43 protein-coding genes, 1 pseudogene and 1 riboswitch are annotated in these 52,180 nt (G+C 63.5%); of the genes and pseudogenes, 20 read left to right on the top strand and 24 right to left on the bottom strand.

Annotated features, from left to right (window positions below; translation table 11 throughout):
* From PJL15_RS19385 to PJL15_RS19375, 3 genes and pseudogenes are all read right to left on the bottom strand, one after another.
* Positions 1-551: pseudogene (locus tag PJL15_RS19385) on the bottom strand (HNH endonuclease signature motif containing protein); the annotation flags it as partial.
* Positions 552-673: 122 nt separating this feature from the next.
* Positions 674-3,589, bottom strand: a complete 2,916-nt coding sequence (locus PJL15_RS19380) for a chitobiase/beta-hexosaminidase C-terminal domain-containing protein (protein ID WP_281452765.1) — start codon at positions 3,587-3,589, stop codon at positions 674-676.
* A 120-nt stretch (positions 3,590-3,709) separates the two neighbouring features.
* A complete protein-coding gene (locus PJL15_RS19375; RefSeq protein WP_281452764.1) occupies positions 3,710-4,510 on the bottom strand; it encodes a gamma-glutamyl-gamma-aminobutyrate hydrolase family protein in 801 nt (266 codons plus the stop codon).
* 72 nt (positions 4,511-4,582) lie between these two features.
* Here PJL15_RS19375 and PJL15_RS19370 point away from each other — a divergent pair, with 72 nt between their 5' ends.
* On the top strand, positions 4,583-5,716 hold the full coding sequence (locus PJL15_RS19370; protein ID WP_281452763.1) for an LOG family protein: 1,134 nt from the start codon (positions 4,583-4,585) through the stop codon (positions 5,714-5,716).
* A 17-nt stretch (positions 5,717-5,733) separates the two neighbouring features.
* Here PJL15_RS19370 and PJL15_RS19365 read toward each other — a convergent pair whose 3' ends face one another.
* The 3 genes from PJL15_RS19365 to PJL15_RS19355 all read right to left on the bottom strand — a co-directional run bounded on the left by PJL15_RS19365 (position 5,734) and on the right by PJL15_RS19355 (position 8,924).
* Positions 5,734-6,669 (bottom strand): matrixin family metalloprotease, encoded by a 936-nt coding sequence (locus PJL15_RS19365; RefSeq protein ID WP_281452762.1) that lies wholly within the window; start codon positions 6,667-6,669, stop codon positions 5,734-5,736.
* Positions 6,670-6,789: 120 nt separating this feature from the next.
* Complete coding sequence (locus tag PJL15_RS19360) at positions 6,790-7,683, bottom strand: matrixin family metalloprotease (RefSeq protein WP_281452761.1); 894 nt, start codon at positions 7,681-7,683, stop codon at positions 6,790-6,792.
* A gap of 86 nt (positions 7,684-7,769) precedes the next feature.
* Positions 7,770-8,924, bottom strand: coding sequence for a VIT1/CCC1 transporter family protein (locus PJL15_RS19355; protein WP_281452767.1), 1,155 nt, complete (start codon positions 8,922-8,924; stop codon positions 7,770-7,772).
* A gap of 236 nt (positions 8,925-9,160) precedes the next feature.
* Between PJL15_RS19355 and PJL15_RS19350 the strand changes: the two genes are divergently transcribed.
* Positions 9,161-9,352: a hypothetical protein gene (locus PJL15_RS19350; RefSeq protein WP_281452760.1), complete on the top strand. Its 192-nt coding sequence runs from the start codon at positions 9,161-9,163 to the stop codon at positions 9,350-9,352.
* Here PJL15_RS19350 and PJL15_RS19345 read toward each other — a convergent pair.
* Both PJL15_RS19345 and PJL15_RS19340 read right to left on the bottom strand, forming a co-directional pair.
* Positions 9,349-9,699 (bottom strand): hypothetical protein, encoded by a 351-nt coding sequence (locus tag PJL15_RS19345; protein WP_281452759.1) that lies wholly within the window; start codon positions 9,697-9,699, stop codon positions 9,349-9,351. The two genes, PJL15_RS19350 and PJL15_RS19345, sit on opposite strands and share 4 nt — an antisense overlap.
* 16 nt (positions 9,700-9,715) lie before the next feature.
* A riboswitch (SAM riboswitch) is annotated at positions 9,716-9,835 on the bottom strand.
* Positions 9,836-10,046: 211 nt separating this feature from the next.
* Positions 10,047-11,582: a sodium:solute symporter gene (locus PJL15_RS19340; protein ID WP_281452758.1), complete on the bottom strand. Its 1,536-nt coding sequence runs from the start codon at positions 11,580-11,582 to the stop codon at positions 10,047-10,049.
* Positions 11,583-11,860: 278 nt separating this feature from the next.
* Between PJL15_RS19340 and PJL15_RS19335 the strand changes: the two genes are divergently transcribed.
* Positions 11,861-12,436 carry a helix-turn-helix domain-containing protein gene (locus tag PJL15_RS19335; RefSeq protein WP_018777077.1) on the top strand — a complete coding sequence of 192 codons (576 nt, stop codon included), beginning with the start codon at positions 11,861-11,863 and terminating at the stop codon, positions 12,434-12,436.
* A 70-nt stretch (positions 12,437-12,506) separates the two neighbouring features.
* On the opposite strand, the gene PJL15_RS19330 is transcribed toward PJL15_RS19335, so the two are convergent.
* Positions 12,507-14,480, bottom strand: coding sequence for an amino acid transporter (locus PJL15_RS19330; protein WP_281452757.1), 1,974 nt, complete (start codon positions 14,478-14,480; stop codon positions 12,507-12,509).
* 221 nt (positions 14,481-14,701) lie between these two features.
* On the opposite strand from PJL15_RS19330, the gene speB reads away from it, so the two are divergent.
* Together speB and PJL15_RS19320 are read left to right on the top strand one after the other, a co-directional pair.
* A complete protein-coding gene (gene speB, locus PJL15_RS19325; RefSeq protein ID WP_281452756.1) occupies positions 14,702-15,757 on the top strand; it encodes an agmatinase in 1,056 nt (351 codons plus the stop codon).
* Positions 15,754-17,454, top strand: coding sequence for a thiamine pyrophosphate-binding protein (locus PJL15_RS19320; RefSeq protein WP_281452755.1), 1,701 nt, complete (start codon positions 15,754-15,756; stop codon positions 17,452-17,454). The genes speB and PJL15_RS19320 overlap by 4 nt, the downstream gene beginning before the upstream one ends.
* A gap of 56 nt (positions 17,455-17,510) precedes the next feature.
* Here the strand turns inward: PJL15_RS19320 and PJL15_RS19315 are convergent, their stop codons facing one another.
* Positions 17,511-18,839, bottom strand: a complete 1,329-nt coding sequence (locus PJL15_RS19315; protein WP_281452754.1) for an MFS transporter — start codon at positions 18,837-18,839, stop codon at positions 17,511-17,513.
* A gap of 29 nt (positions 18,840-18,868) precedes the next feature.
* Entirely contained in the window at positions 18,869-19,897 is a 1,029-nt protein-coding gene (locus tag PJL15_RS19310; RefSeq protein ID WP_281452753.1) for an MBL fold metallo-hydrolase, read from the bottom strand.
* Between the two features lie 96 nt (positions 19,898-19,993).
* Between PJL15_RS19310 and PJL15_RS19305 the strand changes: the two genes are divergently transcribed.
* The 12 genes from PJL15_RS19305 to PJL15_RS19250 all read left to right on the top strand — a co-directional run bounded on the left by PJL15_RS19305 (position 19,994) and on the right by PJL15_RS19250 (position 35,844).
* Entirely contained in the window at positions 19,994-20,899 is a 906-nt protein-coding gene (locus PJL15_RS19305; protein WP_281452752.1) for a LysR family transcriptional regulator, read from the top strand.
* 477 nt (positions 20,900-21,376) lie between these two features.
* Positions 21,377-21,859: a MarR family winged helix-turn-helix transcriptional regulator gene (locus PJL15_RS19300; protein ID WP_281452751.1), complete on the top strand. Its 483-nt coding sequence runs from the start codon at positions 21,377-21,379 to the stop codon at positions 21,857-21,859.
* A gap of 10 nt (positions 21,860-21,869) precedes the next feature.
* Complete coding sequence (locus PJL15_RS19295; RefSeq protein WP_281452750.1) at positions 21,870-23,930, top strand: MDR family MFS transporter; 2,061 nt, start codon at positions 21,870-21,872, stop codon at positions 23,928-23,930.
* A gap of 257 nt (positions 23,931-24,187) precedes the next feature.
* The gene (locus PJL15_RS19290; RefSeq protein WP_281452749.1) at positions 24,188-25,921 is read left to right on the top strand and encodes an ABC transporter ATP-binding protein; all 1,734 of its coding nucleotides are present in this window, start codon (positions 24,188-24,190) and stop codon (positions 25,919-25,921) included.
* The gene (locus PJL15_RS19285; protein ID WP_281452748.1) at positions 25,918-27,996 is read left to right on the top strand and encodes an ABC transporter ATP-binding protein; all 2,079 of its coding nucleotides are present in this window, start codon (positions 25,918-25,920) and stop codon (positions 27,994-27,996) included. The genes PJL15_RS19290 and PJL15_RS19285 overlap by 4 nt, the downstream gene beginning before the upstream one ends.
* Before the next feature lie 56 nt (positions 27,997-28,052).
* Positions 28,053-28,469 (top strand): acyl-CoA thioesterase, encoded by a 417-nt coding sequence (locus PJL15_RS19280; RefSeq protein WP_281452766.1) that lies wholly within the window; start codon positions 28,053-28,055, stop codon positions 28,467-28,469.
* 25 nt (positions 28,470-28,494) lie between these two features.
* The gene (locus tag PJL15_RS19275; protein ID WP_281452747.1) at positions 28,495-29,262 is read left to right on the top strand and encodes a copper homeostasis protein CutC; all 768 of its coding nucleotides are present in this window, start codon (positions 28,495-28,497) and stop codon (positions 29,260-29,262) included.
* A gap of 65 nt (positions 29,263-29,327) precedes the next feature.
* The gene (locus tag PJL15_RS19270) at positions 29,328-31,265 is read left to right on the top strand and encodes a DUF5107 domain-containing protein (protein ID WP_281452746.1); all 1,938 of its coding nucleotides are present in this window, start codon (positions 29,328-29,330) and stop codon (positions 31,263-31,265) included.
* Positions 31,266-31,359: 94 nt separating this feature from the next.
* Positions 31,360-31,962, top strand: a complete 603-nt coding sequence (locus PJL15_RS19265; protein WP_281452745.1) for a DUF1349 domain-containing protein — start codon at positions 31,360-31,362, stop codon at positions 31,960-31,962.
* Positions 31,963-32,037: 75 nt separating this feature from the next.
* Complete coding sequence (locus PJL15_RS19260; protein ID WP_281452744.1) at positions 32,038-34,272, top strand: McrB family protein; 2,235 nt, start codon at positions 32,038-32,040, stop codon at positions 34,270-34,272.
* A gap of 73 nt (positions 34,273-34,345) precedes the next feature.
* Positions 34,346-35,554 carry a 5-methylcytosine restriction system specificity protein McrC gene (locus PJL15_RS19255; protein ID WP_281452743.1) on the top strand — a complete coding sequence of 403 codons (1,209 nt, stop codon included), beginning with the start codon at positions 34,346-34,348 and terminating at the stop codon, positions 35,552-35,554.
* A gap of 35 nt (positions 35,555-35,589) precedes the next feature.
* A complete protein-coding gene (locus PJL15_RS19250; protein WP_281452742.1) occupies positions 35,590-35,844 on the top strand; it encodes a PLDc N-terminal domain-containing protein in 255 nt (84 codons plus the stop codon).
* A 3-nt stretch (positions 35,845-35,847) separates the two neighbouring features.
* Here the strand turns inward: PJL15_RS19250 and PJL15_RS19245 are convergent, their stop codons facing one another.
* On the bottom strand, positions 35,848-37,518 hold the full coding sequence (locus tag PJL15_RS19245) for an ATP-binding protein (protein WP_281452741.1): 1,671 nt from the start codon (positions 37,516-37,518) through the stop codon (positions 35,848-35,850).
* Positions 37,519-37,617: 99 nt separating this feature from the next.
* Here PJL15_RS19245 and PJL15_RS19240 point away from each other — a divergent pair, with 99 nt between their 5' ends.
* Positions 37,618-38,361, top strand: a complete 744-nt coding sequence (locus PJL15_RS19240) for a response regulator transcription factor (protein ID WP_281452740.1) — start codon at positions 37,618-37,620, stop codon at positions 38,359-38,361.
* A gap of 62 nt (positions 38,362-38,423) precedes the next feature.
* On the opposite strand, the gene fdxA is transcribed toward PJL15_RS19240, so the two are convergent.
* From fdxA to PJL15_RS19190, 10 genes are all read right to left on the bottom strand, one after another.
* Positions 38,424-38,735: a ferredoxin gene (gene fdxA / locus PJL15_RS19235; RefSeq protein WP_281452739.1), complete on the bottom strand. Its 312-nt coding sequence runs from the start codon at positions 38,733-38,735 to the stop codon at positions 38,424-38,426.
* 6 nt (positions 38,736-38,741) lie between these two features.
* The gene (locus PJL15_RS19230) at positions 38,742-40,217 is read right to left on the bottom strand and encodes an aldehyde dehydrogenase family protein (RefSeq protein ID WP_281452738.1); all 1,476 of its coding nucleotides are present in this window, start codon (positions 40,215-40,217) and stop codon (positions 38,742-38,744) included.
* Positions 40,218-40,240: 23 nt separating this feature from the next.
* Positions 40,241-41,068 (bottom strand): SDR family oxidoreductase, encoded by an 828-nt coding sequence (locus tag PJL15_RS19225; protein ID WP_281452737.1) that lies wholly within the window; start codon positions 41,066-41,068, stop codon positions 40,241-40,243.
* Positions 41,068-42,015 carry a dihydrodipicolinate synthase family protein gene (locus tag PJL15_RS19220; RefSeq protein WP_281452736.1) on the bottom strand — a complete coding sequence of 316 codons (948 nt, stop codon included), beginning with the start codon at positions 42,013-42,015 and terminating at the stop codon, positions 41,068-41,070. Before PJL15_RS19220 ends, PJL15_RS19225 begins: the two co-directional genes overlap by 1 nt.
* A 35-nt stretch (positions 42,016-42,050) precedes the next feature.
* Positions 42,051-42,857: an enoyl-CoA hydratase-related protein gene (locus tag PJL15_RS19215; protein ID WP_281452735.1), complete on the bottom strand. Its 807-nt coding sequence runs from the start codon at positions 42,855-42,857 to the stop codon at positions 42,051-42,053.
* Positions 42,854-44,095 (bottom strand): CaiB/BaiF CoA transferase family protein, encoded by a 1,242-nt coding sequence (locus tag PJL15_RS19210; protein WP_281452734.1) that lies wholly within the window; start codon positions 44,093-44,095, stop codon positions 42,854-42,856. Before PJL15_RS19210 ends, PJL15_RS19215 begins: the two co-directional genes overlap by 4 nt.
* Positions 44,092-45,456: an FAD-dependent oxidoreductase gene (locus PJL15_RS19205; RefSeq protein WP_281452733.1), complete on the bottom strand. Its 1,365-nt coding sequence runs from the start codon at positions 45,454-45,456 to the stop codon at positions 44,092-44,094. The genes PJL15_RS19210 and PJL15_RS19205 overlap by 4 nt, the downstream gene beginning before the upstream one ends.
* A gap of 9 nt (positions 45,457-45,465) precedes the next feature.
* Positions 45,466-46,788 (bottom strand): MFS transporter, encoded by a 1,323-nt coding sequence (locus PJL15_RS19200; protein WP_281452732.1) that lies wholly within the window; start codon positions 46,786-46,788, stop codon positions 45,466-45,468.
* A 161-nt stretch (positions 46,789-46,949) separates the two neighbouring features.
* Complete coding sequence (locus PJL15_RS19195) at positions 46,950-47,549, bottom strand: helix-turn-helix domain-containing protein (RefSeq protein WP_281452731.1); 600 nt, start codon at positions 47,547-47,549, stop codon at positions 46,950-46,952.
* 89 nt (positions 47,550-47,638) lie between these two features.
* Positions 47,639-48,019 (bottom strand): Hpt domain-containing protein, encoded by a 381-nt coding sequence (locus PJL15_RS19190; RefSeq protein WP_281452730.1) that lies wholly within the window; start codon positions 48,017-48,019, stop codon positions 47,639-47,641.
* Positions 48,020-48,223: 204 nt separating this feature from the next.
* Here PJL15_RS19190 and PJL15_RS19185 point away from each other — a divergent pair, with 204 nt between their 5' ends.
* Positions 48,224-48,397 (top strand): hypothetical protein, encoded by a 174-nt coding sequence (locus tag PJL15_RS19185; protein WP_281452729.1) that lies wholly within the window; start codon positions 48,224-48,226, stop codon positions 48,395-48,397.
* Here PJL15_RS19185 and PJL15_RS19180 read toward each other — a convergent pair.
* Positions 48,394-48,834: a very short patch repair endonuclease gene (locus PJL15_RS19180; RefSeq protein WP_281452728.1), complete on the bottom strand. Its 441-nt coding sequence runs from the start codon at positions 48,832-48,834 to the stop codon at positions 48,394-48,396. The two genes, PJL15_RS19185 and PJL15_RS19180, sit on opposite strands and share 4 nt — an antisense overlap.
* A gap of 269 nt (positions 48,835-49,103) precedes the next feature.
* On the bottom strand, positions 49,104-50,126 hold the full coding sequence (gene bioB, locus PJL15_RS19175; protein WP_281452727.1) for a biotin synthase BioB: 1,023 nt from the start codon (positions 50,124-50,126) through the stop codon (positions 49,104-49,106).
* 193 nt (positions 50,127-50,319) lie between these two features.
* Between bioB and PJL15_RS19170 the strand changes: the two genes are divergently transcribed.
* Positions 50,320-52,047 carry a purine-cytosine permease family protein gene (locus PJL15_RS19170; protein ID WP_281452726.1) on the top strand — a complete coding sequence of 576 codons (1,728 nt, stop codon included), beginning with the start codon at positions 50,320-50,322 and terminating at the stop codon, positions 52,045-52,047.
* Positions 52,048-52,180: the final 133 nt, after the last annotated feature.

Here is a 52,180-nt window from a genome sequence, read left to right as displayed (position 1 = left end):
GAACCGGCCCGCCGCGCAGACCCGCCCGCCCGAGCTTCGGCCTGAACCGCCTCGCGCCGGGTCCGCTCCACTGCCTGCGCCGCGACCACCTGCACATACTCCAACTGCCGCGACAGATCCTCGACCCTGCCCGCGAAATCCGCAGCCTCCCCGAACCCAAACAACCGGGCATCAGCGGCGGCGAATGAGCGCAGGAACGCAACGGCCTCAGCACCGTCAGCAAGAGCCTCCGCCAAACCCGCGGCTGCCTCGCCGCTGGCGTCGGGAAGCCCTGCCACGCCTCCGGCGTCGGGAAGCCCCTTCTGGTCGGGTGGAGTATCTGAGGACGGGGCTGCGGTGGTCCTCGAAGTCCGGGTGGACGTGCCCGGTCCGTTCAGCAGCCCGACGCTATGGAAGCGGTCGAAGGTGGTGACGAACGCCGTCGTCCCTTTGTTCGCCGCAGCGACGAAGTGCGGCGAGCTCGGGCACCGGCGGGAACGGACTGCAGCGAGGGCAGCGACAGCAGGGGACGTTTCCGCCCATAGTGCCCTCGACCGCACCATCTCTTCCATGAATAAAGCATTTCACCCGGGTCTGACATTATTAGCAGCAACGGTGAAAAGCCTGGACATGGCTGACGCGAGCCGAAGAGTCTGGGGGAAAACTCCGACCCGCGCCAGGTCCAAGGGGCTGGCTAGCCAATCAATTTCATGGCCTGCCAACCGGTACCGAGGCTGGTGGGTGGGACGTTACTCAAGGTCCCGCTGCCGCTGCCTGGGTAGAGCCAAAGGGTATCTCCGATCCGGCCGATGACATCGTTCTTGCCATCGCCGTCGAGGTCCCGGGGCCCTGCGATCGATGTTCGGTTGTCCCAACCCGCGGAGATTTGCTTCCACTGAAGCCATCCGCGGCTTCCGTCGCCGGGGTAGAGCCAGAGGGCGCCTGTATCCGCGCGCCTAGCCAGCACATCCGTCGTACCATCTCCATTAAAGTCCCCCGTGCTGAGAATTGCATTCATAACATTCCAGCCCGTTCCAATGGTGGTGGGTGTCCGGAGCCCGCCGCTGCCGGTGCCTTCATACAGCCGCAGATCGCCGCCGCTGCGCCTGGCGATGACGTCAGGGATACCATCGCCGCTGAAGTCGCCCGGGGAGAACAATTGGCTCAAGGTGCTCCAGCCGGTACTCACCTGGACCCGGGGGCTGAAACTACCGGCTCCGTCACCCGGGTAGAACCACAGGACGTCTCCAGCCCGAGCCAGCAGGTCCGGTTTGCCGTCCCGGTTGAAGTCGCCGGGGGTGATCATGTCGGTGACCGTGGACCATGCCGGTGCCGCGAGGGCTGTCTGCCGCGGTCCGAGTCCGCCTGCGCCATCACCAGGGTAGAGGTACAGGTTGCCCGCGGTATCGGAGGACAAGACGTCCGCTTTTCCGTCACCGTTGAAATCGTGCGACGACGGCGGCCCGGCTGCGGGAACGGTGTACGTCTGGGTTCCAACGGGCGAGGTGTTCCCCGCAGCGTCCACACCGATGTATTTCAGATTCAGCTGCGATGTCCCCATGACAATCGGTGTCGAATATTTGATGTTGGTGGCAGACACGGTAGCCGTTGGGGTGCTGCCGTCAGTGGTGTAGTAGATGCTTGCGCCTGGTTCATCGGCGGACAGCGTGATGGTTGCCCCGCTGGCCAATGCGCGGCTGCTTGGATTCGCTGTGACCACAGGTGCCCGCGTATCAGGCGGGACGTTATAGCTCTGGGTGACGACGTCGGAGACGTTTCCGGCAGCGTCCGTCGCGAAGAACTTGAGGGTCATCGGATCAGGACCCGTGAACACAATCGGCGTGGAGTACACCAAGCCTGCTGACAACGGGTCGGTGCCGTCGTTGGTGTACTTGATCACGGACCCCGGCTCGTTGGACGTGAGGGTGATGCTGGTCCCCGGAGCCAACGCGCCGCTGGGCGGATCGGCCGTCACAATGGGTTTGGTGACGTCCGGACCGGTGGAGTAGGTCTGGGTTACCACTGCCGACGCGTTGTTTGCGGTGTCCACGGCGAAGTACTTCAACGTGAGTGGACCACCCAGGGTGAATGGCGTGGCGTACTTGCTGCTCGCTGTGGTGGGCGTAGTTCCGTCCAGCGTGTAGTAGATGGTCGCAGGCTCGTTGCTGGCCAGCGTGACCTTCTGGCCGTTGTCATACGTACCGCCCGGTGGTGTTGCCGTGACTACGGGAGCCACGGTGTCCGCTGTGATGCTGACCTCGAATTCGGCCAGTCCCACGTTGGTGGTGGTGCCGCTCACCGAGGTGATGTTGAAACGAACCGAACTCGCGGTCCTGGCGGGGAAATTCACGGTCAGCCCGGATCCGTTGTTGGGAAGTGCCGGCACGGGGAACGTGCTTCCATCGGAGAACTGCAGGTTGCCGCCGGTGACCTGTTCGGAGGTCACCGGACGGTCGAAGAGCGTCACTGCATTGATGGTGTTCGCGGCGGAGAAGTTGTACTGGATCCAGCTTCCTGCCTTGCCCCCATTGGTAACCCACTCACGCGTTGCGTCCATGGGAGAGCCCCATGCGTAGCCGTCCCGTGCTTTCTCCGGGCTCTGGGCAGCGGCCTTCTGGGACGAAGCAGTGACAGTGGTACCGGCTGATTTCGCGGCGTTTCCCGTCCACTCGATGGCGGTGATGTACTGCCGTTTAAGCCATTCGTCGTAGGGGGAGTCCGGGCAGCCCTCACCGGGGCTGCTGCAGATGTACTTGTCGAAGTCGGAGAACCGTACAAACGTATCCACTTTGGCTGTTAGTTCAGCGCCGGTCACGTTCTGCGGATATTCATCGATGACGTAGGCGTCATAGGCCGAGGATGTATGCGGCGCGGTGTAGCTTCGGGTGGCAAGCTGGGCGAACTTTGCGGTCGCCCAGTGATCGCTGTGGTCGTAGGGATCGTTGAAATTTCCGGTCCAGTCCTGGGTGCGGAACGTGGTGGGCTGGAAATCGGCGACCAGGCGGTTCAAGGCAGTTTGAAACTGTGGCTTGGTGAACGTGGCCGCATTGTCCACGGGGCGGATCGAAGAAAGCCGTCCGTCCCAAAGTTTGAGGATGCTTTGGTTGTTGTACGCGGCGCTGCCTTTGCCGTTGGGAAAACCGTCCGGCAGACGCATGAACACCACGGAGACATTCGGGGCACCATTAAGCGTGCGCATGGTCAACGGGCGGCCCGGTACACCGGCATCGGACGTCGTCCAGCTATTGGCCACACCGGCCATTTTTGCGTAGCTCGCTTGGATTCCCGATTCCAGGCTCTTCCAATACGTGGCGCCTTCGCCTGCCTCGCCGGCGGTTGTAAAGACGGTTTGCACGCATCGACCGGCCTGTATGTCCCGCATGAAATCCGGGCTCAGGAAGATCAAGTCATCGTCGGTGTGTGCCACGATTTGCATGGCGCCGCCGGTCCCGGGGCAGGGCGGAACAACTGCCGAGGCGGGTGAGAGGGGGCCGAGGGCCAACGAGGTGAGGGCCAGGGAAAAGCCCAAAAGAATTCCAAGCAGTCGCTTGAAGGGGGTACGGGGGGATTGATGGTGACGACGAACGTATTTCGGACGGTCCACAACCATGCTCCTTTTGAGCAGATGTTGGGCCCCCCAGCCGGCAAACTTACGACGTCCCAGGACGTCATGACAATTAAGTTATGCGGTTCCACCGCCCCACTCCGACTGCCAGTGACGCGGTGAGCGTTACGATACTCCTCGGGAACCGCCGTGGGTAGGGGGTCGACAGATTTCCACGAACGCCTTGAATGGAGCCAGCCGTTCGGCCTCGGGCACCTGCGCCGCTTCAGGGTGCCACTGGACAGAGACCACCCAGCGGGATGGATCTTCCAAGGCCTCCACTGTGCCGTCCTCTGCCACGGCCGTCACCACCAGCCCTTCGCCCACCCTCGCCACGGCTTGGTGGTGTCCGGACGCGATCTTCACGGTTGCGCTCACTGCTGGTTCCAAACCGCCATACAGAGCCGCCGCCTTGGAGCCAGCAGTGAGCACCACGTCATGCCACGCCCACTCACTGGCCGCGGGATCGTGCGGGTCCAGGCCGTTGTGGTTCACCGCAGACGGTGCCATGTCCTGGACCAGGGTGCCGCCGTACAGCACATTCAGCAACTGGTGGCCGCGGCAAATGCCCAGCAGCGGCAGCCCGGCATCGATCGCGGCACGGGCCACGTCCACGTCCAGATGGTCCTGCTCGGGGTTGACGTCGTACAGTGCGTCCCCGGGATCTTGTCCGTAGAATCTCGGATCGATGTCCCCGCCACCTGGCAGCAGCACGCCGTCGAGCCTTCGCATTTCCGTGGCCAGCCGCCCGGCGCTGTCCGCCGAAGCAGGAGTCAGCAGCACTGTCTCCGCACCGGCGTCGCGCAGCAACTGGACAATGAAGGTAAAGAGCTCATTGGCCTCGCCCACCCGGGCATCCGGATTGTCCGAACTGCTCAGACGGATGGGAACGCCGATACGTGGACGGGCAACTTCTGCACTGTGCATGCTTCATGATGCACTGTGGTGGGGGCCCGTGCCCAACCGCTTAGCCCGCCCCTGCGCCAGTAACCTGAAACAATGAACCGCTCCGCAGCGCTGAACCCGAGTCCGCGAACACTCGACGTCGAAAGCGTAGTTCACTTCGACCGGCTGGTCAGTGCCGGGGCCGCGTCAATGCACGGCTGGCACGCCCAGTCCCTGGACCTTCGCGGCTACTCGCGCCAGCTCAAGGCCATGGACCCCCAGGGCGCGATCTTCCTGGGCTGCACCTTCGACGACGGCGTGGAGGAGAGCTTGCGAAGCCGCGGCGCGCTGATCTTCCCCAAGCTGCTGGGCGTTCCCTTTGACCCGTACCGCGGCAGTCTTTATACGCCCGGGGAGCTCTACCCGGACATCGCCTCCACAGAGTACGAGTCCACCGTTGACGCGCAGGTCTACCAGTGGAGCATCCTGCCCGGCCAACGACAAAGCCTCGACGCCACGCTCGCCGCCGCCCTGCACGATCACGCCATAGGCGACGCCCTGGACGAGGCAGTGGACCAAGGCGCATTCGCCGGGAGCCGGATCGTAGGTGTCATGGGCGGTCACGCCGCCCAACGGGGATCCAGGGAATTCGCCGACGCCGCCCATCTGGGCAGCTTGCTCGCCCGGGCCGGCTTCGCCGTCGCCACCGGAGGGGGCCCCGGCGCCATGGAAGCGGCCAACATGGGCGCCTATTTCAGCGGAAAGCCCGAGGTCGACCTGAAGGCGGCCCTGGCGATGCTCGCCGCAGTCCCGGGGTTCAGGCCCTCGGTGACGGCTTGGGCGCGTCAGGCGGCGGCCGTCGTCGAACGTTATCCGGACGGCACCCCGACGCTCGGCATTCCCACATGGTTCTATGGGCATGAACCGCCAAACCTGTTCGCCACCCACATTGCCAAGTACTTCGCCAACGCCATCCGGGAAGCCATCCTCCTGGAGCTATGCAACGGTGGAATCGTGTTCCTGCCAGGTGCTGCCGGAACGGTGCAGGAAGTTTTCCAGGACGCCTGCGAGAACTACTACGGCGCACCCGAAACCATCACCCCCATGGTGCTCGTGGGTCGGGAGCACTGGGAACGGACCTTCCCTGCCTGGCCCATGCTGCAAAGCCTCGCTGCGGGAAAGCCCATGGCGGACCGGATCTTCCTGGTGGACAGCGTGGAGGACGCGCTCGCGGTCCTGGCTGGCTGACAAAGAAGCAAAGGAAGTCAGAAGTCCTTGCTGCACGGACCCGCGCCGAGCTTTGCCAGGCCCGTGAGGTCGCCCGCAGCGTACTGCCGGACCCAGGACGCCTGGCCGAACATGAGCTGCCGGGGATCGTCCACGTGGTCCAGGCCTACCAGGTGGCCCAATTCGTGCATGATGACTGCCACCCCGATTTCGTCCCCGTTCGGCGTGTCCACGATGTCCGCGAACTGTGGCGCATCCAAGGATACGGTTCCGGTGACGTAGGCCTTGTAGCCGTTGCTCAGGCCAATGGAGGAACTTCCGCCCAGGCCCACTGTCTGCCCCGTCAGGCGCGGTACCTGCTCCGGTGTGCTCCAGGAGATCAGCACGGGCGCCCAGCGATCGCCATACCTTTCCGGTTGGTAGCCGGATCGGTTGGGGGAGGGAATCTCGGAACTGGGCCCGTCGTAAATGAACTTCAAACCGGTGGCCCAGCTGGCTTGCTGGACGGCCCTCTCCACCAAGGCCTGCCAGGAAGCCGGCGCGATGTCCGAGTTCACTACGTAATGGATGGGCCTGCAGGGTGAATACGCCAACGGTGTTCCGTCTTCCTTGACGGCCAGGAACTTATACGAGCTGCTGGGATGGACCACAGGCGGTGGCGCTCCCAGGGGCGCATCGGCCTCTTCCTGGCCGGGCAGGGGATCGTCCCGTTGGCCGAACGGAGCCAGCCCGGGCCGGACCGGCTGGCTTTGGGTTTCCGATGATCCGTAAAGGAATTGCTGCAGTTCTCCGCCGAAAAAAGCGCCGGCGCAGACAAGGCCCAGGATGCCCAAAAAGAACAATATGGCGGCGATGCTGCTGTGCTTGATGGGCGGCCGCGGAGCAGGTGGTTCCGGCGGATCAGCGGCGGGCGGAAGGAAATGGGGCCGGGGAGGATCCGGGTCCGGCCACTTGGACGACCCATAAGGTTCCATGGAACCCCCTGACGTGGAGGCCGCGGACGGGCGGTGGGGCGCCGCCGTCGGCCGTATCCGACAGCATAAGTCCAGCGTCGTCCGGAGTCCATGGCAGCATCATCAGCTGCCGGAAACCTGCTAGATGTCCTTGCGGCAGGGGGCCGATGCCAGGAGATGGAGGCCGTTCAGGTCACCGGCTGCAAGACCGTCCGGCGCGCCGATTTCCGGGTACATGAGCTGGATCGGATCGTCCACGTGGTCCAGCCCCATCACATGGCCCAGTTCATGCTGCATGACGGCAAGGACATAGTCTGCCCCGCCCGGGTCGGAGAGGAGTTCTGCCACTTGGGGTGTGTCGAGTTCAAGGCTCCCGGTGACGTAGCTCATGGGTCTTTTGTCCAGGGAATACGTGGTGCTGCCGCCGGTGCCGATGACCGTCCCTTGAAGGGCCGGAGCTACTTCGGGGGTGGTCCATGAGATGAGCAGCGGAGCCCACCGGTCGCCGTAGCGGCTCGGTTGATAGGGCTCACGACGGTCTGCGGGCTGTTCGTCGCTTGTTCCGTCGTTGACGAACTGGATGCCCGAGGCCGCCGAGATGTTGGCGATGGCCTTCGCAAGGAGGGCATCGGTACCTTCGGGCGCGCTGGCGTTGTTCACTACGTAGTGCAGCGGGCGGCATGGGGAGTAGCCCACGGGAGTGCCGTCGTCGTTGGTCGCCAGGAACTTGTACGAATCGCTGGTGGTGCCTGGCACTGCGGCCGAGACCAGCGGAGCGTCTGCCTCCTCGAGTCCGGGAGGTGGCGCGTCGGGAACTCGCGCCGCAGTGGGTTGGATCTTCCCGAGTTGGGGGCCGCCAGGGACGCTTACGCCTGGGAACAATGCCGTGATGCGGGGATCGCCGTTCAGGAATCCGCCCACGAGGATGGCCACCACTACGGCGACCGTCGCCATGATCAGTCCACCGAAAACGCGCCGGCCGGTGCCCGTGCTGCGGTGCTTTGGCCTATGCGTTGCTTCCCGCTGCGAGTCCACGGTTCTCCATTCCTATTGCCCTTGGTCACGCAGGGCAGCGCGGAGGACGAACCAACATTACGGTCTCGCGGCGGAGCCTTCCAAACTCAGACGATCGCTGCGCCGAACAGCAATCCAAGCCCGTAGGTGGCAGCCGCTGCGCCCAGCCCGATCGCCAGCTGCCGAAGGCCGCGGCTGAGCGGTGAAGTCCCGGACAACAAGCCCACGACGGCGCCGGTCGCCAGAAGTGCGATACCCACCAGCACACCGGCCACCAGGAGGGCCGCCACACCCGTCATTCCGAAGATAAAGGGGAGGATTGGCACGATGGCCCCGGATGCGAAGAAGCAGAAGCTCGACATCGCAGCACCCCACGCCGAACCTACCGATTCATGCTCATCCGTGGCCGGTTTTTCGGGCTGCAAGGAAAGGCTGGGATCGCAGTCGCAGCTGAACAAGCCCATGCGTTCGGCGGCGCGGTGTTCGGCGGCTTCCCGGGTCATGCCGCGTGCCAGGTAGACCAGGACCAGTTCGTTGTGGTCGATGTCCAGCGATGGGGCTGCCATAAGGGTGGCCTGGGTGGGGAGCGTGGCGTTGAGCAGCTCCCGTTGCGAGCGGACGGACACGTATTCTCCGGCGCCCATGGAGAGTGCGCCCGCCAGCAATCCGGCCACGCCACTCATCAGCACAACGGAGCTGGACACGCCGGTGGCGGCCATGCCCATCACGAGCGAAAGGTTGCTGACCAAGCCGTCGTTGGCGCCAAAGACGGCCGCACGGAAGGTGCCTGAGAGCCTGTTGCGTCCCCGGGTTGCCAGGCCCCGGACGACCTCCTCATGGATCTGTTCATCGGCCACCATCGCCGGGGTTGCCGCGGGCTCGGTGCCGTAAGGGGAGCGGCCCTCTGCACGCTGGGCCAGGGCAAGGACAAAGACGGACCCGAAGTTGCGGGCCAGGAATCCGAGGAACTGGCTGCGCGCCGAGGCCGCCTTCGGCATGCCGGCGTGCTCTCCGAGGAGTTTGAGCCAATGTGCCTCGTGCCGGCCCTCTGCTTCTGCCAGGGCCAGCAGGATCTGGCGTTCCTCCCCGTCGCGGCGCTGGGCCAGTTCGCGGTAGACAGCGGCTTCGGCCCGTTCGTCGGCCAGGTATTGCCGCCAGCGCCGGATGTCCGAGGCCGACGGTGTGCCAGCCTCAGGGAGTGCTGCGGATTCGGGGGTGGGGTCCGGAGCGGGGCTCGACGAACTGTGGGATTCCTGGTGCATCTGCACTTTATCTCCTGTGCTTGTTGGGGTAGTTGCGGCCCCATTGCACTGCCCACACTACCGCTTATTCACGGGGATTTTTGGCCGGTATTCCTTAGTCGGAATGTTCGGTGCACCTTAATTCCGGGGCCTCCTTGACCCTCGCCGGGGCCGGTGCTCAGATGGAAGAACAGGCGCGGGGTCTCCCCGTATTTGGTCACAGGGCTCCAGCGGGCCCACGAGACGGAGGTAGCAACATGGACACCACCGAATCACACCCCAACCATCCCGAACGGACAACCATCGAGTCGGACCCGGCCTTCGACTACGCCGAGGACCAGGAAGTAGACGAACCCTGGGTGGAGGAAGTGGATGCCCCCGAGGACGACGAACGGGTGGTGCCGATCGACGAAACCGAGGAGTTCCGGGGCGAGGACGAAGAACTCTAGTCTGAGCCGAACGTGCCTGAGCCGAACGTGAAGGGCTGCGGCCGGCCATGCCGCTTGCCCACCGCGGCAACGGTGACAGTCAGGGTCCTCGACGCCTCGCACCACGTTGAGGGGCGTACGGCCTGTGCCAGCGCACGGGCGATCAGTTGCGCTTCGGGATGCCTCAGACGAAAGGTCTTGTTCCGGGCCGCTATGGTCACCGTGCCCAGGTAAAGGTCGACGGCGGGGATCACCGTGACGGTCCCGGCGCCGGCTTCGGCCGGGGTGCTGTGGGCCTGGGTGCTGTGGTTTTGGTTGCTGCGGGCCTGGCTGGCATCGCTGTGGATCGACTCGCTCTGATACGGCAAGGGGCTGCTCCTGTGGAGAGTGCTCTTGCCCGCTCGGTTGTCTCAGGTCCGGGACGGGCCGCTTCCTCATCCGAACCACCCGTGAACATGGGGTTGGTGCATGGCCAGTCGGAGCTTGGCGCCACATCTCTTGAAGCTGGGACCACCTTACCCCAGGATCCCCTCGCGATGTGGGGCCTGGTATGCGTTGGTTGGAGTGGTTTTGGGGCGCAGAGTGGGCCTGGCATTGCGCGTGCCGGGATAGCGCAACGGCGGCGCTGCCCCGCTAAGGGGCGGCACCGCCGTCGAATATTGCTCTGTTTGTTCGGTACTGCTCGGTTGGTAGGTGTTGCTCGGGTACTGCTCAGTTACTTGTTGCTGGCAACCGGGTGGACTTCCGGCGGCAGTTCCTCCGAAATTGCGCCGGCGACGCGCTTGTCCCAGGCTTCGCGGACTGCTGCGTCCGTGGGCGGGGTCAGCAGGGACACTACAATGTAGACCACCAAGGAGGCGCCGAGGCCCCAGTAGATGGGCTCATTGGCGTAAACGCCGTCTTCGCTCGGGATGACGCCAACCGCGTACATGATGAGCAAGGCGAGCGTCAGCACGGAGCCAACTGCCATGGACCACGCGGCGGCGATGCCTGTGCCGCGCTTCCAGACCAAGCCGCCGAGGATGGCCACCAGGAGGCCGCCCACCAGGATGTCGTAAGCGATGGTCAGGGCCACAACCACGTCCTGTGCAGCCATCGAAATCAGCACGGCAACGATGCCCAGGCCCAGAACCCAGTAGCGGTTTGCCTTGACGTCGTGCTCAGGGTTTTCCGTGTCATCGGTGTTGATGGTCTTGCCGAACCAGCTGGCCACGAACGGGACGACGTCGGCGCGTGCCACCGTAGCGGCGGCGATCAGGGCGCCCGAAGCGGTGGACATCATTGCTGCCACAGCAGCGGCCATGACCAGGCCGCCGATGCCGACAGGGAGGATGTGGGTTGCAACTTCTGCGTACACAACATCCTTGCCGAGGTTGGCGACGTCGATGTCCGGGAGGGCGACGCGGGCAGCAAGGCCGATCAGCGCGCCGGCGATGCCGTAGAGGATGCAGTAGACGCCGGCGGTGGCGCCTCCCCAACGGGCAACGGTGGGGGTCTTGGCGGTGAAGACGCGCTGCCAGATGTCCTGACCGATCAGCAGGCCAAGGGTGTAGACCACGAAGTACGTGATGATGGTCTGCGTGCCGATGCCATCGATCTGGAAGAAGCTGTCCTCAAGCCGCGAACGGATGCCGTCCATGCCGCCGGCTGCGTTCAGCGCAAACGGGAGCATGAGGAAGAAGATGCCCACGGTCTTGATGATGAACTGCACCTGATCAGCCAGGGTGATGGACCACATGCCGCCGATGGTGGAGTAGACAAGCACGATGGCACCGCCGACGGCGATGGCCATCCAGCGCTCCCAATCGAAGAGCACCACGAAGATGGTGGCGTAGGCGCCGGTGGACGTCGCACACAGCATCAGGGTGTAGGCGAGCATGACGATGCCGGAGGTCTGCGTGGCCTTGCTGCCGTAGCGAAGGCTCAGCATTTGGGAGACCGTGTAGATCTTCAGGCGCTGGATGGTGCCGGCGAACAGGAGGCTGAGCAGCAGCACGCCTGAGCCGATCGCGACCACAAGCCACATGCCCGAGATGCCGAACTTGTAGCCAAGGCCCACGCCGCCCACGGTGGACGCGCCACCGAGGACAACCGCGGCCATGGTGCCGGTGTAAAGGAAGGGTCCCAGGCGGCGGCCGGCCACCAGGAAGTCGCTGTTGTTCTTGGTGCGGGACTTGCCCCACCAGCCGAATGCCAGCATGGCGAGCAGGTACACCACCACGATTGCGATATTAATAGCCGAAGATTCCATGAACGGTCCTTGGAGCTGATGCACGGAGGTTGGGGTTTTCGACGATACTCCTGCGATGCGTCGAAGTCTCTGTGCGGATGATTGGAGATTGGATTGGAGATTGGGGATGTGTTGTGTGCCTCACAGACAACACTTGTTGCCTATGAGGATATGTTGTGATCGGAGTAACAGTCAAGATCCTTTTGACTTGGTTACGTCGACAGTGGCCCTGTTGGCGTGGCTCCCGGCTACTATTGCTCCAATGACAGGGCCACATGACAGGCCTGAAAGGTTCGTGAATGAAGGCTCTACCCGTTGAACCGAGCAATGTTCCCGTTGCAATCGGTTCCAGAATCCGCGCAGCCCGGCAGGCGCAGCGCCTCACCATCGAGCAAGTGGCTGACGCGACCGGTTTGACAAAAGGCTTCCTGAGCCGCGTGGAGCGCGACCTGACATCGCCGTCGGTGGCTTCCCTGGTGACGTTGTGCCAGGTACTTTCCGTCTCCGTGGGTGATTTGTTCGCGGCTCCGGAAACCCATCTGACAAGGCGCGACGACGGGCCCCGGATTTCCCTGGGTGGCCAGGGCATTGTGGAGCGCTTGCTTACTGCCCGTTCGGAGCGGCGCCTTCAGATACTCCAGGCAACCATCGAGCCCCGCGGGCGCGGCGAAAACGAGCTTTACGCGGTGGACTGCGACGTCGATGTGCTGCACGTGGTCAAAGGGCGGATCAAGCTCATCCTGACCAATGAGGAGTACGACCTCGAAGAGGGGGACACTCTCTCTTTCCCCGGCCGTGAACCCCACACCTGGATCAACCCGACGGACGAGACCGTTGAAGTGCTCTGGGTGCTGGTACCCGCGGCGAGCCGGTAGCCCGCCGCGACTTGGCAGTTAATGCCAATGCGCGGAACATTGGCATTAACTGCCATCTCGGTGGGGGTGGCTAACCCACGTGCACCCATGGCCGGCGGGTGATGTCCGGCTCGGCTTCCCGGAGAACCTCGCGGGTCACTGGCGCGATCTCCCCTTCACCAAAGAACAGGAACCTGCTCAGGTTGGAAATCGGGTTTCCCTCGGTCCATCGGAAGTAGATGTGCGGCATGAAGCCGGTGACATCGCGGATATGGAGGAGTACCGCGGCCAAGGTGTTAGGCACATTGTTGCTGTGGACTTCCAGGATTTTGAACCCATGCCGTTCCTTGCCCACCACTTGGAGTTCCTGCTCGAAGTCGGAGCTGTCATCGACGATGATCTCGATGAACACAGCGTCGCAGTCCAGGGGGAGGTGGTTGGCCTGCTGGGCATGCTCCAGCTTTTCCTTGTACCTGTCGGCGCTGAACCGTTTCGGTTCGTGGGCGATGATCCGGACAGGTCCCTCCGCAGCGTTGGCTGTGAACTCCAGTGCTTTCCGGTCCATTTTGATGTGCGTTGCCCTGAGCTCGAAGGCACGCCGCATGCGGGAGGCGAAACTGACCACCAAAATGCCCAGGATGAACAATGCTGCAATCTTCAGGCCGTCCGGGCGCTCGATGGAGTTGACCACGGTGGTGTAGACGAACACCAGTGAGATGATCCCGAAGCCGATGACTTGTCCGCGTTGCTTCTTCCGGCGCGCGGAAAGCGTGACGGCGATGGATGCCGAGGTGATCAGGACCAGTACGCCGGTGGCATAGGCGCCGCCCTGGGCGTTGACGTCGGCCTGGAAGATGACGGTGACGATGAAGGCGATGACCGTGAAAACGAGGACCAGCGGACGGAGCGCCAGCGCCCAGGCCGGTGCCATCCCGTAGCGCGGCAGGTATCTCGGAACCAGGTTCAACAGGCCGGCCATGGCGGAGGCGCCGGCGAACCAGAGGATGGCGATGGTGCTGATGTCATAGACGGTTCCGAAGCCATCGCCCATGAACTTGTGGGCAAGGTAGGCCAGTGCGCGGCCGTCTGCCTTCCCGCCAGGCTGGAATTCAGCGGCCGGGATCAGCATGACCGTGGTGAAGCTGGAAGTAATGAGGAATGAGCTCATGATGATGGCGGCGGTTGTCAGGAGCTTGTGCGCACCTTTGATGCGGCCTGCGGGGTTCGCCTCGGTGTCGGCGGGGTGGCCCTTGATTTGCGGCATCACAGCGACGCCGGTTTCGAAACCGGAGAGGCCGAGCGCCAATCGGGGGAACACCAGCAGCGCCAGGGCGATCATCATGATCGGGTCGCCGTGGGAAGTGGTCAGTGCGGTCCACCAGTCTGTAATGACGCGCGTCTCGGTAAACACGTGTCCGATCGATACGGCGATGACCACGAGGTTGAGCAGGAGGAAGGCGCCTACCAGGACCACTGCGACGTTGATCGCTTCCTTGAACCCGCGCAAGAAGACGATGCCGAGGCCCGCGATCAAAGCGAGCGTGATAACCACCTGCTGGCCTTCAAGGAACTCCGGCGCGAACGGGTTCTCGATGAGGTGGGCGGTAGCGTCGGCCGCGGACAATGTAATGGTGATCATGAAGTCTGTGGCGGCGAAGCCAAGCAACGCCAGGACGAACAGTTTCCCGCCCCAGCGGGGCAGGAGGCGCTCCAGCATGGAGATGGAGCCCTCGCCACGCGGGCTTTCCCTTGCCACCCGGCGGTATACCGGGAGTGCCCCGGCCAAGGTTGCCGTGACAAGAAGCAAGGTGGCCAGGGGAGACAGCAAGCCTGCCGCCAGTGCGGCGATGGCTGGTTGGTAGCCGAGGGTGGAGAAGTAGTCCAGGCCCGTGAGGCACATGACCTTCCACCAGGCCTGCGGCTTGTGGGAATCCGAGGGACGGCCGTGTGGGCCTTGCCGCTTGCCTGAGGTGTCCGGCATTCCTTCCAGCAGCCAGGGTTTGAGCTTGAAGGAATTCTTTGGCCGGTTGGCCGGATCGGCCGGAGGCCTCGACAGGGTGGTCACGGTGTCCTTTCGCGCAGCACGGTACTGCTTCCGCAAAGGAGCGTATGGCGGGGTTCGACGCCGGTACCCCGGTTTTTATGGAATCTTTACGCCCGCTGTGATCGGCGTCTCACCCTGTCGAGAAGTTGTAAACAGGTGATGCATATTAGACAACTTTGAGTGTATGATGGGTGTCACAGTCCCCGGATTCAATCCCCTATTCACTCAAGGAGTGGCGTACTTTGGAAGAGCTCCGTATCGAGGCCAACGGCAACCTGGGCCCCATCGATTCATCCCGTATCCCGCGCTACGCCGGTGCCGCCACCTACGCCCGCCTGCCCCGGCTGGACCAGGTCTCCAAGGCAGACGTCACAGTTGTCGGCGTCCCCTTCGATTCCGGTGTTTCCTACCGTCCCGGCGCCCGCTTCGGTGCCAACCATGTGCGCGAGGCCAGCCGTCTGCTGCGCCCGTACAACCCGGCATGGGATGTCAGCCCGTTCGAGAACATCCAGGTTGCCGACGCCGGCGACATGGCAGTGAACCCGTTCAACATCAATGAGGCCATCGAGACCATCCAGCAGAACGCGCTGGACCTGACGGCAAACGGCAGCAAGCTCGTCACCCTTGGCGGCGACCACACCATCGCCCTCCCGCTCCTGCGCGCAGCGGCCGAGCGCGCCGGCGAACCCGTAGCCATGCTGCACTTCGATGCCCACCTGGACACCTGGGACACCTACTTCGGCGCGGAGTACACGCACGGTACGCCGTTCCGCAGGGCAGTCGAAGAAGGCATCCTGGACACCGAGGCCATCAGCCACGTGGGTACCCGTGGTCCGCTGTACGGCAAGAAAGACCTCGACGACGACCACCGCTTCGGCTTCGGAATCGTCACCTCCGCAGACGTCTACTACCAGGGCGTCCTGGAGACCGTGGCCAAGATCCGCGACCGCATCGGCAACCGTCCGCTGTACATCTCCGTGGACATCGATGTCCTGGATCCGGCCCACGCTCCCGGTACCGGCACTCCGGAAGCCGGCGGCATCTCCAGCCGCGAGCTCCTGGAGATCATCCGCGGTTTCCGTGGCATGAACCTCGTAGGCGCGGACATCGTGGAGGTCGCTCCGGCTTATGACCACGCCGAAATCACCGGTGTGGCAGGCAGCCACGTTGCCTATGAACTCGTGACCCTCATGGCGGATAACGCCGTGGAAGGTGACCGCCACGGCGCCCCTAACGGTTACGCCCAGCAGGCCCTCGGCGCCCGCCTTGAAGAGCTCGCGAAGGCAGACCGGCCATGATCGATTTCGACCCGGGCACAGCAGCCCCCACGAAGGGGACCAACCAGCGCAATGGTGGGGACCTCGTCGTCGAGACCCTTGAAGCGCTTGGCGCGAAGACCGTTTTCGGTATCCCTGGCCAGCACGCGCTTGGCCTGTTCGATGCCATGGGCCGCGGCAACCTCCACTTCGTGTCCTCGCGCGTGGAGAACAACTCGGCCTTCGCCGCTGACGGCTACTCCCGTGCCACGGGTGAGGTGGGCGTCCTGTTCCTGTCCACCGGCCCCGGCGCGCTGACGTCCCTTGCCGGGCTGCAGGAGGCGTACGCCACGGGTGTTCCCATGGTGGTTGTGGCCAGCCAGATCCCGCTCGATGGCCTGGGCGCCCGCCGCAAGGGCATGCTGCACCAGCTCGATGACCAGAAGGCATCGGCCGCGAACGTCACCAAGAGCCAGCGGCTGATCCAGCACGCGTCAGGCATCCCTTCAGCCATCCAGGACGCTTGGACGGAGGCGATTTCCTCCCCGCAGGGTCCTGTCTGGATCGAAATTCCGCAGAACGTCCTGCTGGATCCCATCATGGTTCCCCCGGTGGAGGACGCCCTCGCCGAGGCTTTCGACAACCCGCCGCGCGTCGAGTTGATCCGCGAGGCCGTGAAGTGGCTTTCGACGGCGGAACGCCCGGCGATCATCGCAGGCGGCGGTACGCGCCGTGGCCGGGCCGAGAAGTCGCTGCTTTCGATCGCGGAGCAGCTGCGCGCCCCGGTCATCTGCACGCCCGGGGGTAACGGTGCGTTTCCCTGGACCCATGAGCTGTCACTGCAGTCGTGGATCGAGGACCGGTACATGACCGATGTCCTGGAGGATGCGGATGTCCTGATCGTCATTGGCTCGTCCCTGGGCGAAGTGACCTCGAACTACTTCACGTTCGAACCCCGCGGCCGGATCATCCAGATCGACGCCGAACCGCGGGTTCTTGAGTCCAACAGGCCAGGACTTGGCATCCGTGCCGACGCCGGCCAGGCCCTCGCCGCACTGGACGAGGCCCTCGCAGCTGCTGGGGCCGCGGACGCTGCGAAGCGGGATTGGCACGGCACCACGCCGGAGGAACTGGTCAAGGAATCCCTGGCCAAGGTCAAGGCCCGCCTGGAGTCACAGGACCTGGCCAAGGAACTGAAGTTCATGTCGGACATCCGTGAGGCCGTCCCGGCCGACATGCAGACGTTCTGGGACATGACCATCTCCGCATACTGGGGCTGGAGCTGCTGGGACGCCCGCGAGGGCCAGTTCCACTCCGCCCAGGGTGCGGGTGGCCTGGGTTATGGCTTCCCGGCCGCGATCGGTGGGGCCGTGGGCCTGGAAACCACGGGCAAACCCAGTCGGGTGTTGGCAGTGTCCGGTGACGGCTCGTCGATGTACTCCATCTCGGAGCTGGCCACCGCCAAGCAGCACAACGTCCCGGTCACCTGGCTGATCGTGGACGACGGAGGTTACGGCATCCTGCGCGAATACATGGTGGGTGCTTTCGGCCAGGCCACGGCCACCGAGCTCGCCCGGCCGGACTTCGTCAAGCTGGCCGAGTCCTTCGGCGTCCCGGCCCGCCGGGTTGCCCCGGAGGAAGTGGGGGACGCCCTCAAGGCGTCCTTCGAAGCGGACGGACCCAACGTCGTCGTGGTTGAAACCCTGCTGAAGATGTTCGGCCCGACACACCTGGACTAAGACACAAGGAAACCCCCGCACAGCCATCTGTGCGGGGGTTTCCTGCGTTAAGGGGATCAGTCGAGTTCGCGCTGGGTGCCTTCGGGCGTGGCCTTCACGGCAATGGCCGAGGCCAGCATGGCGGCAATCCAGAAGACCGCTATCAGCCAGATTCCGCCACCGGCAGCCAGGCTCAGCCCCGCCACGATCATGGGCGTGAAACCGGCCCCGATCATCGATGCACCTTGATACGCCAGCGATGCTCCCGTGTAGCGGTTCCGGGTGGGGAACTGCTCCGCAACATAGGCGGCGATTGGGCCGTAGAGGAAGCCCTGGACCACTCCGTTGCCCAGGATGATCGCGGCCGCGAAGCCCCACAATTCACCGTTGCTCATCAGCAGCAGGATCGGGTAGACCAACACGGCGCCCAGGAGGGAGGCCCCAATGAGGACCCGACGGCGGCCGATCCTGTCGCTGAGGCGGGCGGAGTAGAAGCAGATCACCAAAGTCAACAGCGCGGCAACCGCCTTGATGTTAAGGACGCCGTTCTTGTCTGCACCGCTCTCGACGGCCACCGATACGCCCCACACGGTAGTCATGGACTGGCAAACGTAGAACGAGGTGGTGGCCAACAGGCCCAGGACCACGGCGCGTGGGTTGTTCTTCAGGACATCGAGCAATGGCACACGGCGCTTTTCACCGGCGGCTTCAAGGCGCTGGAAGGCTGGTGTTTCGGCGACCTTCAGTCGAATCACCATGCCGACCACGATGAGCAACGCACTGAGCAGGAAGGGCACACGCCAACCCCACACCAGGAAGTCCTTGCCGGAAACGGCTGCGAACAAGGACAAGGCCAGCGTGCCGAGGATGGCGCCGGCCGGACCGCCGGCATTGGCGAAGGCGGCCGCGAAACCGCGGTGTTTCTTGGGGGCGTGCTCGATGGCCATGAGCGCGGCACCACCCCACTCGCCACCGACCGCAACGCCTTGGACCAGCCGGAGAACCACCAGTGCCAACGGCGCTGCCATGCCAATCTGGGCAGTGGTGGGCAGCAAGCCGATCGCCGTGGTGCCAAGTCCCATGATGAGCATGGACAGGACCAGCATTTTCTTGCGGCCCAAGCGGTCGCCGAAGTGCCCGAAGATCAGTCCGCCAACGGGCCGGGCGATGTACCCGACGGCCAGCGTGACAAAGGACGCGAACAGATCGAAGCCAGGGCCGAGGTTGGCGAAGAAGACCTTGTTGAAGACCAGGCTTGCCGCCGTGGCGTAGAGGACAAAGTCGTAGTACTCAATGGCGCTGCCAATGAAGCTGGAGGCGAGGATGCGGCGCATGTCCTTGGAGTTCATGGACGTTTCCGCGGTGGTGGCAGCGCCTGTGTCCGGGGCTGTTGGTGCTGAGCTCATGTGCTTCCTCAGGTTGGGGTTCTGGCTCGTCAGCGCTGACGGGCGAACGGGATGGTGTCGAGATCGTTGGGGACCGTGAACGTCCCGGAGAAGTGCTCGCCGGCTTCCTGCCACACGGATTCGGAAGCGGAGCCGGGTACCAGGTGGTGCAGGGCCAAGTGGCCGGCGCCGGCGGTTTCGGCGAGCTTCGCGGCCTCGCGGACGCTGGTGTGGGACTTGTAGTGGTGGTCGCGGGAAGCCCTGCTGGACTCGTCCGTTTTGTCCGCATACAGCGACTCGACCCAGGCGAAGTCGATGGCCTCGTGCAGCAGGAGGTCCGTGTCCTGGGCGAGGGTGATCATGTTCTGTGTGTAGGCGGTATCTCCGGAGATCGTCACGGAGCCTTCGGCGGTGTCGAACCGGAAAGCAAACGCGGGAGCCACGGGTGGGTGCTCCACCAGGATGGCAGTGACGGTGACCAGTTCGTCCCGGTAAACCTCGAACGGTTCCATGTCCGGCGTCGGGTTGTTGTTGGGGTGGTAGCCGCTATCGGCAGGGATTCGGATGTCTTCGGCGTGGAAGATATCCAGCGGGCTGGGACGGAGGCTGTCCAGGATGCGGTCGTTGAGGTCCGTGGCGTGGGCCTTCATGAGCTGTTCGAACATCTGGCGCGTGCCCGGCGTCGGATTTTCCGGCGCCAACGGCTGGGGTTCGACGACGGCGCGGGGCGAGACCGCAGGCAGCTCGCCACGGTTGCCCGGTCCAATGATTTTTACCGGTGAGTCGGTCCGGTCCGTCAGTGCGTAGAGTCCGAAGATGCCCAGTCCGGCGAGGTCGTAGACGTGGTCGGAGTGCAGGTGGGTGATGAAGAGGGCCCTTAGGTCCTTGAGTTCCAAACCCGACTGGCTGAGCCTGCGCCCGGCTCCCTGGCCGAAATCAACCAGGTAGAAAGCATCCCCCACTACCACTGCGGTGGCGATGCCGGTGCGCTCGCCGGAATCGGCTGCGGCCCACCATCGTGGCCCACCGGCCGTTCCGAGCGTAACGATATGCGGCTTCAGGGATGACGTCGGCGTCATGGATGCTCCTTTGACTGAATGGGCTTTCCTCCAGTGTGGTGCGCGCCACGTCACTTGTATAATCAATCAATTCTAAGAAGTTCATAAGGAGAACTGATGGGTGAGTTTACGCTTCGGCAGTTGGAGTATTTCGTGGCCGTACTGGACCACGGCTCGCTCACCAAAGCGGCCAGCGAGAGCAATATTTCCCAGGCTGCCGCGTCCATGGCCATCGCCCAACTGGAAAAGAACCTGGGCCTGGATCTGTTGATCCGGACACGTGCCAAGCGCGTGGAACCAACGCCGGCCGGGGTGGAACTAGGCGTGAGGGCGCGGAGGATTCTTCGCGAGGCCGCGGACTTGCAGGGTGCGCTTCGCGGCTCGCACCAGGACATGAGGGGCCGCGTGGTCATCGGCTGCATGATCGCGATCTCGCCCCGGCTGATCCCCGAATTGATCCGGCTCTTCGCTGCCCGGTGGCCGGAGGTGGAGCTTGATTTCGTGGAAGGAAATGCGGAGGAGTTGCAACGTGCCGTGGGGGAGGGGGAGTTGGATGTTGCGTTCATCTATTCACTTCAGGCGGTGCCCGGCGTCGAAATCCTGACGGTGGCCGCATCGCGGCCGCAGTTCATGCTGGCCGCGGACCATCCGCTGGCCCACCGCGCTTCCCTGCGGTTCGCCGATCTCGCTCATGAAGAGGTGGTCCTGTTCGACGTACCGCCCAGCGCGGAGCGTGTCATCGCGATGTTCCATTCGGCGGGCATCGAACGAAAGGTGCGCTGGCGGAGCGTTGTGGCGCAGACCATCCGCGGCATCGTGGCGAGCGGCCGGGCGTATTCGGTGACGAACGTATGGCCGGGAATCGAGTCCCTGTACACGGGAGCGCGCGTTGCCCTGGTGCCGATCGAGGACAAGTTGCCGTTGAACGAACTCGTCGCCGTTGTTGCGCCCGGCGTTAGCCGCCCGCGCCGGGTGGAAGAAGTCATCTCGGCGGCCCGTGAGCTGACCCGCCAGGAGGCTTGAGACTTTGCCCCAAAGGGTGAGCTTCCGGCACTTAGGTGACTTGCGTCGAGGGGTGAGCTTACGGCACTTAGGTGTGCCCCCAAAGGGGTGAGATCCAACCCCTCGGCGAAACCACACGAAGGGCCTTGCGTCGAGGGGTGAGCTTCCGGCACTTAGGTGTGCCCCCAAAGGGGTGAGACCTAACCCCTCGGCGAAACCCACACGAAGGGCCTTGCGTCGAGGGGTGAGCTTTCGGCACTTAGGTGTGCCCCCAAAGGGGTGAGATCCAACCCCTCGGCGAAACCCACACGAAGGGCCTTGCGTCGAGGGGTGAGCTTTCGGCACTTAGGTGTGCCCCCAAAGGGGTGAGACCTAACCCCTCGGCGAAAAGTAGGGGAGGCACGGGAGCTTCCCAGAACCCGGGCAACCATCTTTAGTTTCCCAAAGCAATCAATCTAGGTTATAGTTGCTTTAGGCAAACAAAAAGGGGTGTTTTACATGTCTGTCGGTTCTGCCACAGCAACCGATCTTGTGCATCAGATCTTTGACCTCCAGCGGACTCTGCGCTGCGTGGTCACTGCCCACATGGCCCGCGTTCCCGACGTCGGAATGGCGGTCCAGGGCGTCATGCGGTTCATCGGCGAGGGGGAGACGCGTGCCACGCACCTGGCTGCGCGCCTGGGCGTGAGCGCTCCGGTACTAAGCCGCCACATCGCGGAACTGGAGGACCTTGGCTTCGTTACCAGGCGGCCGGATCCCGCGGACGGCAGGGCGCAACTCCTGGCCCTGACGGAACGGGGCGCGGCGAAGCTGCACGAATTCGAAGAACAACGCAGCGTGAGACTGCGGGATTACCTGGCGGATTGGAGCGAGGCTGACGCCCTCGAGGCCTCCCAGGTCATCAACAAACTCACAGAGTCCCTCAAGGACTCAATCCGGGCAACGGCGGCCGGCTCCATCACAACAAACCAAACAGCTTAGGAGCCCACGCATGGCTACACCAGCAGTACAACACCCGCAGGCGGTGGGCGCCGCAGCGAAGGCTGCCGCGCCCATGACCCACCGACAGATCATGGAAGCCCTCACGGGGCTCCTCGCGGCCTTCTTCACGGCAATCCTCAGCAGCACGATCGTCGCCAACGCACTGCCCACCATCATGTCCGAACTCAAGGGCACCCAAACCGACTTCGCGTGGGTCATCACCGCGGCGCTGCTCGCCAACGCTGCCACCACGCCCATCTGGGGCAAGCTCGCGGACCTCTTCGACAAGAAGCTCCTGGTCCAGCTGAGCATCGTCATCTTCGTGGCCGGCTCGGTCATGGCGGGCCTGTCCGAAACCATCCCGCTGCTGCTGACCGCACGCGTCATCCAGGGTGTTGCCATGGGTGGCCTCACCGCCTTGGCGCAGGCCATCATCGGCTCCATGATTCCGCCGCGCGACCGCGGAAAGTACTCCGGTTACATGGGTGCCGTCATGGCCGTGGGTACAGCCGGCGGCCCGCTGCTCGGTGGTTTCATCGTGGACAGCCCCCTCGGCTGGCGCTGGACCTTCTTCGTTTGCGTGCCGCTCGCCGTCGTAGCGCTCATCCTGCTGCAGATCACCCTGAAGATCGAGCACATCAAGCGCCCTGCAAAGATCGACTGGCTCGGCTCCATCCTGCTGACCTCCGGCGTGAGCCTGCTCCTCATCTGGGTTTCCTTCGCCGGCAACCCTGAATACTACGACTGGTTCTCCTGGCAGTCCGCCCTCATGGTGGGCGGCGGCGTGGCCCTGCTCGCGCTGTTGGTGTTCGTGGAAACCAAGGTGGCACAGCCCATCATCCCGCTCAAGATCATTTCCGAGCGCACCACCGCACTGGCCATCGTGGCCTCGATCGCCGTCGGTATTGCGATGTTCGGATCCTCCACCTTCCTGGGCCAGTACTTCCAGGTGGCCCGTGGCGCCACGCCTACCGAGGCCGGCCTGCTGACCCTGCCCATGATCGCCGGCAACCTCATCGGTTCGGTGGCCTCGGGTATCCTGATCAGCCGCTTTGGAAAGTGGAAGCGGTTCCTGATTGCCGGCTCGGTCCTCCTCATTGGTGGACTCGCCTTCGCCGGGACCATGGACCACACCACTGAGCTGTGGATCGTGGCCATCTACACCGGCGTGTTCGGCCTTGGCTTGGGCATGCTGATGCAGAACCTGGTGCTGGCAGTGCAGAACACGGTGCAGGCCAAGGACATCGGAACGGCGAGTGCCTCCGTGGCGTTCTTCCGCTCAGTGGGCGGTGCGATCGGTGTTTCCGTGCTTGGCGCCATCATGTCCAATCATGTGAAGGACCTGGCTGTTGAAGGAATGGCTGCGGCCGGTATCCCTGTCCAGGGTGGCGGCTCCGGAGCCAGCATGGACCTGGCGGACATGCCCGCACCCATCGCCGACATCATGCGGGCAGCCTACGGCGATGCAACGGCCCAGATCTTCCTGATCTCAGCGATCATCAGCGTGGTGGCACTCCTGGCCGTCCTGTTCATCAAGGAACGCCCGTTGCGCCGCACACTGGATGCAGCCCCGGAAAAGGAGCTCGTGGCCACAGCCTCGGGAGAAGCCGGCATGTCACTGGACACTGCGTCCATGGACGCAGTTAAGACCGACGACAGGGTGAAGACGTCCGACGGCGCCAGCCCCCTTGGTGCCGACCACTCACTGTCCGGGGCGGAACGTCAGGTTCCGAAGCAGGATCCGGGATCGGATCTTGACCTTGAGTTCGCACGGATCCTGACCCAGGAGCGGCCCCACGCAGCTTCTGACGTGAAGGAAGTGCAGGAACAGCTGACGCGTACCCAGTACGTTCTGGCCGAACAGCAGCTCCAGCTCAGCCGGGCCAACGTTGAACTGCAGGCACGCCTGCGCGAACAGCAGAGCATCGCGCAACAACAGGCCGCTACTGCGGAGGAATTGACTGCTCTCCGCAAGCAACTCAAGCGCGAACGCCGGCAGCAGGAACGTATGGCGTTGCTGCTTGTCCAAGGCATCGAAGCACGTTCGGACCACGGCAAGCACGCAGGCTAGTACACGCGGATTGTAATCAAGGGCGCCGGCTGGGATTCCAGCCGGCGCTTTTGTTGTGGTGTGTTGTCTCTGCTGCGCAGCGGACCTGCTCCTCCGGAGGCAGCCTCAACACGGCAACTACTCCGCTGGGATGATCTTTTCCCGAAGTTGTTTCGCGGGGGCAAAGGATTTCGTAGAGTGGGGAGGCTAATACTGTCAGCCCCTGCTGCCAAACTTCTTTACATCACATTAACGCACTCTTTCTAAGGACCGTGGGCATGCTTGTCACCCTTATACGGCGCTACTCCAAGCCGTATTTGCCGCAGATTGTGGCCGTGCTGATTTTTCAGCTGGCGTCCACCATCGCCACGCTCTACCTTCCCAGCCTCAACGCCAAAATCATCGATGAGGGAGTTTCCCGCGGCGACACCGATTTCATCTGGCAAACCGGTGCGCTCATGCTCGCAGTTGCCCTTGGACAGGTGCTTGCCGCCATCATTGCCGTGTACTTCGGCGCGCGGGTTGCCATGGCCATTGGCCGCGACCTCCGCCGCAGCGTGTTCCGGCAAGTCAGCAGCTTTTCCGCCCAGGACGTTAACCGCTTTGGCGCCCCCACCCTGATTACCCGCGGCACCAACGATGTCCAGCAGGTACAGATGCTTGTGCTGATGGGCCTGAACTTCATGGTTTCCACGCCCATCATGTGCGTCGGTGGCATCATCATGGCTCTCCGCGAAGACCTCAGCCTGTCGTGGCTTGTATGGGTGTCCGTTCCTGTCCTGGTGGCAGTGGTGGGTTACCTCGTGGTCCGCCTGATGCCTTTGTTCCGTTCCATGCAGACCAAGATCGATGCCATTAACGGAGTGCTGCGTGAGCAGATCATCGGCATCCGGGTGGTCCGCGCGTTTGTCCGCGAGCCCCACGAGGCAAAGCGTTTTGGTGACGCCAACCAGGACCTCACTGCCGTGTCGGTCAAGATCGGCAACCTCTTTGTCCTGATGTTCCCTGCCATTGGCATGATCCTGCACCTGTCCACGGCCGCCGTGCTCTGGTTCGGTGGACAGCGCGTTGATTCGGGCGACATGCAGGTGGGGGCCCTGACGGCATTCCTGCAGTATCTCCTGCAAATCCTCATGGCCGTCATGATGGGCACGTTCATGGCAATGATGATCCCGCGGGCCTCCGTGTGTGCAGACCGTATTGGCGAGGTCCTGGACGTTGAGCCTTCCATCCACAACCCTTCCTCGCCGGTGGTGCCCGCTGAGAAGAAGGGCCGCGTGGAGTTCCGTGACGTGACCTTCAAGTACCCGGGTGCCGAGGCGCCGGTGCTGAGCAACATTTCCTTCACCGCCGAGCCAGGAAAGACCCTCGCCATCATTGGTTCCACCGGTGCGGGCAAGACCACCCTGGTCTCCCTGCTGCCGCGGCTTTACGACGTCGCCTCGGGTGAGGTCCTGCTCGACGGCGTGCCGGTCACCGAAATGGACTCCTCGGAAATCACCAGCCGCGTCTCGGCTGTTCCCCAGAAGCCGTACTTGTTCTCCGGCACCATCGAGCACAACCTGCGCTTCGGCAAGCCCGATGCCACGGACGAGGAACTCTGGGAGGCCTTGGAGACTGCCCAGGCAAAGGGCTTCGTGGAAGAGAAGTCCTCCGGCCTCAACCGGCGGATTGCCCAGGGCGGAACCAACGTTTCCGGCGGACAGCGCCAGAGGCTCTCCATCGCCAGGGCCTTGGTGACCAAGCCGAACGTGTACCTGTTCGACGATTCTTTCTCGGCGCTTGATGTCGCAACAGACGCCAGGCTCCGAAAAGCCCTCAAGGGCAAGACCAAGGATGCGACGGTCATTATCGTGGCCCAGCGCGTCTCTACGATTGCGGACGCAGACGAGATCCTGGTGCTGGACAACGGCCGCATTGTTGACCGGGGAACCCACGACGAATTGCTGGAGACGTCACCCACGTACCAGGAAATCGTCGAATCCCAGCTGAGCGTGGAGGAAGTGGCATGAGCGAGCAGAACCAGCAAAAGAAGCGTGGCTGGGCTGCCAAGGCAGAGGCCGCCAAGAATGCCAAGGCAGCCGCTGCGGCTGAGGTTGCAACCGAAGCACTGGACGACGACGACTTCGTTGAGGAAGAGTACGTTCCTTCCGAAGCCGACGGCGGCATGTTCGGGGATGTTCCTGCGAAAAAGGCAAAGGAATTCTGGCCTTCCGCCAAGCGGCTCATGGGCCTGCTGAAGCCTGAACGCGTCGGCGTGTTCATCGTGATCGGCCTTGTAATTGTCTCCGTTGTCCTGAACGTGATTGCGCCCAAGGTTTTGGGCAGCGCCATGGACGTTATTTTCGGCGGCGTCATGGGCAAGCAGATTCCCCCGGGTGTATCGCAGGAACAGTTCGTGGAACTCATGCGCCAGCAGGGCCAGGGAAACTTTGCCGACATGGTCTCCAAGATGGAGCTCACCAACGGGATCAACTTCTCCAAGCTGACGTTCCTGATTTCCATAGTGCTCCTGATGTACTTCGTGGCGAACATCTTCCTGTGGGCACAAGGTTGGTTGCTCAACAGGATCGTCATGCGGGTCATCAAGAAACTTCGCAACGACGTCCAGGCCAAGCTCAACAGGCTCCCGTTGAACTACTTCGACACCCGGCAGCGCGGCGACATCCTGTCCCGTGTCACCAACGACGTCGACAACGTCCAGCAGGGCCTCCAGCAGGCCTTCTCCCAACTGGTCAGTTCCGTTCTCACGGTCCTGGGCATCACGGTGATGATGTTCATCGTGTCCTGGGAGTTGGCGCTCATTGCGTTGATCGCATTGCCGCTCTCGGGGGTTGTCGCCGGTGTCATCGGTGCGCGCAGCCAGAAGCTGTTCTCCGCACAGTGGAAGAACACAGGCGCCCTGAACGGGCAGATTGAGGAATCGTTCTCCGGTCACGACCTCGTGAAGGTGTTTGGCCGCGACGCTGACATGCTGACGCGTTTCGACGAGAAGAACGAGGAACTCTACAAAGCGTCCTTCGGCGCACAGTTCGTCTCAGGCGTGATCTTCCCGGCCATGAACTTCGTGTCCTACCTGTCCTACGTCGGGATCGCCGTGGTGGGCGGCCTGCGGGTTGCCTCCGGTTCCATGAGCCTGGGCGATGCCACTGCGTTCATCCAGTACTCGCGCGAGTTCACCCAACCACTGGGCCAGATCGCCGGCATGGCCAACATGCTGCAGTCCGGTGTTGCCTCCGCGGAGCGCGTCTTCGAATTCCTGGACGCCGAGGAAGAGATTGAAGAGAACGGTACCCGTCACCTTCCTGCCAAGACGGACGGCCATGTTGAGTTCGAGCACGTCTCGTTCAGCTACGTCGAGGACAAGCCGCTGATTGAAGACTTGTCCTTCAGCGCAGAGCCTGGGCACACCGTGGCTATTGTGGGTCCGACCGGTGCAGGCAAGACCACCCTGGTGAACCTGGTGATGCGGTTCTACGAGCTCAATTCCGGCCGGATCACCCTGGACGGCGTGGACATCAAGGACCTCACCCGTTCCGAACTCCGGTCCAAGGTGGGCATGGTGCTCCAGGACGCCTGGCTCTTCGGCGGCACCATCTACGACAACATCAAGTACGGCAAGCTGGACGCCACGGAAGAGCAGATCATGGAAGCAGCCAAGGCCACATACGTGGACCGCTTCGTCCGTGCCCTGCCGGACGGCTACCAAACGATCATCGATGAAGAAGGCAACAACGTCAGCGCCGGTGAGAAGCAGCTCATCACCATCGCCCGCGCGTTCGTGTCCGATCCCTCCTTGTTGATCCTCGACGAAGCCACAAGCTCGGTCGACACCCGTACGGAACTGTTGTTGCAGAAGGCTATGGCAGCACTCCGCACGGACCGGACAAGCTTCGTTATTGCCCACCGCCTGTCCACCATCCGCGACGCCGATACCATCCTCGTGATGGAGAACGGCCAGATCGTGGAGCAGGGCAACCACGCTCAGCTGCTCGCCCTTGAAGGTGCGTACTACCGCTTGTACATGTCCCAGTTCGCTGGGGAGGAAGAAGCCGCTGTGGATGACTCGACGGCGGTGCACAGCTGAGTACGGAGTTGCTGAAGGATACTGTCGAACCCCGGCGCATTGAGGTCCTGGTGCCCATGCGCTGGGGTGACATGGATGCCTACGGGCATATCAACAATGTCCAGATAGTGCGCATTCTCGAGGAAGCCCGCATCGCAGCCTTCGGGCCGCCTCGCGGTGCGGGGCTTCCCGGCGTCGAACCACCTGCCGCGCTCTTCAACGATGTTGAGGAGGGCACCATGACCCTGGTTGTGGAACACAAGGTCAGGTATGTCCGGACTTTGGACTACCGCAACATTCCAGCTGTGGTGGAGATCTGGGTGGGCGCCATCAAGGGGGCCAGCTTCGATCTCCACTACGTCATCAAGGATCCCGTGACCCGGGAAGACTGCGTCAAGGCCACCACCCACCTGGCTTTCGTCGCCGAGGCCACCGGACGGGTCCTGAGGCTCACTCCCGGGCAAAAGGAAAAGCTGGAAAGGTATAAGGCGTGACGCTCCGGGAACGTAGAGTTTCACCATGAAACTTGAAATCGCCGTGGTCAGCGCCGTTGGTGCAGGCGTGGCCGCAGCTGAGGGTGCCCATCGCGTCGAACTCTGCAGCAGCCTTGAGCTTGGTGGCGTAACGCCCAGCCAGGGGCTTCTTGAGGCGAGCATGGAGCACGTGGATGGTCGCTTGGAAATCCATCCACTGATCCGCTCCAGGCCCGGCGACTTCCTGTACTCGGCCTCGGACGTCGACACCATGGTCCATGAGATCAGGCATCTGCTGCATCAGGGCGCCGACGGGGTGGTGATAGGTGCACTGGCGCCTGATGGGTCGGTGGACCTTCGTACCGTTCGGCGCTTGTTGGAAGCGGCAAGGGAGGCCAAGCCCGGCGCGCAAGTGACCTTCCACCGGGCAATAGACCAGTCCGAAGACCCTCTGGCTGCGTTGGACCAGCTCATGGAACTGGGTTTCACCAGGGTCCTCACCTCCGGACATGCAGCTACGGCGGGAACAGGCCTTGCGACGCTGGCCACCATGGTGGAACGTGCCGGAGGTGCCATGGAGATCATGGCCGGCGGGGGACTTTCGCTGGAGGACATCCCGGAAATGCACGCAGCTGGCTTGTCCGCCGTCCACCTTTCGGCCAAGAGGACAGTCTCCACGCTCAGGGAGGGGACGATTCCCCTGGGTACCCAGGACGGCAGCGATCCCTCGGCTTATACCGTCACTGACCGGGAAATTGTCCGGGCGGCCAAGGCAAAAATCAACGCGCTGAACCTTGGCGACGACCCCCATTGATTCACGGTTTCACCGCCCGGTGACGGGCGCCGGACACTGGCAGCCTCCTCACGATCGGAAATGGCGTGGCACAAGCATCAACTTCAACCCTGACAGTGACCACCATCGCCCTCACCATGGCTGACCTCGGCCCGCTGAACCCCTTGCCCGTGGTGGCTGCCGAACTCGACCAGCCCTACACCGTGGGCGAAGGCGTGCCCGAGGAGCTCCAGGCCTCGGCCCGCTACGGGGTGGTGCCCAACGTCTACCCGTATCTGATGCAGGACGGCTACAGCCGCGACGCGGCACCCAAGGAAGTTCCCGCCGTCGTGCTTGAAAACTCCAAGCTCAAGGTCACTGTCCTCCCGTCGCTGGGTGGCCGCGTATGGGAGCTGTTCCACAAGGTCACCGGCAAACAACTCCTGCACACCCACAACGCACCCCAGTTGGCCAACATCGCGCTGCGGAAGGCCTGGTTCGCGGGCGGGCTGGAATGGAACATCGGCACCCGCGGCCATTCGCCCACCAGCTGCGATCCGCTGCACTCAGCGATTGTCCACACGCCGGGCGGTAAGCACATCTTGCGGATGTGGGAGTACGAACGGCTGCGGGAGGTCGTGTTCCAGGTCGACCTCTGGCTTCCCGAGGACTCGGAGGTCCTTTTCGCCGCCATCAGGCTGCGGAACCCCAACCGCCACGACGTCCCAATGTACTGGTGGAGCAACGCTGCGATCCCGGAGACTGCCGGCACACGCGTCATCGCGCCCGCCCACGAAGCTTTCGGCAGTGACTACGCCACGGACATCACCCGTGTCCGGCCCACCGACCACGAGGGCTACGACGGAACCTGGTTGGTCAACAACCCGCACGCGGCTGACTACTTCTTCGATATCCACCCTTCGGAACGGCGCTGGGTTGTGGCGGCAGACGACGACGGCGACGGGCTGGCAATGCTTTCGACGTCCCGCCTGCGCGGAAAGAAACTCTTCGTGTGGGGCCAAGGCCAAGGCGGCAAACGTTGGCAGGAGTGGCTGAGCCCGGGCGCGGGGCCGTACGCCGAGATCCAGGCGGGGCTCGCCCAAACCCAGTTCGAACATCTTTCGATGCCGGCAGGTGCTCAGTGGGCGTGGGTGGAAGCGTATGGCAACGGGCAGCTGGACCCCGGGACGTCGCACGGGAGCGATTGGGACGCCGCCATTGCCCACGCGGGCGCGCACCTCGAGGAATTGATGCCGCACCAGGAACTTGAGGACATGCTGCCGCAGGCCGTCATCGACGCCGACGTCCCGCCGTCGAAAATGCTCCTGCCCGGCAGCGGCTGGGGCGTGGTGGAGAGAGCCCGGCGGCTGAAGGCCGGCCTGCCCTGGATTGACGAAAGCGGCACTCCGTTCGTGAACGAGAGCATTACCGCGGAGCAGGAGCCCTGGCTTGGCCTGCTGAAGGGAAAAACGTTCGACGGCGCGCCCGGTTTCGTCGCCGGACTGGATTGGGAGGAGTTGCTTGCGGCGCAGGACAATCCCGAAGCCACCTTCCACCTGGCCACCATGAAGCACGCACGCCAGGACCTCGGGGGCGCGAAGGAAGATTATTTGAAGGTCCTGGAGGCAAAGGGTGTCAGGAGACGCACCAAGGCCCTGGCCCATCGCGGGCTCGGCTTGGCCCTCCTGGCTGCTGGGGAAGACGAAGAAGGCCTGGCCGAACTGCGCAACGGTGTTGAAGCCGACTCGACGGCCACCGCCCTGCTCCTGGAAGCCGTGACGTTGGGCATCCGGCATGGTGATCCCGTCATGGCGCTGGACCTGGCGGAGTCGGCACCCAGCCAAGGCGCCGCCGTCGGGCGTTTGAGGTTCCTCAGGGCGCTGGCACTGGCCAGGGATGGGCATGGAGCCGAGGCAGCCGCAATACTGCGCGAGGGCGTCGAGATCCCGGACCTGAGGGAGGGCGAGGACGCGATCGCAGCGCTCTGGGAAGAGGTGTGTCCCGGCGAGCCGGTGCCCGCGGCGTACCAGTTCGGGATGCACTAGCAGCGGTGTGGCCTCCCGCAGATCGGGGGCTTTCTCTGAAAGCGTGTTCTGGACGGATACGTGGAGCAGCAGCAGAGATGAACGGAGCACCGACGTGATACCGGAGATTGCAGGACTACCTCCCTTGGAATGGACGTCGGCAACTGGCCATGCCAGCTATGACGAAGCCGGGGAAGCCCTGGTTCTGAGGGCAGCGGCTGGCGTGGATTGGACCAATGATTCCCTGGGCGGTGAACCGCAGCACGGTGCCACGGCGTTGGGCTTCCGGGCCCCTGCCGCGTTCTCGCTGTCCGCGAGGGTTTTGGTGGCGTCGCCAAGGACAACGTTCGACGCCGGTGTCCTGAGTTTGTGGGCGGACAGCGAACACTGGGCCAAGCTCTGCTTCGAGTACTCACCGCTGGGTGAAGCGATGGTGGTCAGCGTGGTCACCAACACGTTCTCCGATGATTCCAACGGGCCGGTGGTCACCGCACCCTGGGTCTATCTGCGGGTCAGCCGGGTAGGGCCGGCATGGGCGTTCCACTCCTCGGCCGATGGCAGGCAATGGTCATTCGTCCGGCTCTTCCGGTTGGAAACGGAGAAGCCGGTACACGTCGGATTCATGGCGCAGGCACCCTTGGGCCCAAGCTGCGAGGCACGCTTTGATGCCATCGAATTGACTGAAGAACCGCCGGCTGACCTCCGCGACGGCAGCTAGTCGCGGGCCGGCCCAATAGCACGGGAAGCTTGTGGATATCCAGATGCTTGGTTAAACCAAACAAGGTAAGTTGGCATGGTGATTCCCTCCTTGAAACCTGCCATTGACCGCGCCCCCGGAGTCTCCAAGGAGATCGAGGACGCAGCCTGGTATGTACTCGGTCCGGCGCTTCACGGGAAACCTTCGGCGCTGGACGGCCGTACTCTTACCTGGACTGCGGATGCTGCTGCCGAGTTGCTGGAGAGGCTTGAACGTGGAGTCGGGGACTCCAAGGCGCCCATGATGACCAACCTGCGGCACAACCTGGAAGACGCCTCCCGGGAAGCGAAGCTACTGGCCGTCGAATTGCTCTTCCTGCAGTCCTTGCCTCTGGCCCACGAGGTCAAGTCCCTGAGGGTGAAACGAGCCCGCGTGGCAGAGGCGGCGTCCTGGATTGAGCCGCCTGTCGAGCTTCCGGAAGAACTGTACGAGGGCATGACGGACCACGGAGTGATCCGCGACCGTACCGCCGAATTCAACTGGACCATCTGGGACCACCTGAAGTGGCTGTGCCGTTTCGTGGCCCACGTGGACAGCCAAAGCACGGCCACCATCAACAGGGCACTGAGCGACCCACATGCTTTCCACGAACTCGCTGCCGCCACCCCCGAAGACCAGCCTGCCCTGCGGCGCAGCATCGAGTATTTGGTCTGGCCGAGTTATTTCGAGCCGGTGGTTGCGGACGTCGAACGCCAGGAGATCCGGGACGCTTTTGCCTCGCTGGTGGGCGGTGCCAAGGGTGACACGGATGAGGACATCACCGCAGACATCCACCGCATCCGCCTGCACCTGGACGAGCAAGCCGGACAACGCATCGACTGGTACGCCCGCCAATTGGTGAGCCAGTGGCGCAAAGTGGGAGATCCCGGTCGTCGTTCCTGGCTGCTGCGGACCCATCACGACAATGCTGACCTGCTGGCCTCCTGGGTTGCCGAAGAGAAGGCCACCTTGGACGTTCAGCACCTGCGGACACTTACCGCGGGCGTCACGGCCGGCGTGGTCCAGCATGCCGTGGACGAGGATTACAAACACCTGGGTTACGTGGAACGCGAAGACACCAAAACAGCCGTGTTCGCCTTCCTGACCGTGATGAAACCGGGGGACCTCACCCTGTACCAACACGCTGGCCGCGTACGGGTGGGCGTGGTGCTGGGCGAGCCCGAGCACCACGAGGACAACCGCCGCATCCGGCGCAAGGTCCGGTGGTTCGATGACAGCTACGCCATCCCCGAACTTCCGCGCCACGCCCAGCGGCAGCTGTCCACACCGGGCATCCTGGTCGATGTCACCAGGGTTATCCAGGCCCTGCAGGAACTGCTCCCGGTGGAGGCCGAAACCGATGGCGAGGACGAAGCGCCGCCCACCGCCGTCGTCGAGGTTGTCCAGCAGGGTTTCCGGCCACTGACTGAAGAGTTCGCAGCATCGCTGCACATGGACCTGGAACCGCTGCAGGAAATCGCTGAACTGCTCGAAGAGAACCGCCAGCTGGTCCTGTACGGTCCTCCGGGCACCGGCAAGACCTACCTCGCCAAGCACCTGGCCGCTGAGCTGGCAGGTGACCACACAGACGAACGCGTGAAGCTGGTGCAATTCCACCCTTCGTACGCCTACGAGGACTTCTTTGAGGGGTACCGGCCGGACAAGACCGACGACGGCCAGGTCTCCTTCAAGCTGGTGGCTGGACCCTTGCGGCGCCTCGCGGAGGAAGCGGCCAAGCCGGAGAACGCGCACAAGCCGTACTTCCTGATCATCGACGAAATGAACCGCGCCAACCTGGCCAAGGTGTTCGGCGAGCTCTACTTCCTGCTGGAATACCGGGACGACCGCATCTACCTGCAGTACAGCCCCAACGAACCCTTCAGCCTGCCGGACAACCTCTACATCATTGGCACCATGAACACCGCGGACCGCTCCATCGCCATGATGGACGCCGCCATCCGCCGCCGTTTCGCGTTCATTGAACTGCACCCCAAGGTGGAGCCCGTCCGCGGCTCGCTGCGCCGCTTCCTCGAAGCCCGCGGGCTGGACACGCTCAACGCGGACCTGCTGGATGCCCTCAACAACGCCATCGACGATTGGGACCGGGACCTGATGATCGGACCGTCGTACTTCATGAAGAACGCAGCCCAGAACCCCACCGGTCTTCGACGCATCTGGAAGTACGAGCTCATGCCGTTGCTTGAGGAGCACTACCACGGGCAACTGAACCGCGCCCAGTTGGAAGAGCGCTTCGGCCTGGACCAGTTGCTGGGACGTCTTGGCGACCGCTAACGCCATCCCCCCGAGGCCGGCCAGGGCGCCATCCAGTGCCCGGACCGCCCCCACAGGGCCCCGGCACATCGTCATGGACGAGCTCTCCGGTGGGGTGGTGGACAAACTCGATCCTGAATCCGCGGCCTTCATCAACACCAGTGGGCTGGCCAAGGCCTCACCCATGGGCATGGGGCTGTACCGGATCGAGCCAGTGGGAAAGGTGGGCTCGGTACGGACTGCCACGGTTCAGCTGGAAGTCAGGCCCAAGGACCGCCTGGGCCTGAACCGCCTGCTGTTCCTCCTGAGCTACGCCGGCGAGCAAGGCTTCCGGGACCATTCCGTGGAAGCTGTGGAGCACCCGGACCTGTGGAGTGCGCTCGCTGAATCACTGGCCCAGCTGGCAGAGAAAGCCCTGAGCCGCGGAGTCCTGCAGGGTTATCTCACCGTCGAGGAGTCGCTGCGGACCGTCAAGGGCCGGATCCGCATCTCTGACCAGATCTCCCGACGACCCGGAATGATGGTTCCGCTTGAGGTCTCCTACGACGAATTCACCGAGGACATCGCCGAGAACCGCATTCTTCGCGCTGCCCTGGAACGCATGGGCCAGGTGCCCGGGGTCCGGCCCGACGTCCTGAGCCGCCTGCGGCAGCTCAAGGGAAAGCTCGACGCCGTGACCCGGCTTCAGCCGGGCGCCCCGCTGCCGCCGTGGCGGGCCGGCCGGATGAACCTACGTTTTCACGCAGCGCTCAGGCTGGCTGAAGTCATCCTGCGCAATGCCTCGGCTGAAGCGGGCCAGGGAAAGCAGCGGACGGCGTCGTTCGTTGTGGACATGGGGCAGGTCTTCGAGGAATTCGTAGGGACGGCACTCCGGAGTGCCATGAGCGCCCATCCGGGCGAGATGCGCCTGCAGTACGGCGCACTCCTGAACGAAGCCGTCCGGGACTCCGACCGTTTGACCGTTCGTCCGGATGCCGTGCACTTCCTCGGTGGCCGCCCCGTGGTGGTGTACGACTCCAAATACAAGGCAGCCTCGGACGCCGGGGCTTCGCTCAGTGCGGACCACTACCAGTTGCTGGCGTATTGCACGGCCCTTCGCGTCCCCACTGCCTGGCTGGTTTATGCCGGTGGAGGGGAAGTGAAGCTGCGGCGCATCCTGAACACGGACATCGACATCGTGGAGTACCCGCTTGACCTGTCCTTGCCGCCGTCGGAAATCCTCGCAGCCGTGGCCGACCTCGCCGAACAGTCGTGGGGCGAAGTAGTACGCCAGGCTGTGGCGGGACGATCGGCGTCGGACTAGCCTGAGAGGTAAACCGTTCGCCGATAGGAGGCATCATGGCCGGCAAGAAGTCCTGGCGGGATATGAGCAAGGGGCAGCGCGTCTCTGTGCTGATCAGTGGGGCATTGAACCTGGCGTTGCTGACGGCCGCCCAGCGCAGCATCGGCCGGACGCCCGACTCGCAGATCAGGGGCAACAAAACGGTGTGGCGTGCCGTTTCCTTCATCAATTTCTTCGGCCCGGTCAGCTATTTCCTGTTCGGCCGTCGTCGTGAGTCCGGGTTGGTGGGCGGTACCCCCGCTAAGCGCTGAGTGCTAGGCGGGCATCTTCACTGTAAAGGTGGTTCCCCGCCCGGGCACGCTTTCCAAGGTGATGGTTCCACCGTGGGCTTCAACAATGGCCTTGCTGATGGGCAGCCCCAGCCCGACACCGGGTATGGCGCTCTTGCGCACACCGCCGGCACGGAAGAACTTGGTAAACGCCTCGGCCTGTTCTTCTTCGCTCATGCCCATGCCGGTGTCGGTCACCCGGCAGAAGACGAAGTCCTCGTCCTCCCACGCCGCGACTTCCACATCCCCGCCGTCGGGGGAGTACTTGATGGCATTCGAGACCAGGTTGTCCAGCACCTGTGCCAGCCGGGATGAATCCACGCGGGCTTCCAGGGCTTCGGGAAGATCCATCGAGAGCCGGATGCCGGCCTTGGCTGCGCGGGGTTCGGCGGAGGTCACGCTGCCGCGCACCAGCTCGGCCACATCCGCTGTGTGCCGTTGAATCACGATCTGGCCTGATCGCACGGCCAAGAGGTCCGAGACCAAGGTGAGTAGCCGCTCGGCGTTCCGCCTGACGATGTCGAGTTGTTTCCGGGACCGGGCGTCCAGGGCCTCGTCGTCGTCGAGGATCAGCTCAACGTAGCCCAGGATGGACGTCAGCGGAGTACGGAACTCGTGGGAAACGTTGGCTACGAAGTCGTCCTTGGCGGCCAGCGCATTCACCAGGTCAGTGACATCGCTGAAGACCACCACGGAGCCGGCGAACTTTCCGGCGTCGTCCAGCATGGGACGGGCGCTGGTGGTGAAGGCGCGTTGCTCCTCGCCTGTGCCCAGCCACACCAGTTGGTCAGTGAACCGTTCGCCCAGGACGGCCCGTCGCACCGGCCGCCGATCAGGTGGCAGGGGCGTGGTCTTGTCTGTGTCGAAGACCAGCAGTTGCGATTCGTCGGGGTCGTTGTTGTCCGGCGGCGTAGCCAGGACGTGGGTCTGGCGCTGGCGCCGGTTCATCAGGATGTCGTGCCCGTCACCGTCAACGGCCACCACGCCCAACGGCAGGGCCTCCATGACGGTATTCAGCAACCGCTCCTGCTTGGTGCTGATGTCCAAGGCCTCCTTCAAGGCCTCGTCCTTTTGCTCCAAGGCCCGTTGCTGGCGCACCATGCTCAAGGTCAGGACACTGACCGAGACGCCGATGCCAAGGATGAGTATCGGGAACAGCAGGGGCTTGGTGAGGGCCTGCTCGCTGACCTGATCATGGAGGAACACCGGAACCCAGACAATGCCCAGCGGGCCAACGAAGGACATGGTTATTGCCAGCCGGGGGTAAAGGCCCGAAGCGCACAACCAGATGACAGGCAACACCACCAGGACACTCAGGCCAGTGAGGGCCTCCTGGCCTCCTTCACGTCCGAAGGCAATGGAAACCATGTCCAGGATGGGGATGGTGAGGAAGCTTGCGAACGGCAGGCGGTGCCACGGAACCACAATGCACAAAGCCAGCAGGAACGCCTGGCTCAGCAGGAAGATGAGGAACAGCGGATTCTCGAGGGTGGCCGGGAAAAACAGCCACACCAGAATCGCCGAAATACAGACACACACCGATAACGGCAATTGGCTGAGGACAACGCGCATGCGCAAGGTATGTTCGTGGAACGAGCGCTGAAAAACCAACAATTTCTTCTTTTCGCCAATATCCCATGCCGACGGTTGGGTCATGGCAAAACCACCACGGGTGCGGAAGAAATTCGGTTCATGAGATCAGCCTAACCATAACGGATATACTTCTGAGGTTATCGAAGGGGCTGAGGGGCAGCGATGAGTGAAGTACGTGTGGGGCTGGTCATTGAAGATGACCAGGATATTCGCGAATTGGTGCGGGTGGTTCTCTCCCAGGCAGGGTTTGACGTTCACACTGCGTCAACGGGTTCGGCCGGCGTGACGTCGGCCCGGGAACTGAACCCGGACGTCATCACCCTCGACCTTGGCCTTCCCGACATTGACGGTTTTGAGGTCGCCCGGCAGATCCGCAAGTCCTCCGATGCCTACATCATCATGCTCACGGCCCGCGCCGAGGAACTCGATACCCTCATGGGCCTGGAAGCCGGTGGCGACGATTACCTCACCAAGCCCTTCCGGCCACGCGAATTGCGCGCCCGGGTGGAGGCCATGATGCGCAGGCCGCGTGCGTCGTCGGACGTCAAGAGCGCGCCGGAAGAAACGGACCCCGAGGTGACCCACAACGGCCTGTCCGTTTCGGCCGGTTCCCGCACGGCGACCCTGAACGGCGCAGAGCTGAAACTCACGCGCACGGAGTTCGACCTCCTGTTGGCGCTGCTGGAAACCGGCCGGATTGTGCGGACCAAGGCCGATCTTGCCCGTCGCCTCCGCAATGAACCGTACGACGTCGGCAGTTACGTCAGCGACGCCGACGAACGCGCCGTTGAAGTGCACATGGGAAACCTGCGCAAGAAGCTCGGCGACAGCATCCAGGGTCCGCGTTGGCTTGAGACGGTCCGCGGCGTGGGATACAGGCTGGCTCCCACGATCCAAAGCAACTAACCCTGCCCAACTGGGTAACAGCAAACGCTCCACTGGCACCTCAGTGGAGCGTTTGCTGTCACCTAGTCAGGTACGGGGAGGCGGTCGGGTTCCGCCTGGATGACCGGGTGGTCCTGGTCCGGGCGGCTCACTCCGGGGCCGTCCTCGAAGAATTCGGCGTTGGCCCTGACGTAGTCTGCCCATTCGTCCGGGACATCTTCCGAGAAATAGATCGCTTCCACCGGGCACACGGGATCGCAGGCTCCGCAGTCCACGCACTCAGATGGGTGGATGTAGAGGGAACGCGCGCCCTCGTAGATGCAATCGACTGGGCACTCGTTGATGCACGCTTTGTCCTTCACATCCACGCAGGGCTGCGCGATCACGTAACTCATGGTTCGCTACACGCCCGTGTAAACGGTCTTGCCCCACGTAAAGAAGTCCAGCGCGGACCGCCCCTGCTCGCGGAACGTGTTGGTGGAGGAGTCCTTCACGCCGCCGAACGGGACGTTGAGGTCAAGGCCCGCCGTGGGCCGGTTGACCTTCACAACGCCCGCCTGCGCCCGTGCCGCGAAGTCGGTGGCCAGGGCGAGGGAATCGGTGCAAATGCCGGCGGTGAGGCCGTAGCGGGAGTCGTTGATGGCAGCCAGGCCAGCCTCGTAATCCGGTACTTCCAGCACGGCCACTACCGGCCCGAAGATCTCCTCGGTCACTGCGGCGTCGTCGAACGGGAGGTCGGTGAGTACTGCTGTCGGGAGGAACAGCGGGCCGGTCGGGTCGCCGTCGAACGTACCGTGCAGGAGCGTCGCACCGCGTTCGACGGCGGTACGCACCGCGGCCTGGTCCTGCTCGAATTGCTGCCTGCTCACCACGGCGCCCATGCGGGTACCTTCAGTGAGTCCGTCACCGGAGGTGTAGGCGGCTGCTTCGACCACGAGGGCGTCAAGGAACGCGGCACGGATCCCCGGTGTGACGTACACGCGGGACGTCGCCGTGCAGGCCTGGCCCGTGAGCCCGAAAGCGCCGGCGGCAACAACTTGGGCGGCCCTGCGGGGATCAGCGTCATCCAGCACCAGAACGCCGTTCTTGCCGCCCATTTCCAACTGGACACGGGCGCGGCGGGCGTTGAGGATCTCCTGCAGGCCAAGGCCCACGTTGGTGGAACCGGTGAAGGAAAGACCAGCGATGCGCGGGTCCCGGGCCAAGGCGTCACCCACCACTCGTCCCTTGCCGTGCACCACGTTAAACACGCCCTCCGGGAGTCCGGCGTCCTGAAGGGCACGGGCCAAGTGTGTGGCAGAAAGGGGAGTGAGCTCGGCGGGCTTGATGACAACGGTGTTGCCGCTGATCAGTGCCGGAGCTGTCTTCCAGGCAGGGATGGCGATGGGGAAGTTCCACGGCGTAATCAGCCCAACCACGCCTAGCGCTTCGCGGCGTGTGGTGATGGTGGTGTCCGGCAGGCCGCTGGGAAGGACTTCGCCCGTGGCAGCCCAGCCGAGCGAGCCGAAGAAGCGCAGGACGTCCGAGGCGCGCTTTACTTCGCCCTTCGCCTCGGCGAGTGTCTTGCCTTCTTCGCGGACCAGGTCCTCGGCGATTGCCCCTTGGCGCTCGATCAGCAGGTTGCCCGCCGCGATGAGGATGGCCCCTCGGCTTGGTGCAGGCAGCGCGGCCCAGGCAGGCTGTGCAGCGGCGGCGGCGGTGATGGCAGCGTCCACGTCCTCGGCGGAACCGCTGGGGGAGAGCGCGGCGAGCTCGCCTGGGCGGGCCGGGTTCATTCGTTCCGTGAGGGCCTCGCCGAGCCATTGGCCGTTGATGAGGTGCCTGGCGGTCAGGGTTGTCTCAGCCCTGAGGCTGGTGTCGAAAGCGATGGAGGTCATGGTGATCCTTTACGTGTAGGGGTTCAGAGGCTGCGGATCAGGCCGCCGTCGCACCTGAGTGCGACGCCGGTGATGTACGACGCCGGCGCGCTGCACAGGAAGGCGGCAGCGGCACCGAACTCGGCGGGTTCTCCGTAGCGACGGGCAGGGATGGTTTTGCGGGACTCGAGCTGGATGTCCTCAAGGGTGGTGCCGCGGCGTTTGGCTGCGGCCTGGTCAAGTTGCGTGACACGGTCCGTGGCGATCCTGCCGGGCAATAGGAGATTTACTGTGACGTCATCCAACGCGACTTCGGCTGCCAGGGTCTTCAGGTAGCCGGCCAATGCCGCCCGGCCGGTGTTGGATACTGCGAGGTTGGGCAGGGGAGCCGTAACTCCGCTGGAGCCGATCGCGAGGATGCGGCCCCAGCGGCGTTCGCGCATCCCGGGCAGGACATGCGATACGAGCGAATGGTGCGGCTTGACCAAGAGATCGAACGCCGCGGCCATCTCGTCCGATGTGAGCGTGGCTGCGGCGCCGGGCTTCGGGCCGGGACCGTTGAGGACCAGGATGTCGATCGGTCCAAGGTTGGCCACAGTCTGTTCCACTGCCGACTCGATGCCTTCAGGGGTACCGAGGTCCGCTTCGATGGCGACGGCATCGAATCCGCTGGTTCCCAGGGAGCCGCTGCCCAAAACCCCGGTCCCGTAGGCGGCTTGGAGTTCGGCCACGATCTCCTTGGCGCGGTCCCGGCGTCGCCCTACGACCGCCACTCGGACACCCTCGGCAGCGAGCGCCCGCGCCACGGCCAGTCCGAGCCCGCCGGTGGAGGCTGCGACGAGGGCTGTCTTACCTGCGATTCCGAGGTCCATCAGAAACTCCCTACTGTTGTACGGGCATCCAAGGCCTCGGCTGCTTCGGCCAGGTGGACACCCATGGATTCCCGGAGCACTTCGGGGAAGCCAGCGGCCGGGGCGCGTACCCCGGAATCCTTGATGAGTCCGCGCTCGCGGAGGCATTCTTTGCGGATGGCCAGTGCTACCTTTGCCTGCTGCTCGAAGTTGACGAGCGGGAGGTAGGGCCGCAGTTCGCGTTCGGCGGCCTTGTAACCGCCGTCCTGCCATGCCCCGACGCAGGCAACGAGGGCTTCCGGGTAGGAAAATCCTGTCATGGCACCTGCGGCGCCGGCCGTGAGTTCGTCCAGGAGGCCCTGACCACCCAAGCCACCAAAGATGGAAACCCCGACGGCGGCACTCAGCTCCGCGATCGCGACGCTGGTGGGCGGCGCTTCGGCCTTCACCGCGATGACGTACTCGCAGGCGTTCACCACAGAAGCCAACGCAGCCGTGGAGATACTGACGCCGCTTGCGAGTGGGTAGTCCTGCAGGACCACTGAAGCGCCCGTGGCCCGGTGGATGGCATCGAGGTGGGCAATCACCGTTTCGGGCTTGGCGGAGCTGGCCTGAATCATCACAGCGGCCAGCCGGTTCCCTGCAGCTTTTTGTGCGGCAAGGACTTCGTCGATGGCTGGCCGGGTGGCGAGTGCGGTGACGCCAACCACCAGCGGCAGGGACGTCGAATCGACGACCGTCTCCAGGACATCGACGCGTTCAGCGGGAGTCAGTGCGGCAGCTTCGCCGAAGACCCCCAGCACAGTCAGTCCTGTGGCGCCGATTGTTTGGTAGTGCTCCACGAGTTCGGCCAGGCTGTCCAGATCCACGTCGAGGGTGCTGCCTTGGAACGGCGTGGCCACGACGCCCCAGACGCCGGCCGGCAAGCAGCTCCGGGAAGCGTTTTTGGGCGCAGAAGGTTGAGGCATGGTTGTTTCCTTTCAGGACGAATGCGGTGGAGTACTTAGCGTCCCGGCCACACGGGTGGCCGCTTCTCCTGGAAGGCGCGGACCCCTTCGGCCGAGTCCTCGCTGTCCAGGGCTGCCATCAGAGCCGGAAGCCGGAGGCCCCGGGCTTCCTTGGCCGTCAGATGGGATGTCTGCGTGACCATCTGTTTGACGGCCCGGACGGAAGTGGGAGCGCAGGCAAGGATCTGGTCCACCCAGCGTTGTACCGCGGCGTCGACTTCTTCGTCCGGGACTACCTCGTTGACCAGCCCCATGGCATGCATCTCGGAGGCGGATGCTTTGCGACCGGTCAACAACATTCCCATGGCCTGCGTGTACGGGACCCGCCGCACCAACTGGTGGATGCCGCCGTCGAGCGCCAACCGCCCAACCCGGGGCTCGGTCAAGCCGAACTTCGCTCTGGAAGCCGCCACCACGATGTCTGCTCCCAGGACGATCTCCATGCCACCGCCCAGGGCGTAGCCGTTGACGCGGGCAATGACTGGGATGTCCAAGGTGGTGCGGAGGCTGAGGCCGCCAAAGCCGTTGGGATCAAGTCCGGCCCAATATTCCAGCCCGGTCTTGTCCACGGCGTCGGCCGACATGTCCGCACCGACGCAGAAGGCCCGCGGACCCGCCCCGGTGACCACCACGGCCCGGACCGAAGGATCGTTCTCCAGCTGCTCCCAGATCTCATTAAGCCGTGCATGGGTGGTGGCATCGACGGCGTTCAGCACGTGCTGCCGGTCGATGACTACTGTTGCCACGTGGTCCTCAATGGTCAACGTGACCTGGTCCACGCGTTCTTCAACCACAGCGCTCATCGCAGGACTCCCAGGCCCTGCAGGCGCTCGATGGTCTCAGCGTCGAAGCCGTTCTCCAGCAGGACCTCCACATTGTGCTCGCCAAGTCGCGGTGCAGCCCGACGGATGGACGGCGGAGTGGCCGAAAGCCGGATGGGGGCATTGAGCATGCGCACCGTACCCACGCCAGGGTGTTCGGCTTCGACGATCATGCCGTTGGCCTCAGTCTGGGCATCCGCGAGCGCCTGCTCCAGGGTATGGACGGGCGCGTTGAGAATGCCTTGCTCCTCCAGCCGGGTGGTCCAGTATTCGGTGGTGTTGGTGGCGAAGTGTTCGCGGAAAATGACCTGCAGGGCGGGCTTGTTCTTGAACTGTTGCTCCAAGGTGGCGAATCCGGGCCGCTCGGTGAGGTCCTCATCCAGGCCCAGGGCGTCGGAGATTCGAGCCAGCGGGTCCGGGGTGAAGCCGCCAACCATGCACACAGCGCCGTCGGTGGTTTCGAAGACTCCGCTGAGCGGCATGGCGCCCCAGTTGACCTCGTAACCGCGGTTGAGCTGCATGCAGGCTTCCTGCATTTGCAGGTGCAGCATGGAGTCGTACATGGTCACTTCCACCTTCTGGCCCGCACCTGTGGCTTCCCGGGTGCGCAGGGCCAGCAGGATGCCCTGCATGAGGTGCATGCCCGTGATGTAGTCGCACAGTGTGGTGGGGTAGATGGCGGGCTTGGCGTCCTCGGATTCACGGCGCCACATCACGCCGGAGTAGGCCTGAGCGATCGCGTCCTGCCCACCCTTGTGCGAGTAGGGTCCCTCGGGGCCGAACCCGGTGCCGGAGGCCCAGATGATGCCGGGGTTTTTCGCGCGCAGGTCCTCATAGCCGAAGCCCATGCGCTCCATGACGCCGGAGCGGAAGTTGCTGACCACTACGTCCGCGTCGGCCATGAGCTGGTGCAGCACTTGGCGGCCTTCGTCGGTGCGGGTGTCTACGGAGACGCTGCGCTTGTTCCGGTTGATGGACAGGAAGATGGGGTTGTCCTGGCCGTCCTGGTCCGGGAAGGAGTTCCGCGAAATGTCGCCGGCGCCGGGGCGCTCCACTTTGATGATGTCTGCGCCGTAGTCGCCCAGGAGCTGGGTGGCGGACGGCCCCATGAACACCTGGGTGAAGTCCACGATCTTGATGCCGTCCAAAGGGAGCGGCAGGGTAGCGGGCGCAGCTTCGGCGAGTGCCGCCGTCGTCGATTCTGCTGTCATGGTGCTCATGCCGGCACCGCTGCGTCAGAGTCCACCGTGGCGTTCGACGACGGAACGTCGCCTGGGTCTGCACCATGCCGGCGCATGCCCGCCTGGATTTCAAGAGCGGACACCTCGCGGACCAACACACCGCTTTCGACGGCGAGGGCTGCTGCGACGCCGACGGCCTGGCCCATGGCCATGCAGGGCGGGATCTCGCGGGACATTTTCTGGGCTTCGGGTGTTGCGGAGTAGTGGCGGCCGGCAACGAGGAGCTGGTCCACTTCCTTGGGCAGCAGTGAGCGGTATGGGTAGTAGTAGTCGCGTCCGCGGGCCACCGTGTCCTCGAAGTGGCGGCGCTGGGTGACATCGTCCTTGGTCATGACGTACTCGCCCTGCAGGAGCCGGGTTTGGCGGACACCCATCTGGGAGGCGACGTCCAGCATGTAGGCGTTTTCGAAACCGGGCAGGTTGGCCCGGACGTAGTCCACGGCCTCGGAGATGCGGTCCCGGGCGGCGAACTCGGCAGCGGTCATGTCTGCCGGGTCCACTCCGTCGAAGCCGGTCATGTGCGGGGCGTTGCACCAGACCACGCCGTCGATGGGGGTCTTGAGCCACCACAGTTCCCATGCTCCGCCGAGGATGCGCTTGATCTTGCGGTTGATGGCGCGCGCTTCCTTGGGGTTGGCCTGCTCAAAGGCTTCGGCGGCGTTGGTGTCCACGTTGCCCAGGCGGAAGACCAGGGTGGTGAGGTAGTTGTCCTTGGCGTAACTGGCGCCGGCACGGGACGCGACGTCGATGTCACCGGTGGTGTCAATGACGACGTCGGCCATGAAGGCTTGCGGGCCAAGCTTGGTTTCGCAGATGACGCCCTTGATCACGCCGTTATCCACGATGGGACGGGAGAACCAGGAGTGCAGGCGGAGGTCCACGCCGGCTTCGCGGACGAGGTCGTTGGAGACGCGCTTCCAGCCGTCCGGGTCGAAGGCTGCGGCGTAGCAGATGGGCTTCGGGTTGGTGTGGGAGTGGAAATCGAAGGTGCCGTAGCGGCCCCACTTGTTCCAGAGTTCCTCGGAGGCCTTCCGGTCATCAGCCGGCGGGACGATTGCCAGGCCCAGTTTCTGCAAGCGCTCTACGTATTCGGAGACGATGCCGGTGACGGTGATTTCCTGGCCGTTGATCATGTCGTCCAGCACCAGGACCATGCCGCCGGACGCCAGGCCACCCAAGGATGAGTATCGTTCCAGCAGGGTGACCTTGGCGCCGGAGCGGGCCGCGGTGACGGCGGCGGCAACACCTGCGGGGCCGCCACCTACCACCAGCACATCGGAACGGGAGATGACCGGGGCGGTGAGGTCCGCCGTCGTTGTTGCGAGTTCAAGCGTGTTCATGGGAAGTCCTTACTTGCCGACGAAGATGCCGTTGGAGCGGCGGGCGGCGATGTAGAAAACGATGCTGAGGATGGACAGGACGGCCACGTAGACCGGGAAGATCCAGCTGAGGTTCAGCGACTGGAACCAAACCAGGAGATACGAGGCGGTGCCGCCGAAGAGGGCCACGCCGATTCCGTAACCCAGGGCTACGCCCGTGCCCCGGATGTTTTTTGGCATTAGGGAGGAGCTGACAACGTTGTACAGGGTCATGTTGAGCACCAGAACTATCGAGCCGCCCAGCAGGACGGCCGCGAAGCCACCGATGCCCGGCTGCACGTACAGCAGCATCAGGAAGACCGCCGGGATGGCCAGGATGCGGGTTACCAGGAACCACTTGGACATCGCCTTGCCGTCGGCCAGTTTGCCGATGACCCAGCTGCCAACCACCAGGATGACGCCCAGAACGGTGGTGAGGGCGAAGACAGCGGTGGGATCTTCCTTGAAACCGCTGCGTGCTGCGCTTGGGAGGCCAACGTTCCAGGCGTAGTTGTAGGCCTGCGCTGCGCCCACTACGAAGATGATGGCCAGGACGGAAAGCCAGTGCTTGCTGACACCCTTCCAGACAGCGCGGGGCGTGTTGGTGGCCATTTCCTCTTGCTTGAGGGTCTCCGGAAGCGAGCGCCGCAGGTACAGGACCACGAAGCCGAAGAGTGCGCCGATGATGAACGGTACGCGCCAGCCCCATTCGCCCATGGCTGCGCCGCCGATGACCAGGCTGCACAGGAAGCTGACCAGCGAGGCCATCAGGATGCCGATGTTGACGTAGAAGGACATGATGCCGGCGACATAGCCTTCGCGGCCTTCCGGTGCCAGTTCAACGGCGTGGGAGGTGGAGAGTGGGGCTTCGATGCCCGTGGAAATGCCCTGCAGGACACGGCAGGCCAGCAGGATGATGCCGGCAGCGGGTCCGATGGTTGCATAGCTGGGCGTGATGGCGATGATCAACGTGGTGCCGGCCATCAGCATGATGGAGAGCAGCATGACACGCCGCCGGCCGATACGGTCCGCAAGTGTTCCCAGGAGGATGCCACCCAAGGGGCGGAAGGCGAATCCGACGGCGAACACAGCCAAGGCGTTCAGCGTCGCGGACAGGGGATCGGTGTTGGGGAAGAAGTTTGGGCCAATGAAGGCTGACAGGAGGCCGAAGACCATCCAGTCGTACCATTCAAGGGCGTTGCCGAGGCCCAGGCCGAGGAGGCCTTTGCGGACCTCTGGGCTGAATTTCTTGCCCTTGTCAGGAGTGGTTGCTTTGGGTGTGGGGACAGCGTTGTCCGTTTGGATGTCCAGCATGGAAGTTTCCTTACGCTGACGCCCCGGAGGGCGTGAAAGGGTATGACGCAGGAACGCCTGTTGGAGGCGTTTGATGCGAAAGTGGCAAGGAGTGTCAGCGGCCACGGGATCGTGTCCGGACAGTTAAGGGAAAACGCCCAAGCCGCCTGAGGGCGGGTGCGTTACCACGCGTGTGGTGCGTTGACCCAGATGGCTACGCATACCTCTTCGTAGCTGTTCTTGTACCAGTGGGGGATCTCTGAGGAGTAGGTGATCGAGTCGCCCTCTTCGAGGCTGTAGCAGACGCCGTCCAAATAGACGTCCTTTCGGCCTGAGATGATGTAGCAGAACTCTTCACCGCTGTGGGTAAAAGGGGTTGCGCTGGTGTCATGCCCTGGGGGTGTACTGATCCATTGCGCCTCGATGCTTCCGTCCCGGTTGGGTGTCAGCAGTTCATGGACTGCCGATCCCACCGATTCGCGGGTGACGTTTACAAGGTTTCGCCGCTCGGATTTGCGGACTACCGGCGACTTTGATTCGTCCTGGCCGATGAAGAATCTCCCTACGGGGATGTCCAGACCGTGGGCCAGCTGGGCCAGTGTGGTGAAGGAAGGGTTGGCCATGCCGCGTTCAATCTGGCTTACTATCGCCTGGCTGAGGCCGGTGATATCCGAGAGTTGAGCGAGGGTCATGCCCTTGGCCTTGCGCATGGTGCGCACCTTGTTTCCCACAGTCGCCAGCAGTTCGCTTGTGGCTGGGGGAGCAGGAGTCTCGGTGGTCATTGCCGCATCCTTCGTTGGTGAGCTAACTCACACAACTATAGTGAAGATCTTTAGCGAGTCAATGGTTTTCTTCATTAAGGTGAAGAAATTTACGGAATCGGACTTTCGAGCTCCCGGATGGTCCCCGGGACAAAGTTCTCGATCGCGCGGACCTGGTCAGCGAGTTCACGAAGGTGATCCGCGTGCGGCAGCAACCGGATGCCCATCTCCAGCTCGGTGGCGAGGCGGTTCATGCAGATCGCACCCACCATGTGGCTTGACGTCTTCAAGCTGAGGACTGCGTCCATGGCGTCGTCTATGTCCAGATTGGCCAGTGCACGGTGCAGGCGGGACACCCGCCAGGGCAGCAGCGCCACGTAGTTGCGCACGAATGCAGTAATGATGCCTGGGTCTCCGCCGAGCTCGGCCTGGAGCCCGATGAGGACGGTGTGATCCACCAGGGCGTCTGTGCATTCGTCATACTCAGACACCGATCCCCTCCCGCCTCCGAACAATAGATTCACGATTCAACAGTAGGACCCCCGGAACTGCCCAACCGCCATAAAAGCAAAGCTTGATCCAATCTTGAGCGGACTCAGAGGGAGTCTTGATTCCCGGGCCGGAAAGTAGCTGGGAAGGGAAGAAATCCCGGATCCGGGGGACTCCCAAGCGTGAACGTAGGAGAGGAGCAAGGCATGGACAGTGGCGCTCGCCCAGCACCTGGGCTGATGGTCATCATCGTCTTTTGCATGACCATCCTTCTCGGCATCGGCGGGACCGCGGCCTACGCTTTGTGGCAACAGAGCTCCCACAGCGCCGGGTCCGATCACCCCGTCGAGTCTGCTCCCTCCACGTCCACCAAGCCTTAGCCGGCGCGGGAACCGAGAAAAGCCGTCAACCGGTTTTCGAGAACCGGAAGATCCTTCAGTTCGCATTCCCAGACCGTCAGCACCTCCCAGCCGTCTGCGGTAAGTAGCTCCCGCTGCTGTGCGTCCCGTTCCCTGGTCCGGCTGCGTTTCGCCTCCCAGAATTCCGCGTTCGCGGCAGGAGCATGAAGTCCCACCTTGCAGTCGTGGAAATGCCAGAAGCAGCCGTTGACGAACACCACTTTGCGTCGGCCGGCGAACACAAGATCGGGACGCCCAGGCAGTTTCGTGGCACCGGACTGCCCGTGCAGGCGATACCTATAGCCCTTGGCATGCAGGAGGCTGCGGACCAGCAACTCCGGTTTGGTGTTCTTGCCCCGGATCTTGGACATGTTGCGGCTGCGCTGCTCCGGCGTCAGCAGGTCCCGGCTCTGGCCCATGACAATCAGCCTACCCAGGGAGTTTTTGTACAGCCAATGCCCTTATGGAACGCTTTTGGCAACATTATCTGTACAAAAGCCCGTGGATCCGTGCCGGGAGCAATGCGCGCTCCAACCCAAAGGTGCCACTTGGACTTTCATCCGCCTGCTGCATTGGGGGCAAAAACGGGGCGGCTCCATCGCCAACTGCCGGCGGCAGTTTTGGTGGGCGTCCGACGTCGGGCTGTCACCTCCGCAGTGACCGCAATAGGCGGCCGGTGCCGCCTCGCTCATAGCGACTTCTGGAGTTCCTTGATGGGCATGTTCAGCTCCACCAGGAGGTTGAGGTCGGCGTTGGCGGGGCGGCCCAGGGTGGTGAGGTAGTTCCCTACGATCACCGCGTTTATTCCGCCGAGCAGTCCCTCGCGGGTGCCGAGGTCGCCAAGGGTAAGTTCGCGGCCGCCGGCGTAGCGGAGCACGGTACGGGGCATGGCCAAGCGGAACGCTGCGATGGCCCGGAGGGCATCCTTGCCGTCCATGATGCCCTGGTTCTCCAAGGGTGTTCCGGGGCGGGGGTTGAGGAAGTTCAGGGGAACTTCGTGAGGCTCCAGTGCTGCGAGCTGTGCGGCGAGTTCGGCCCGTTGTTCCAGGGACTCGCCCATGCCGATCAGGGCGCCGCAACACAGTTCCATGCCGGCCGCTTTAACCATGGCGCAGGTTTCCAAGCGTTCCTCGTAGCTGTGCGTAGTAACCACCTCGGGGAAGAAGCTGCGGGCCGTTTCCAGGTTGTGGTTGTACCGGTGCACACCCCACGCCGCGAGCTGGTCCACCTGATGCTGCGTCAGCATGCCCAAGGAACAAGCGATGTTGATGTCCACTTCCTCGTTGATCCGATCGATGGCGAACTTGATCTGGTTCATCAGTTTGATGTCGGGTCCACGGACGGCGGCAACGATGCAGAATTCCGTGGCACCCGTAGCGGCTGTTTCCTTGGCGGCTTTGACCAGTTCGGGAATGTCCAGCCACACGCCGCGGACGGGGGAGTCGAATAGTCCCGATTGGCTGCAGAAGTGGCAGTCTTCGGGGCAGCCGCCGGTCTTGATGGAGATGATGCCTTCCACCTCCACGTCCTCGCCGCAGTGCTTCAGCCGAACCTCGTGGGCGAGTTGCAGCGCTGCGGGGATGGCGTCGTCGGGGAGCCGCAGAATCTGTACGAGCTGGGCTTCGTCCAGTCCCTCGCCGCGTTCCAGGACCTGTTCGCGGGCGGTATCGAGGATGGCGTGGCGGGCCGGTTCTTGGTTTGCATGGGTCATGTCCTCGACGGTATCCGCGCAGGTGGGAGGCCATTTTGTGGAGTGCGCACAAAGGGTGATCCGGGTTTTTGGTGCGTAAGCCTGGAACCAGTGGTGCAGAAGTTACAGCTGCGAAACATCCCCGTGACTGAATTGACGCGCTGCGTGACTAGCGTCGTGGACGAGCCAAGGACCACGAAGAAAGCGAGCCCGCATGAGCGACGACAAGACGAGTACCGCGACGCTGGAGCCAACGACGGCGGCACCATCCGCCGTCGTGCCCGGTACCTCAGCAGTTCCAGCGCCAGGCAACGCCGACGCAATGAGCGCCGCGAAGGAAAGCCTGGAGGACTACACCCTCCGCTTTGCCCCGAGGTCGTACAGGAAGTGGAGTGCCGGTGTGGTGGCCACCAGTGCGCTGGGTGGTATCGCTTACCTGGCTGATTTCTCGATCGGCGCCAACATCGGCATCTCCTACGGAACGGTGAACGCGATCTTCGGCATCATCGTGGCCGCGGTGATCATCTTCGCCACCGGATTCCCGCTTGCCTACTATGCCGCCCGCTACAACATCGACCTGGACCTCATCACGCGCGGCTCGGGGTTTGGCTACTACGGCTCGGTGGTCACCAACATCATCTTTGCCACCTTCACGTTCATCTTCTTCGCCCTCGAAGGCTCCATCATGGCGCAGGGACTTCAACTGGGTCTCGGCATTCCGCAGTGGATCGGCTACGCCGTGTCCACCATCATCATCATTCCCCTGGTGATCTACGGCATGAAGACCCTGGCCACTCTGCAGGTGTGGACCACCCCGCTGTGGCTGCTGCTGATGGTGGTCCCTGTGGGCTACCTGCTGCTGTCCCACCCCGAAAGCATCGATGCCTTCTTCGCTTTCACCGGTGCTGCCGGGGAAGGCGGACCGAACCTGGCCTCGGTCATGCTGGCGGCCGGTGTCTGCCTCTCGCTCATGGCCCAGATTGCCGAGCAGATCGACTACCTCCGTTTCATGCCGCCGAAGACCGCGGAGAACAAGGGTGCATGGTGGCGTGCGGTGATCCTGGCCGGTCCGGGCTGGGTCATCTTTGGCGCCATCAAGCAGATCATCGGCCTGTTCATCGCCATCTACCTCATCGCCAAGCTGGACCCTGCTGCAGCCGTGCACGCGAATGAGCCCGTCCACCAGTTCCTGGGTGTTTACGAAGAGATGATGCCGGCCTGGCTCGCGATGACCCTCGCGGTGGTGCTGGTGGTTATTTCCCAGATCAAGATCAACGTAACCAACGCCTACTCCGGTTCGCTGGCCTGGACCAACTCCTTCACCCGCATCACCAAGAGCTACCCGGGCCGGATGGTGTTCGTAGTGGTCAACCTGGTGATCGCGCTGATCCTCATGGAGTCGAACATGTTCGAATTCCTGAACACGATTCTCGGCTTCTACGCCAACTGCGCCATGGCGTGGGTTGTCACCGTTGCGTCCGATATCGCCATCAACAAGTACCTGCTGAAGATCTCACCCAAGGTTCCCGAATTCCGCCGCGGCATGCTCTACGCCGTGAACCCGGTGGGCTTTGTTTCCATGCTGGTTTCAGCCGGGGTGTCCATCGCGGTGTTCTTCGGCGCGTTCGGTTCGGCGGTCCAGCCGTTCTCGCCCATCTTTGCCGTGGGTCTGGCACTGGTGCTGCCGCCGGTCCTGGCCCTGGCCACCAAGGGCCGCTACTACCTTCGCCGCGCGGATGACGGCATTGACCTGCCGATGTTCGACGCCGACGGCAACCCCAGCGACGTGAAGCTCCTTTGCCACGTGACGGGCCTTGAGTTCGAACGTCCCGACATGCTGCGGTCCGGTCAGGACGGGCCCGACGGCGAACCCCAGTTCATCTCGTCCCTCGCCTTGTCCACGGACAAGACGGGCGGGCTGGTGCTCCCCGCGCAAAAGTAACCGACTCTACCCAACTAATATGTAGTTCGTTTTGTCAACGGGCGTGGGGAAGCGATCCCGGTTTGGTTCCGGGGTCGCTTCCTTTTTGGTCCGGGTCTCGGGGGGGCAGCGTGTCGTCGGCGACGGCGTGGTC

Source organism: Paenarthrobacter nitroguajacolicus, assembly GCF_029952445.1.
Taxonomy (GTDB): domain Bacteria; phylum Actinomycetota; class Actinomycetes; order Actinomycetales; family Micrococcaceae; genus Arthrobacter; species Arthrobacter nitroguajacolicus_B.
The sequence above is the reverse complement of the archived record's forward strand: the minus strand, read 5'-3'. Positions and strand labels throughout refer to the sequence as shown.

Coding starts and splice junctions, on each gene's coding strand:
- PJL15_RS19380 (WP_281452765.1), bottom strand. CDS start 3,589: ATGGTTGTGGACCGTCCGAAATACGTTCGTCGTCACCATCAATCCCCC.
- PJL15_RS19375 (WP_281452764.1), bottom strand. CDS start 4,510: ATGCACAGTGCAGAAGTTGCCCGTCCACGTATCGGCGTTCCCATCCGT.
- PJL15_RS19370 (WP_281452763.1), top strand. CDS start 4,583: ATGAACCGCTCCGCAGCGCTGAACCCGAGTCCGCGAACACTCGACGTC.
- PJL15_RS19365 (WP_281452762.1), bottom strand. CDS start 6,669: ATGGAACCTTATGGGTCGTCCAAGTGGCCGGACCCGGATCCTCCCCGG.
- PJL15_RS19355 (WP_281452767.1), bottom strand. CDS start 8,924: ATGCACCAGGAATCCCACAGTTCGTCGAGCCCCGCTCCGGACCCCACC.
- PJL15_RS19350 (WP_281452760.1), top strand. CDS start 9,161: ATGGACACCACCGAATCACACCCCAACCATCCCGAACGGACAACCATC.
- PJL15_RS19340 (WP_281452758.1), bottom strand. CDS start 11,582: ATGGAATCTTCGGCTATTAATATCGCAATCGTGGTGGTGTACCTGCTC.
- PJL15_RS19335 (WP_018777077.1), top strand. CDS start 11,861: ATGAAGGCTCTACCCGTTGAACCGAGCAATGTTCCCGTTGCAATCGGT.
- PJL15_RS19320 (WP_281452755.1), top strand. CDS start 15,754: ATGATCGATTTCGACCCGGGCACAGCAGCCCCCACGAAGGGGACCAAC.
- PJL15_RS19315 (WP_281452754.1), bottom strand. CDS start 18,839: ATGAGCTCAGCACCAACAGCCCCGGACACAGGCGCTGCCACCACCGCG.
- PJL15_RS19310 (WP_281452753.1), bottom strand. CDS start 19,897: ATGACGCCGACGTCATCCCTGAAGCCGCATATCGTTACGCTCGGAACG.
- PJL15_RS19305 (WP_281452752.1), top strand. CDS start 19,994: ATGGGTGAGTTTACGCTTCGGCAGTTGGAGTATTTCGTGGCCGTACTG.
- PJL15_RS19300 (WP_281452751.1), top strand. CDS start 21,377: ATGTCTGTCGGTTCTGCCACAGCAACCGATCTTGTGCATCAGATCTTT.
- PJL15_RS19295 (WP_281452750.1), top strand. CDS start 21,870: ATGGCTACACCAGCAGTACAACACCCGCAGGCGGTGGGCGCCGCAGCG.
- PJL15_RS19290 (WP_281452749.1), top strand. CDS start 24,188: ATGCTTGTCACCCTTATACGGCGCTACTCCAAGCCGTATTTGCCGCAG.
- PJL15_RS19285 (WP_281452748.1), top strand. CDS start 25,918: ATGAGCGAGCAGAACCAGCAAAAGAAGCGTGGCTGGGCTGCCAAGGCA.
- PJL15_RS19280 (WP_281452766.1), top strand. CDS start 28,053: ATGCGCTGGGGTGACATGGATGCCTACGGGCATATCAACAATGTCCAG.
- PJL15_RS19275 (WP_281452747.1), top strand. CDS start 28,495: ATGAAACTTGAAATCGCCGTGGTCAGCGCCGTTGGTGCAGGCGTGGCC.
- PJL15_RS19260 (WP_281452744.1), top strand. CDS start 32,038: ATGGTGATTCCCTCCTTGAAACCTGCCATTGACCGCGCCCCCGGAGTC.
- PJL15_RS19255 (WP_281452743.1), top strand. CDS start 34,346: ATGGACGAGCTCTCCGGTGGGGTGGTGGACAAACTCGATCCTGAATCC.
- PJL15_RS19250 (WP_281452742.1), top strand. CDS start 35,590: ATGGCCGGCAAGAAGTCCTGGCGGGATATGAGCAAGGGGCAGCGCGTC.
- PJL15_RS19245 (WP_281452741.1), bottom strand. CDS start 37,518: ATGACCCAACCGTCGGCATGGGATATTGGCGAAAAGAAGAAATTGTTG.
- PJL15_RS19240 (WP_281452740.1), top strand. CDS start 37,618: ATGAGTGAAGTACGTGTGGGGCTGGTCATTGAAGATGACCAGGATATT.
- fdxA (WP_281452739.1), bottom strand. CDS start 38,735: ATGAGTTACGTGATCGCGCAGCCCTGCGTGGATGTGAAGGACAAAGCG.
- PJL15_RS19230 (WP_281452738.1), bottom strand. CDS start 40,217: ATGACCTCCATCGCTTTCGACACCAGCCTCAGGGCTGAGACAACCCTG.
- PJL15_RS19225 (WP_281452737.1), bottom strand. CDS start 41,068: ATGGACCTCGGAATCGCAGGTAAGACAGCCCTCGTCGCAGCCTCCACC.
- PJL15_RS19220 (WP_281452736.1), bottom strand. CDS start 42,015: ATGCCTCAACCTTCTGCGCCCAAAAACGCTTCCCGGAGCTGCTTGCCG.
- PJL15_RS19215 (WP_281452735.1), bottom strand. CDS start 42,857: ATGAGCGCTGTGGTTGAAGAACGCGTGGACCAGGTCACGTTGACCATT.
- PJL15_RS19210 (WP_281452734.1), bottom strand. CDS start 44,095: ATGAGCACCATGACAGCAGAATCGACGACGGCGGCACTCGCCGAAGCT.
- PJL15_RS19205 (WP_281452733.1), bottom strand. CDS start 45,456: ATGAACACGCTTGAACTCGCAACAACGACGGCGGACCTCACCGCCCCG.
- PJL15_RS19200 (WP_281452732.1), bottom strand. CDS start 46,788: ATGCTGGACATCCAAACGGACAACGCTGTCCCCACACCCAAAGCAACC.
- PJL15_RS19195 (WP_281452731.1), bottom strand. CDS start 47,549: ATGACCACCGAGACTCCTGCTCCCCCAGCCACAAGCGAACTGCTGGCG.
- PJL15_RS19185 (WP_281452729.1), top strand. CDS start 48,224: ATGGACAGTGGCGCTCGCCCAGCACCTGGGCTGATGGTCATCATCGTC.
- PJL15_RS19180 (WP_281452728.1), bottom strand. CDS start 48,834: ATGGGCCAGAGCCGGGACCTGCTGACGCCGGAGCAGCGCAGCCGCAAC.
- bioB (WP_281452727.1), bottom strand. CDS start 50,126: ATGACCCATGCAAACCAAGAACCGGCCCGCCACGCCATCCTCGATACC.
- PJL15_RS19170 (WP_281452726.1), top strand. CDS start 50,320: ATGAGCGACGACAAGACGAGTACCGCGACGCTGGAGCCAACGACGGCG.